The organism is Pseudomonas sp. M47T1, from assembly GCF_000263855.1.
Lineage (GTDB): Bacteria > Pseudomonadota > Gammaproteobacteria > Pseudomonadales > Pseudomonadaceae > Aquipseudomonas.
Genome location: NZ_AJWX01000015.1, coordinates 57672 through 112996, shown reverse-complemented (window position 1 = coordinate 112996; position 55325 = coordinate 57672). Strand labels below are relative to the sequence as shown.

The window sequence follows — 55325 nt, the reverse complement described above, 5'->3', positions numbered from 1 at the left end:
ATGACCAACTCGCCCATGCGCTGGCGATTGGACACGAACATCACCAGCGGAATGACCGCAAACGGCAACTGCATGGACAGTACCACTTGGCTGAACACCAGCAACTGCGCCGTGCCCTGCTCGCCATAGAGACTGGTGACCACCACCACCGGCACTATGGCGATGCCCCGGGTAAGCAGGCGCCGCGCCCAGTCAGGGATGCGCAGTTGCAAAAAGCCTTCCATCACGATCTGCCCGGCCAACGTGGCCGTGACCGTGGAGTTGATGCCCGACGCCAGCAACGCCACGCCCAGCAGCGCCGAGGCGATGCCCACGCCCAGCAATGGTGAGAGCAAATGGTAGGCCTGCTCGATCTCGACCACATCGGTGTGGCCATGACTGTGAAACACCGCGGCCGCGGTGATCAGGATGGCGGCGTTGACGAACAGCGCCAGGGTCAGCGCGATGGTGCTGTCGGCCACCGCCCAGCGCAGCCCGCTGCGTCGGCCCTCGGGGGTGCGCGGGTAGGCGCGGGTCTGCACGATGGATGAATGCAGGTACAGGTTATGGGGCATCACCGTGGCGCCGATGATGCCGATGGCGATGTACAGCATGGCAGGGTTGGTCACGACGCTGGCCTGAGGGATGAAACCTGCGAACACCGCCTGCCACTGCGGCTGGGCGAGCACCAGCTGCGCGGCAAAGCAGGCGAAAATCAGCGTCAGCAAGGCGATGACGAAGGCTTCCAGGGCGCGGAAGCCGCGGTTCATCAGCAACAGAATGAGGAATACGTCCAGCGCGCACAGAATGGCCCCCCACAGCATGGGGATGCCGAACAGCAATTTCAGGGCAATGGCCGTGCCTATCACCTCTGCCAGGTCGCAGGCAATGATCGCGGCCTCGCAGGCCAGCCACAGGGCAATGCACACCGGCCGTGGGTACTGCTCGCGGCACGCCTGCGCCAAGTCCAGGCCCGTGGCGATGCCCAGGCGAGCGGCCAGCGCTTGCAACAGCACGGCCATCAGGTTGGACAGCAGGATCACCGACAGCAGCGTGTAGCCGAATTGCGAGCCGCCGGCGATGTCGGTGGCCCAGTTGCCGGGGTCCATGTAACCCACGGCCACCATGTAGCCGGGCCCGGCGAACGCCAGCAGGCGGCGCAGCCAATGGCCGTTCGCGGGCACGGCGATGCTGCCGTTCATGGCCCCCAGGCTGGGGCGGGCGGCAAGGGGCAGCGGCCGCCGATGGCGGGCGGTGTAGTCGGCCTGATGGTTATCAGTGTTCAAGGTCGCGCTTCGCTGTACTGAATCGGAAAAAGCCGGCGAAACAAAGCGCCTACCTGCTGAACGTAGCGGCTTTGCGAAAATTTACTCGCCCACTGAATTATTTCCGACCACAGGGCCGGGCCGAGCTCTTGAGCGTCTGATCAGCGGTATCACCACTGGGCGCCTGGGCCGCTGTGGGATACCCTTGCCGGCTTCCCCCACCCGGCACCCGGAGCCGCCGTGACCGACCTTGCGCAACGTCCCACATTGACCGCCTCCACCCTGCTGGGCATCGCCCAGATCATTGCCTGGGGTGGCTCGTTTTACCTGATTGCGGTGCTGGCCGCCCCGGTGGTAGCCGACACCGGCTGGAGCCAGGCATGGGTGTACGGCGCGCTGTCGTTGGCCATCCTGATTTCCGGGCTGCTGGCCCCGGCCGTGGGCCGCCTGGTGGCGCGTCTGGGCGGAAGGCGGGTGCTGGTGACCAGCGCGCCGATTTTGGCAGCCGGCCTGGCCCTGCTGGCCGTAGCGCCTAACCTTGGGTGCTTCCTGCTGGCCTGGATGGTGATCGGCATCGGCATGGCCGCCGGGCTGTACGACCCGCTGTTTGCGACGCTCGGTCAATATTTCGGCAGCAACGCACGCGGCGCCATTACCCAGGTCACCCTGGTGTCGGGCTTCTGCACCTCCATTACCTGGCCGCTGGTGGCCGCGCTGGTAGCGCACCTGGGATGGCGCGGCGCATGCCTGGCGTACAGCGCCATGCTGTTGCTGGTGGTGCTCCCCGTTTATTTGCATACGCTGGCGCCGCAGCCGCGAACCACAACCGCTACCGCCCAGGCGGCCGGTTCGGTAGGCGCTGAACCCGATCGCCGGGTATTTTTCCTGCTGACCGCCAGTTTCACCCTGGCTGCGGTGATTTTCACCGCTATTTCCGTGCAATTGATCAGTCTGCTGCAAGCACAGGGCTTCAGCCTGCCTGCGGCCCTGGGCGTGGCGGCGCTGATCGGCCCCAGCCAGGTGGGCGTGCGGGTGTTGCAGGTGATACTGGGGCGTAACGCCCACCCCCTCTGGAGCACCCTGGCGTCGGTGCTGCTGGTGGCGGTCGGCCTGGCGGGCTTATTGTTCGCCACCCAATGGGCGGTGGTGGCGATCGTGGTGTACGGGCTGGGCAGCGGCATCCGCTCGATTGTGCGCGGCACCCTGCCCCTGGCCCTGTTCGGCCCCCTCACCTATGCCGTAGTGCTGGGGCGCATCGCCCGGCCGGTGCTGATCGCCCAGGCCCTGACGCCGTTGCTGGGCGGGTACTTGCAGGCGCACTTCGGTGCCACGGCGACCTTGGCGGTGCTGGGGGTGTTGGCGCTGGTCAACGTGGCCACGGTGGTGGCGTTGCAGCACAGCGTCACTCGCGCGTAACCCCGTGGGAGCTGGCTTGCCAGCTCCCACGGGGTTACGGCTCAGGGCGTTTGCAGTTTCAAACCATCGCGAATCGCCTGCACTTGAGCCTGATTGTCGCTGTACCCCTGGGCCGACCCGGCATAAGACAGTGAATACGCCGCACCCGCCGTGCTCGCCGCCACCAGCGTCTGGGTCATCACGTGGCCGCCATTGAGGCTGATCTGGCAGGTGGTTTCCACCGCGGCGATATCGCCCAGCTTCGAATCGTGCACCTTGGTGCACACGCTCTGGTAGCCGCCGTGACTGAAGTTGATCTGCAAGGCCTTGCGCATTTCTAGCACCACGCCCCCCAGGTTGACCTGATGATCGGGGGCCAGCGCTGTGCGGGTCAGTTCCACCACCATCAGCGGGTCGCCATTGGCGTCGTTTTTCGCCGCGCGCTGGCGGTGTACGGCCGGGTCGGCGGCGTCGGGCAGGGTTTGCACATCCCAGCCGGCAGGCCAGGTGATGACCACTTCATCGGCCATTGCCACAGGGGCGGCCAACAGCAGGCCGACGACGATCAGGGTGCAGCCACGGTGCAGGAAGTTCATGGAAAGCGCGGGGTTCCGAAAGAAATAATGGCCGGTGACAAGTGGCGAGGTTGACCCAAGTTTGACGTTAAGTAAAACATTTCACCCGCCTGCTACCCTGAGATCGTGTTTAATTGCGCCACTTTTTCTGCCAGAGGTTCTTTCCATGACTGCCCTGCCCCTGAAAAAACTGCTCGGTACTGCGGCCCTCCTGCTGGGCTGCGCCGTGTCCCCGCTGGTGTTTGCCCACGCCCACCTCACCAGCGCTACGCCGGCGGCCGACGCCACTGTCAGCGCCCCGGCTGAACTGAGCCTGGTGTTCACCGAAGGCGTGGAACAAAGTTTTACCAAGGTTGAGTTGACCCGCGACGGCCAGGCCGTGCTGGTCAAAAGCATCGCCACCCAGGGTGCCGACAAGAAGACCCTGGTGGTGACCCCGGCCGCCCCGCTGACGGCTGGCGAGTACACCGTGAACTGGCATGCCGTGTCGGTCGACACGCACAAGAGCGAAGGCACCTACCACTTCAAGGTGGCCCAGTAACCTCATGAGTGCTTTGGTTGTTGTTCGTTTCATCCATTTTTGCGTAGTGCTGCTGGTGTTTGGCAGCCTGGTGTTCCGCCCACTGCTGCTGGGCGACGCCCGCCAGCAGGCGCGCATGCGCCTGTGGCTGGACCCGTTCCTGTGCCTGCTGGCCGGCCTTGGCCTGATTACCGCCATCGCCTGGTTGATGCTGACCGCCGCCGACATGAGCGGCAACTGGCAATCGGCGCTCAACGGCGACGTGGTGATGAAGGTGCTGACCCAGACCTTTTTCGGCAAGGCGTGGTTTGTGCATCTGTTCGCCAGCCTGGTTCTGCTGATGTGCCTGCGCATTCCCATGCGCCTGCCCACGCGGCTGATCCTGGGCATCAGCACCGTGCAACTGGCCACCCTGGCGCCGGTGGGGCATGCGGCCATGCTCAACGGCGTGCCGGGCCTGCTGTTGATGTTCAACCAGTTGATCCACTTGCTGTGCGTGGGCGGCTGGATGGGCGCGCTGTTGCTGCTGATGTTCATCCAGGCGCGTCCCGCCGGCCATGACCTGCGCGGCACGCTGTTGCGCTTCAGTCGCTATGGCCTGGTGCTGGTGGCGGGCATCATCGTCACCGGCCTGGTCAACGTACGGGTGCTGACCGGGTCGCTGTGGCCCACGCCCATGACTTCCGGTTTTGCCTTGGTGTTGGCCGTGAAGGCGTCGATGGTGGTGTGCATGCTGTCGCTGGCCATTTTCAACCGTGCGGCGCTGGCCAATGAGCGCATTGCGTTGAACACCTTGCGCCAGACCGTGCTGGTCGAGTGGTTATGCGGCGTGGCGGCGATTGCCGCCGTGTCGCTGCTGGGCACCTTGAGCCCGGTGCCGCTGACGTAATCACCACCCTGTGGGAGCTGGCAAGCCAGCTCCCACCCACCTCACACCGCGCGCATAGACCGGGCAGCCGGCTGGCTGAGGCTGCACAAGCCGTAATACAACACCCCGCCCAACGCCGAACCGGTAAACCAGCCATATTCATAGAACCAGCTGAATGCCGGGCTGCCCAGCGACATCAAGGTCAGTACCACCGGTACCCCGAACGCCACAAAACCGCGCCAGTGCCAGGCCGGGTACACGTCGTCGCGGTACAGCCCAGCCAGGTCCAGGGTCTGTTTGCGGATCAGGAAGTAGTCCACCACCATGATCCCGGCAATCGGCCCCAGCAGGCTTGAATAGCCCAGCAGCCAGTTGGAATACACGGTGTCCAGGCTGACGTTGGAGACGATCAGGCCAAGCTTTTTCAACAACTCATGGCCCATCAACAGCAAGCCCAGCACACCGGTCAGCAGCACCGCGCGGGTGCGCCCGATCAGCTTGGGCGCCAGGTTCTGGAAATCGTTGGTGGGCGAGACGATGTTGGCCGCCGTGTTGGTGGACAGCGTGGCGACAATGATCAGCGCCATGGCCACGGCCACCCACACCGGGCTCTGGATGTGGCCGATCAGGCTGACCGGGTCGGACACCATCTCGCCCACCAGCGACACCGAGGCCGCTGTCATCACCACGCCCAGCGAGGCAAACAGGAACATGGTCAGCGGCAGCCCCACCACCTGACCGACAATTTGCGCCCGCTGGCTTTTGGCATAGCGGCTGAAGTCGGGAATGTTCAGCGACAGGGTGGCCCAGAAGCCGACCATGGCCGTCAGCCCGGCGCAGAAGTAGCCGGTGACGCTGGCGCCCTCGGGGCGTTTGGGCGGTTGTGCCAGCAGCTCAGTCAAGGAGATATGCGGCAGCGCCCACACGAGCAGCCCGGCGCCTACCAGCACCAGCAACGGCGCCGACAGCGTTTCCAGCCATTTGATGGACTCGGCGCCGCGGATCACCACCCACAGGTTCAGCGCCCAGAACACCATGAAACCAATCACCTCGCCGGTGCCGCCCAGCGCTTTCCAGCCCTCGAACACCGAGCCCAGGAACAAGTGAATGGCCAGGCCGCCGAACAGTGTCTGAATGCCGAACCAGCCGCACGCCACCACGGCGCGGATCAGGCATGGCACGTTGGAGCCGATGACCCCGAACGAGGAGCGCAGCAGCACCGGAAACGGAATGCCGTACTTCGTGCCGGCGAAGGCATTCAGCGTCAAGGGAATCAGCACGATGACATTGGCCAGCAGGATCGCCAGCAGCGCCTCGCCCACGCTCAGGCCGAAATAGGCGGTCAGCACCCCGCCCAGGGTGTACGTGGGCACGCAGATCGCCATGCCCACCCACAACGCGGTGATGTGCCACTGGTTCCAGGTGCGCTCGTGCACCTGGGTGGGGGCGATGTCGGGGTTATAGCGCGGGCTGTCGAGTACGTCGGTGCCTGCGTGCAGCTCGTAGAGCCCGTCGCGCTCGACAACGGTGGACTGGGTGGGGTGCATGGCCGCTTCCTTGGAGTGTTGTTTGCCAAGGGGCCATCAATAACTGTGCCCACACCGCCGTGATTCGCCAAGTGGCTGATGGGCATCAGGTTATTCCCGGTCATAGATCCCACGGCAAATACTGTCCGTACGGTCAGGTCTCGCAATGGTGCACAGCGGCGTGGTCGTGCACAGCAACGCAGCTTTATTCGTGCTTGCCAGGCAAATATCAAATGCATCAAGTGCGCTGTTTCCGCCCACGGGCAGCGTCGATACTGGCCGCCTCGTTTATCCATTACACACAGGAGCGCCTTTGCATGAGTATTCCCGCCTTCGGCCTTGGCACGTTTCGCCTCAAGGACCAGGTTGTCATCGATGCCGTGCGCACTGCGTTGGAGCTGGGCTACCGCGTCATCGACACGGCGCAGATCTATGGCAACGAAGCGGAGATCGGCCAGGCCATCGCCGAGAGTGGCGTGCCACGCAGTGAACTGTTCATCACCACCAAGATCTGGGTGGACCATTTTGCCGCCGACAAGCTGATCCCCAGCCTGCGCGACAGCCTGGTCAAACTGCGTACCGACCACGTCGACCTGACGCTGATTCACTGGCCTTCGCCCAAGGGCGCGGTGGCCGTCAGCGAATTCATGGGCGCCCTGGCTGAAGCCAAGGCCCTGGGCCTGACGCGGCAGATCGGCGTATCGAACTTCACCCGCGACCTGATGCAGCAGGCCATCGACGTGGTGGGCGCTGGCGAGATCGCCACCAACCAGGTCGAACTGCACCCTTACTTGCAGAACCGTGCAGTGGCCGCGTTCGCCAGCACTCATGGCATTCAAGTCACCTCGTACATGACCCTGGCCTATGGCAAAGTCATCAACGACCCGGTGATTGCCCGCATCGCCGAGCGCCACCAAGCCACCACGGCGCAGGTAACCCTGGCGTGGGCCATGCAGTTGGGCTATGCGGTGATTCCGTCCTCCACTCGCCGGGCCAACCTGGCCAGCAACCTCAAAGCCACGAGCTTGCGCCTGAGCGACGCCGACATGGCCGACATCGCCGCCCTGGACCGCGGCGAGCGCCTCACCAGCCCGGCCAGCATCGCTCCCGTTTGGGATTGATGGTGCCCCCGCGCGCTCCCCTAGAGCGGCCGCCAGGCTGCGATGGCGGTGTCAGGGTGATCGCGGGCCCGCTGTGCGGGCCTTCGCAGCCTTGCGGCAGCTCCGGGCTGGCGGCAGCGACGGGCTGGTGGCAGTTCCGGCTGGTGGCAGGTGCTACGGGCGTGTGGGGAAGGTGGCATGCTAATCTGCCAGGCTCATCCGCCGCAGGCTTGCGCTGATTCATGGAACTGCACATCACCTTCCAGGGCCGCAAGGACTTGGGCGAACAGCTGTATCGCCAGCTGTTCGATGCCATCGAAAACGGCCGCCTGGCCATGGGTACGCAACTGCCTCCCACCCGGCTGCTGGCCATGCAGTTGGGGGTGTCGCGCAAGACTGTGGCCGATGCCTATTCGCGCCTGACCTACGACAACCTGCTCAGCGGCCAGGTGGGCCGCGGCACGTTCGTCAACGCCCGCCCTGTCTGCACCCCCCCCATACAACCGGCTTCGCCGCTGGCCAGCGCCGCCGTGGTTGCCCTGTGGCGCGACATGCCCATGCCCCTGAGCCACGCCAGCGCCCAGGGCCGTGCCCGCTATGAGTTCATTGGCGGCGCATCATTGAAAAGCCAATTCCCCTTCGATGCCTGGCGCCGTTGTACCCTGTACGCCCTGCGCCAGTTCACCCGCGCGCGCGGGCTGCATGGCGACCCTCAGGGCTTGCCTGAACTGCGCGAAGCCGTGGCTCGTCACATCGGCTTTGCCCGTGGCGTGCGGGCCAGCGGCGACTCGGTGCTGATCACCAACGGTGCACAGCAGGCCCTGGACCTGGTGGCCCGGGTACTGATTGAACCTGGCTGCACGGTGGTCATGGAAGACCCGGGCTACCCCCCTGCCCGCTTGCTGTTCAGCGCCCAGCGCGCCAATGTCGTCGACGTACCCGTGGATGACCAAGGCCTGCGCGTGGACGTGATCCCCGACGGCACGCGGCTGATCTATGTCACCCCGTCCCACCAGTTCCCGCTGGGCATGCCCATGAGCCTGGCTCGCCGCCAGGCCCTGCTGGCCCGCGCCGCAGAGCTGGGCGCGATCATCCTGGAAGACGACTACGACAGCGAGTTTCGCTACCAGGGCCCGCCCACCGATTCGCTGCAAAGCCTCGACCCCTATGGCCTGGTGGTTTACATCGGCAGCTTTTCCAAAACCCTGCTGCCCGAGTTGCGCCTGGGTTACGCGGTGCTGCCGGCGGCCCTGGTACAGGCCGTCAGGGTGGCCAAGCAATTGAGCGACTGGCACACGCCCACGCTCAGCCAATGGGCCCTGGCCAAGTTCATCAGCGAAGGGGAACTGCTCAAGCACGTGCGCCGCTGTTTCGACGTGTACAGCACCCGCCGGCAGCGCATTCTGCAACGCCTGGAAGGCGACCTGGCGCCGTGGTTGAAGGCGGTGCCCGCCACCGCCGGCTATCACCTGACCGCCCTGTGCCAGCGCGACATCGACGTGGCCTTGCTGGTGACCGTAGCGCGCCAGGCTGACATCGGGCTGTACCCGATCACGCCGTTCTTTGCCCACCAACCGGCGCAACAGGGCCTGCTGCTGGGCTTCGGTGCCATCGACTTGCTGGACATTGACGTGGCCCTGGACCGGGTACGCGACATTCTCCTGCAATTGGCCCCCTGCTAAACCGCTGTATTGGCTATCAGCGGCCAGCACCTCCGGCGTTAAGGTATTCCCACACCTTACTACACCCCTGACTACACCGGAGCTACCGCAATGAGCAATCGTATCGAATGGGCCAAACAAGCACCCGACGCCTACAAAGCCCTGGTGGGCCTGGAAATGGCCCTGGGCAAATCGGGGCTGGAAAGCTCGCTGCTGGAGCTGGTACGCCTGCGCGCCTCGCAACTCAACGGCTGCGCTTATTGTGTGAACATGCACGCCAACGACGCACGCAAGGCCGGTGAAACCGAAGCGCGCCTGCAAACCCTGACTGTGTGGCAGGAAACCACGTTCTTCACACCCCGCGAACGCGCCGCACTGGCCTGGGTGGAAAGCCTGACCCTGCTGTCCATTCACCACGCGCCCCAAGACCAGTACCAGGCGCTGCTGGAGCACTTCAGCGACGTGGAAGTGGTGAACCTGACCCTGGCCATTGCCACCATCAACGCCTGGAACCGCTTTGGCGTCGGCTTTGCCATGGTGCCCCAGGCCTGAGACCTGCCTACAGGTGCCGGGCGCGGTAGGCGCCCGGGCTTTCGCCGGTCCACTTGCGAAACGCGCGGTGGAAGGCGCTGGGTTCCTGGAAGCCGATCTGCCCGGCGATATCAGCGATGCTCAAGGCCGTGTCGCGCAGGCGTTCACAGGCCACACCGCGACGCACTTCATCCTTGAGCTGCTGGTAGGAACTGCCTTCACGTTCCAGCTGTCGGCGAAACCGTGTGGGCGACAGCCCGCATTCCCCGGCCATGGCCACCAGCGTCGGCCACTGCCCGTATTGGCTGTCACGCAGGCAGCGATGCACCCGGGCCACCAGGCCGTTGGGGTTGCGGTAGCGGATCATCAGCCACTGGGGCGCGGTGCGCAGGAATTGCTTGAGCGCGGCCAGGTCCTGCACCACGGGCATGGACAACACCGGCGCGGCGAACTCGATTTCGGTGCGTTCGGCGGCAACGTTCAGGTTCGGCCCCCACAGCAGCGCATCGTCTTCCAGGGCCGGGCGCTGGTGATGAAAGTCCACTCGGTCCAGACTGATGCGCCGCCCGCCCAGCCAGCACAACAGGCTCACCATCAGCACCGCGAAGGTTTCCTCGGCGTAACCTCGACGTTCGGTATCACCGCTGTAGTCCAGGCTAATCACCGCCCGTGCGCCGCGCACGGTCAGTTGCGCGCGGATATCGCGCAGGAACAGGGCGAAATTGCCCAGGCACTGGCGCATGGCCTTGCCCAGGGTGGGCTCCTGGATCAGCCCGCGGCAAATCAGGGCGAAGCTGCCAGGCGGCATGCCATGGCTGTCCAGGTGAAAAAACTCGTCTTGCAGGGTGCGGATCTGAATCAGCCACAACGCCGCAAAGGCACTGGCCGGCACCCGCGCATGGCAGTCGCCCGGCAGCCAGGCGTCAATGCCTGCCTCGGCCAGGACTTGGGCACGACGCTCGGGCTGATCGCGCAGGGCATGCAGCATGGAATCGAGAAAATAAGCAGCGACTGAATCGGTTTCGCGAAGCAACGCAAGCACACTCCCCATGGCCAAAGTGGCAAAAAATCACAGCCCTGGTGGGCAGTTTCGGCATAGGCCAGCACTGCCTGGGCGCCTAGACTTGCACACATTACACGCCCAGGCAGGAGTCTCCCATGCACACCCCGGAAATTTTCGTCGTCAGCGCCGTGCGCTCGGCCATCGGCAGTTTTGGTGGTTCCCTCAAGGATGTCCCCCCCACCCAGTTGGCCACCGACCTGGCCGTGGCGGCGTTGCAGCGCTCGCAGCTGGCGCCCGAGCACATCGGCCACGTGGTGTTTGGCACGGTGATCCCCACCGAGGCGCGCGACGCCTACGTGTCGCGCGTGGCGGCGGTGAACGCCGGCATTTCGCAGCAAACCCCGGCTTTCAACGTCAACCGCCTGTGCGGTTCGGGCCTTCAGGCCATTGTTTCGGCGGCCCAGAGCCTGTTGTTGGGCGACGCCGGTGCGGTGCTGGCCGGTGGCGTGGAATCCATGAGCCGTGGCCCGTATTTCCTCCAGCAAACCCGCTGGGGCGCGCGCATGGGCGACATACAGGCCCTGGACTACATGCTGGGCGTGCTGCATGACCCGTTCGCCGGCATTCACATGGGCATCACCGCCGAGAACATTGCCGAGAAGTTCGGCATTACCCGGCAGATGCAGGACGAACTGGCCTTGGTCAGCCAGCAGCGTGCCGCCCGCGCTATCGCCGAGGGCCGCTTTGCCTCGCAGATCGTGCCCATCGAGATCGCCACGCGCAAAGGCACCGTCAGCTTTGCCGAAGACGAGAACGTGCGCGCGGTGGACGCCGAACAATTGGCGAAGATGAAGCCGGCGTTCAAGAAGGACGGCAGTGTTACTGCCGGCAACGCTTCCAGCCTCAACGATGGCGCCGCCGCGCTGGTGCTGGCCACCGCCGAGACCGTGCGTGCGCACAACCTCACGCCACTGGCACGCCTGGTGGGCTACGGCCATGCCGGCGTGGATCCGGCCCTGATGGGCCTGGGGCCCATCCCCGCCACCCGCCAGGTGCTGACCAAGGCCGGCCTGCGCGTGCAGGACCTGGACGTAATCGAGTCCAACGAAGCCTTTGCCGCCCAGGCCTGCGCCGTGGCCCAACAGCTGGATTTCGACCCGGCCAAGGTCAACCCCAACGGCTCCGGTATTTCCCTGGGCCACCCGGTAGGCGCCACCGGCGCGATCATTGCCACCAAGGCCATCCACGAACTGCACCGCATCCAGGGCCGCTACGGCCTGGCCACCATGTGCATCGGCGGCGGCCAAGGCATTGCCGTGCTGTTCGAACGCGTCTAAACAAGGATAACCACATGACACTGCAACGTATCGCCGTCATCGGCGCCGGCACCATGGGCAACGGCATTGCCCAGGTGTGCGCGCTGTCCGGCTACACCGTGACCCTGGTGGACATCAGCGACGCTGCCCTTGAGCGCGGCCTGGCCACCCTGGGCAAGAACCTGCAACGCCAGGTGAGCAAGGAAACCCTGACCCAGGCCCAGGCCGACCAGGCCTTGACCCGCATCGCCACCAGCACCGATTACGCGCGCCTGGCCGACGCCCAACTGGTGATCGAGGCCGCCACCGAAAACCTTGGCCTGAAGGTGAAGATCCTCAAGCAGATTGCCGAGCAGGTCAGCGACCAGTGCGTGATTGCCACCAATACCTCGTCGCTGTCTGTCACGCAATTGGCCGCCAGCGTGAACAACCCGGCGCGTTTCATTGGCCTGCACTTCTTCAACCCAGTGCCGATGATGGCCTTGGTGGAAGTGATCCGTGGCCTGCAAACCAGCGACGCCACCCACGCCCTGGCCCTGCAACTGAGCGGCGCCCTGGGCAAGACCGCCATCAGCGCCGGCAACCGCCCAGGTTTCGTGGTCAACCGCATTCTGGTGCCGATGATCAACGAAGCCATCCTGGTGTTGCAGGAGGGCCTGGCCAGCGCCGAAGACATCGACACCGGCATGCGCCTTGGCTGCAACCAGCCCATCGGCCCGCTGGCCCTGGCCGACCTGATCGGCCTGGACACCCTACTGGCAATCATGGACGCCTTCCTGGAAGGCTTTGGCGACAGCAAATACCGCGCCGCGCCCCTGCTGCGCGAAATGGTTGCCGCCGGTTACCTGGGCCGCAAGGCAGGTCGCGGGTTTCACCTGTACACCTGACCTGCCCCCCAGGACTGGCGCCAGGCTGCGAAAAGGTCCGCAGGACCTTCGGCGATGTCATGCCGACCGCGGGCACGCCGCGCGCACCTTCGCAGCCTGGCGGCAGCTCCGGCATTAATAACGGCTACACTGGGGGAACCGCCCATTCTTCCACATGGCCGCCGATGCTGGACAACCTGCAGCAGCGAATCATCCTCAAGGCTCGCCCCTCGGCCCAGCGCCTGGCCATCGGCTTCATGGCGCTGGTGCTGTTGTCGTTGCTGGGCCTGGACACCTGGCAAAGCTGGACCGCGCGCACCCAGGCCTTGCACGTGGCGCGCACCGACACCGCGAACCTGGCCCGCTCCCTGGCCCAGCAGGCGCAAAGCACCGTGCAGGAGGCTGACGTGGTGCTGGCCGACCTCTCAGAACGGGTACAGGCCGATGGCACCAGCCCTGCCCAACTGAAGCGTCTGCGCCGTCTGATGCAGGCCCGCACCCACGACCTGCCGCAGCTGCATGGCCTGTTCATCTACGACAAGGACGGCCGCTGGCTGGTGACCTCCAACGACGTAGACCCGGCGGGCGCCAACAACGCCGACCGCGAATACTTTCAATACCACCGCTTCAACCGCGGCGATGCCGTGCACATCGGCCCGGTGATCCGCAGCCGCACCAACAATCAGTTAGTCATACCGGTATCCCGGCGCATCGACGGGCCCGACGGCGCGTTCGCCGGCGTGGCGCTGGCCACTCTGGACCTGGAGTTCTTCAACCGCTTCTACCAGTCCTTCGACCTGGACCGCCAGGGCGTGATTGTGTTGGCCCTGGCCAACGGCACCGTGCTTGCGCGGCGGCCTTTCGAGGAACACATCATTGGCACCAGCCTGGCCCGCGGCCAAGTGTTCAGTGACATGCTGCCCAACCAGCCCAGCGGCAGCAGCATGATGCCCTCGATCATCGATGGCGTGGCGCGGCTGTTCAGCTACCAGGCATTGGACAAATACCCGCTGGTGGTGGAAGCAGCCCAGTCCCGTGATGCCATCTACGCCACCTGGCATGCCAACCTGTTGCGTTCGGCGGCGTTCATCCTGGTGGTAGGCGCGGCACTATCGGTGTTCGGCGTGCTGTTGATCCGCCAGATCCGCCATGGCCAGCGCACCGAGGCCAAGCTGCGCAATGCCCACGCGGCGCTGGAGATCCTGGCCATGCAGGACGCGCTGACCGGCCTGGCGAACCGTCGCCAGCTGGACGCCGCCCTGCCCCACGAGATCGGCCGCGCCCGACGCAGTGGCAAACCGCTGGGACTGATCATGCTCGATGTCGATCACTTCAAGCGCTTCAACGACCTGTATGGCCACCCCGCCGGCGACCAGTGCCTGACGGCCGTTGGCCGCACCGTGCTGGACTGCGTGGGCCGCAGCAGTGATCTGGTGGTGCGCTATGGTGGCGAGGAGTTGCTGGTGGTGCTGCCTGAAAGCGATTGGCCGGGCACCTGGCAGGTGGCGGAGCGAATCCTCGACGCCGTGCGCGGGCTGCTGATTGCCCATGCCGGCAATGACGGCGGCGTGGTGACGGTCAGCGCCGGCCTGCACGTGTGGACCCCGGGTAACGGCGACCCGCATCCCCAGGACCTTATCCAGGCCGCCGACCAGGCCCTCTATACTGCCAAGAGCCTGGGCCGCAACCGCTTGCACCCGACTCAGCCACGGCGTCAGGTGCGCGTGGAGGCGCCGGTGTAAGCGTCAGCCTGCGGTGCACTCAGGGCTTGCAGGTCGCCCAGCTCCATCAATGTGAAATACCCCTCGCTCCAGCCGGCTGTGTCAATGTGCCAGACGTTACCCAACCGCCGTGGCCGGCGCAGCGGCGTGTGGCCGACAATCACTGCGCGCACGTCACGGATGCCGCTGCCGTCGCCGCGCTTGATACGCGAGCGTGACCACTGGCAGCCTTCATCGGTGTAGGTGTCGTCGGGCCAGCGGTGTTGAACGAAGTCACGCAACTGGCGCCAGGTGGGAAAAGGACAGTCAGCGTGCACCAACCCGATCAGGCCGCGGCTGGTTTCCACTTCCAGGGCCACCGGCAGCTGAGTGAAACGGCTGGCATACAACTGTTGTTTTTCCGGGCTGGCATCCAGGAACCAGGCGCCGCCGCTGGCACGGTACATGCGCTCGTCGACGCTGATGTTGGCTTGATGCTGAATGGCCAGGGCCTCGTGGTTGCCCTGCACGGCAAAGAACCAGGGGCGATCCAGCCACTCCAGGCACTCTTCGCTTTGCGGGCCGCGGTCCACCAGGTCACCGACGCTGAACAGCCGGTCGGCGGCCGGGTCGAAGCCAATGTGGTCAAGGCTGGCCTGCAGCCGGCCAAAATGCCCATGAATATCGCCCACGGCAAAATCGCGCCCCTTCAGGTTGCGCGTGTAGTGAGCGAATTTGTTCATTGGCCTGCCTCCTTGTGCCGAGCTGCACCACGATCTTCTGCCCGTGGCGCCGCGCGGTCAATGGATAAGCTGCAAGGCCTGCTTCAGAGCTTGGCGATGGACACTTCGGTGGATTTCACGAAAGCGATCACTTCGCTGCCCACTTTGAGCTCCAGTTCGTGGATAGAGCGCGTGGTGATCACCGAGGTGACGATGCCCGAGGCGGTCTGCACGTCGATTTCCGAGACCACCGGGCCTTCGATGATTTCCTTGATCACGCCCTTGAACTGGTTGCGTACGTTGATGGCTTTAATGGTCATGGCACGATTCCCTTGTGGTGGAAAGCTGCGGCCCAGTGCCGCGATGGGTTTACTGTGCCGCAGCCCGTTTAAAATCAAAAGGAATTGATTGTGCTTTTGATATTCCTGAAGGATATATATCTGTCAGGCCGGTTCCTCCACGCCCTGGGCCTGACGACTCCACAAACGGTAGTAGTGCCCGTGCTTGCGCAGCAGTTCATCGTGGCTGCCATCCTCCACCAGCCGGCCATGGTCCATCACCAGGATGCGGTCCAGGTGGGCGACGGTAGACAAGCGGTGCGCCACCACCAACACTGTCTTGTTGTCCATGATTTCGTCCAGCTTGTCCTGGATAAAGCGCTCGGTAATAGAGTCCAGGCTGGAAGTAGCCTCGTCCATCACCAGGATCGGCGCGTCCTTGAGAATCACCCGGGCAATGGCAATGCGCTGGCGTTGACCGCCCGACAGCTTGACCCCGCGCTCGCCCACCAGCGATTCATAGCCGTGCTCCATCTGGCCGATGAACTGTTCCGCGCCGGCGCGGTGGATGGCCACGTCCAGTTCCTGTTCACTGGCGTCCAGGCGCCCGTAGTGAATGTTTTCGCGAATGGTGCGGTGGAACAGGCCAGGCTCCTGGGGGATCAGGCCGATCTGCCCGTGCAGGGAGTGCTGGGTGACCTGGCGCACGTCCTGGCCATCGATCAGTACCGCCCCGCCCTGCACGTCGTACAGGCGCAGCAGCAGGCTGAGCAAGGTCGACTTGCCCGACCCCGACGAACCCACAAGGCCCACCCGCTGGCCAGCGGGAATGGTCACGCTGAAGCCGTTGAAGATGGCCTGGCCCGGGCGGTAGCCGAACGTCACGTCACGGAACTCGATGTGCCCGCGCTTGACGTCCAGGCGCGCGGCCTGGGCATGGTCGGTCACCTCGTGGGGGCGAATAAGCGTGCGCACGCCATTGGAAATGTTGCCGGCGGCCTCGAAAAAATCAAGCAGGCGCCGGGCCAGGTTGCCCACGTCGTTGACGATCAACAGCGACAGGCTGGTGGCCATCACGAACCCGGCCAGGTCCAGGCGCTGCTCGCGCCACAGGTACAGTGATAGCAGCACCATGCCCAGTTTCAGCGCCACGCCCAGGGCCGAGAGCAGCCAGCGGATTTTCTCCATGTAGATGAATGCCCGGTACGCCGCCTTCATCTCGCCGTTCAGGTAGCGGTTGAGGTAGTCGTACTCATAGGCATGGCGGGCAAACAGGCGAATATTGGTGAGGTTGCTGACCGCGTCCACCACCTTGCCGTTGCTCAGGCTGCGGGCAGCGGAAAACTGCTGGGCCAGCGGCTGGCTGCGGCGCGCCAGCCAGTAGCTGACCGCGATGAACAACAGGGCCCACACCAGCATGAACTGGCCCAGCACCGGCGCGGCCAGGTACAGCAGCAGCACCGAAACGCTGAGGGTGACCAGTACTGGCATCAGGTCGAACAGCACGATGGCGATGGTCATGTTGACCCCCATCGACACCTCCGACACCCGGTGAGCCAGGGCGCCGGCGAATTCGCTGCTAACGAAGCGATGGGAATGCTGTTGCAGGTAGGCGAACAGCGTCTGGGTCACGGCGCGGCGCTGCAAGGGCACCACATGGATATGGCAGCCGTTGCCGATGCGCAGCATCAACAACTCAGCCACCAGCAACAGGCCTAACAGGGTTAAAGGCGTGCTCAGCGCGCTGAACGCCTGGTGCAGGTCGTCCAGGTGGCTGATCATGCCGGTGAGCTTGCCCAGCCCCCAAGGGACCAGGATCGTGCACACCGCTGCGCCAATCTGTAGCAGAAGAATGGCCAGGTACCACCCTTTGAAGCGTTGCAGAAACAATAGTACGAAGCCCAGCGGCGAGGCTGGAAGGTGGTCGACCTTCCAGTTCGGCCGGGGTGTTTCGGGCGTTGCAGTGCTCTGGGACATGGGTCAGCGCTTCCTTGGCAAGTCATCCGCAGGATAGGCGGCGTCCATGACAATCATTAAATGTGCCAGTGTTGGTACAAACGTACAGATTTCTGGCAGCGCCCGCCCACCACGCCATGCCGCGACGCAATCTGTGCCTCGTCAAAACAACCTGGACGTCGGCGGTGGCGTGCCTTTCAGCGCCCAGGCGCCTGTTGGCCAGGTAACAGTGCCAGTGCGCGGCTACCTGCCGATTTCCGCGCGGCATTGTAGACTGTGGGTCCCACAGCCCTTCGCAGGTAAATGATGATCGACCCCGAGCAGCGCCACCCCGCGGCCCTTGAGCGTTTTCTCGCGGCCCACGATGACATCCGCCAGCAACTGGACCAGCTCAACCCGCTGGAAGCCCAGGCAGCCGGGCTCACCGCCGGCCAATACCGGGCCGAGCGGTTGCACGAAGCCTTCGAAATGGAAGCTGAGCGTCAGGGCCTGTTTGCCTGGGAGTTGACCTTGCAACTGACGACCGACTCGCCCGAGGACTTCCAGGCCCAGCGCCTGGAAGTGCATAAGGAAGTGGCCGAAATGGCCGGCATGGACTGGGACGAATACCGCGGGCTGTACGGGCTGTAGGCACTGCCGTCAGGCTGTGAAGGCGCGCGCACAGCGCGCCCGCGATCGATATGATACCGCCGAAGCGCCCGCGGACCGTTTCGCAACCTGACGACGGATGGCCGCCCCGCATCGCCTACACGCGTGCCGTGCGGCGTACGGCAATGCCGTCGATTTCCACCAGGGCGCCGGGCAGTGGCAGGCCGGCTACCTGGATGGCCGTGCGTGCCGGTTTGTTCGGCTGTTCGGCGGTGCCGAAAAACGGTGTATAACCGGCCTGCAGGCCGGCGAAGTCCAGGCGGCCTTGCAGCTCGGGCACGCCGACCAGGAATACCCGCAAGGACACGATATCGCCCAGCCCCAACCCCTGTTCTTCCAGCACGCCACGCAGCTTGCGCAGCACCGACTCGGTTTGGGTGCGGGTATCACCATAAGCCGCCGAAGTGCCCGGCGCTGCGTGGGGGTCAGCGACATCCGGCAACGCGCCGCTGAGGAATACCAACTGGGCATCGGCCGGCACGCTGACGGTTTGGGCAATGGGGGCGCTGGCAGGGCCGGTACGTAGAATGGGTTGGCTCATGAGTGTCTCTCGTGTGGATGAAAAAAGGGGTTCAAGACGCCAGGGCGGTATGGCGCTGGCGGATCACCTGGTCGGCCAACTGGCCCACTGCGCGGCGTGCCGCATTGGCCGCCGATTCCTGCCAGATGCCGATGCCGTTCTGGCCCAGGCCGTCGCTGGCCAGGTAGATGCGGCCCTGGGGCTGTTCCAGCAACGCGTGGGCCTGGGCAGCGAAATGCTCGCGTTGCAGCCACGGCCCTTCGCTGTAGGCCACCTGCTCCCAGGACACAGCCAAGGGATTGCGCAGGCTCTGGGCTTGGCCTGGGTGCAGCAATTCCACCGCTTCGGCGGAGGCCGCGTATTGCTCACGCAGCGGTTGGCGGCCGAATTCGCCAGCGCCCTCGCCCGTCACATACCCCGCCACCAACAGGCCCTTGGGGCTGTTGAGCTCATTGCTGGGGTACCACAGCAACCGTGCAGAGTGTTCCAGCCACGACAAGCCGCCGTAGATGCGATCGTTCTGCTCCCAGAAACGCGGCGCTTCCCAGGCCACCTTGGTGGCCTGGTCGTTGCGGGTGCTGTGCAGCGCGGCCTTGAAGGGTTCCCCGAAGTCAGTGTCAAGGCGCGCCAACAAAGGCAAAGGCACCGTGGAAATCAGGTAGTCAGCGCGCTCCACGCAGCTTTCACCGCTGGCCGCATCGTCGTAGGTCACGCTCACCCCTTCCCCGCTCTGACGCAACTGACGCACCACCGCGCCGAACTGCAACTCGTCCCGCAGCCGCTGCTCGAAGGCGGCGGCAATGCGATCCATGCCGCCCACCGGTTGCAGCATGGTGGCGGAAAACTCCGGGTACTCGGTGTGCAGCAACGCGCCCCACAGCTCTGGATGCAACAGCCGCTCCAGGGCCACGGGCGCACCGAATGCCGGTAGCGAGCCCGGCGCTGGCGCGGCAATGCCGTGGCCAGCGCGCAGGCTGCCTTCGTACACCAGCTCGGCGGACAGGTCACCGTAGCTTTGCAGAAAGGTCAGCAAGCGCCCGCGCTCTTCGGCAGACAGTTGATCGTCCAGGGCATCGCGGTTAATGGCCGTGGCCAGCAGCCCGGCCAAATGCCCACGGGTGTCGTTCAATGCCTGGCGCACGCTGAAGGCGGGCTGTTGCAGGTCGGGACGCAGTTGTGCGCTGTGGCTGGTGTTGACCAATACTTCAAGGGGCACGCCCAGCTGGCTGCAGTAATCGAGGATAGTGCGGTGCTGGCTGGGCAGGCGCGCGGGGCCGGCGTTGAAATACAGGCCCGGGGCAAACTGCGCGGTCTGGCTGCGGCCGTCCAGATAGTCCACCCGGTCGCCGTGGCGCAGGGTCCAGTTACGTCCGCCCACCCGCTGGCGGGCTTCGAGGATGCGCACCTGGAAACCGGCACGCTTGAGTTCGAAGGCCGCCACCAGGCCGGCGATGCCAGCGCCCAAAATCAGCACCTTGGCGCCCTTGCCGGTCTGGTCGTGATAGTCCAACTTCTGGTATTGCAAATGAGTCGATGGGCCCAGGCCCAGAGCCGCCAGGGCAGCCTTGGCGGCTTGTTCGCCGCCTACCGCGTTGATGCTGGCGAGGGCTTCACGTCGTGTCAGTGCCATGGTCGTGCTCCTCAGTCCGGCAGGCCCGGTGGGTTGATCTGCGAATGGTCGATGCGTTCGGCGTCCAGGCCCCAGCGCTGCAGCACGCTGGCGTACTGGCCGCCGGCGATGGTGCCCTCAAGCGCCGTCTGGATCGAGGCCACCAGGCCATTGCCCTTGCGGGTGGTCACGGCAATGTCAGCCTTCAGCGGCCAACCGCCATTGACCAGGCCCACCTGCTTGATGCCGCCTCGGGTGGTGGCGATGTAGGACAGCAACGAGTTGGGGGCGAAAATGGCGTCTACCCGCCCGGACTGTACCGCCAGGGTGGCCGCAGCCTGGTCGTCCAAGTACACCGGCGTGGTGGGTTCAAGCCCGGCCTTTTCATTGGCCTCGCTCCAGGCCAGCAGGACTTTTTCCTGGTTGGTGCCCGAGCCGACCACCACTTTCAGGCCGGCCACGTCCTTGGCTTCCTTGATGGAGGCGATGGAACTGCCGGATTTCACGTAGAAGCCCAGCACGTCCTGGCGGTAGGTGGCGAAATCAAAGCGCTTCTTGCGTGACTCGGTCACCGTGACGTTGCTCAGCACCGCGTCGTACTTGCCCGAGCTGACGCCCAGGGGCCAGTCTTCCCAACTGGTCTGCACCACCTTCAGTTCAAGGCCCAGACTGTCGGCGATCAGCCGTGCGGTGTCGGCCTCGCTGCCGATGGTGCTCTTGTCGTCGCTGGCCAGCAGTGCCAGGGGTGGCCCCGACGCGCCGGCAATGGCCACGGTGAACTTGCCGGGCTCGGCAAAGGCGAAACCGGGCGGGATTTGCGCGATGGCCGCCGGGTTGCGCGGCGCATCAATGTGCGCCTGTTGCGGGCTTAGGTTAAAGGCCGGTGGGGTTTCGGCGGCCAGCGCCGGCAGCGCGGCCGCCAGGGCCAGCAAGGCAAAGGCAGGTTTCATGGCAGTCATTCCTTTAACAGAGGGGCAGTCAGCACCTTGCCCAGAAAGGCAGCGGTGCGGGGGTGGCGCGGGTATTGAAAAATTACGTCCGGCGGGCCTTGCTCCACCAGCTTGCCGTTGCAGAGAAACACCACGTGGTCGGCCACCTCGCGGGCAAAGCCGATCTCGTGGGTAACCACCACCAGGGTGGTGCCCGAGGCGGCCAGGCGGCGGATCACGTCCAACACCTCGCCCACCAGTTCCGGGTCCAGGGCTGAGGTGGGTTCGTCAAACAGCAGCACCTTGGGCTTGAGCGCCAAGGCGCGGGCGATGGCCACGCGTTGTTGCTGGCCGCCGGAGAGTTGCCGGGGGTAGGCATCGGCCTTGTCCTGCAGGCCCACCGAGGCCAGCAGCACCAGGGCCTTTTCACGGGCCTGCGCCCTGCTCCACAGCTTGTGGGCCAGGGGCGCCTCAGTGATGTTTTCCAACACCGTGAGGTGGCCGAACAAATTGAAGTTCTGGAACACGAAGCCCACGTCCAGGCGGCGCTTGAGCACCTCGCGTTCCTTGAGCTCGTGCAATTGGTTGCCCTTGCGCCGGTAGCCTACGTACTCACCGTCGATGGTGATGTGCCCGGCGTCGATCTTCTCCAGGTGGTTGATGGTGCGCAGCAAGGTCGACTTGCCCGAACCCGACGGACCCAGGATCACCGTGACTTGGCCCGGTTCGACCGTCAGGTCTATATCGTCCAGCACCCATTGATTACCGAAGCGCTTGCTCACGCCTTGAATCTCGATGCGCCCCTCAGCCATGGGTGTTCTCCTTCAGCCAGCTGCGCAGGCGCTGCAATGGCGTGGGCGGCACATTGCGCAGGGCGCCACGGGCGAAATAGCGCTCCACGTAGTACTGCAGGCTGGTCAGCGCCGTGGTGATCAGCAGGTACCACACCGTGGCCACGATCAGCAGCGGGATCACCGCCTGGGTGCGGTTGTAGATAACCTGCACGGTGTAGAACAGCTCGGGCAAGGCCAGCACGTACACGATGGAAGTGCCCTTGACCAGGCCAATCACTTCGTTGAACGCCGTGGGCACGATGGAGCGCAACGCCTGGGGCAGAATGATGCGCAAGATCCGCCGGTGGCCCGGCAGCCCCAGCGCTGCAGCTGCCTCGTGCTGGCCATGGTCTACGCCCAGAATGCCGCCGCGAATGATCTCGGCGGTGTAGGCGGCCTGCATCATGCCCAGGCCCAGCACCGCCACGGTGAACTGGCTGAGCACGTCCACGGTGGACCACTGCTTGCCCAGCTCGGTAAACGGCACGCCCAGCCAGATGTGGTCATACAGGTAGGCAAAGTTGTACAGGATGATCAGCACCAGCAGCGCCGGCATCGAGCGGAAGAACCAGATATAGCCCCACGCCAATGACGCCAGCAGCGGCGAGCGCGACAACCGCGCCAGGGCCAGGGCGGTGCCCAGCACGGCGCTGAGCAGCGTGGCCAGCACCGTCAGCAACAATGTCTTGCCCAGGCCCTTGAGCACCGCGGGCGCCAGGAACCACTGGGCGAACACGCCCCATTCCCAGCGCGGGTTGGTGGCCAGCGAGTGGGCAATGCCCAACAGCACCAGGGCGGCAAACGCCGAGCCCACCCAGCGCCACGGGTGGCGGGCTGGAACGATGTGCAAGGTGGTGTCGACCCGTGGCGCCGGGGCGGCCTGTGGGGTCGCACGGTAGTCGACCGTTTGGGAGACGATAGGCATGAGCAAGCTCCTCAGAAGGTGTAGGTCAGGCGGGTGTAGTAGTAGCCACCGGTGAAGCCGTACGGCGAATAGACCCCGTAGCTGCTGACCATGGTGGAAGACGGTACGCCCTGCTTCTTGGGGTACACGTCAAACAGGTTCTTGGCGCCCACGGCAAGGCTCAGGTCCTTGGTGAGGTGGTAGCCCACGTCCAGGTCGGTGATCCATTGGGCGTTCCACACCCGGTCCAGAGAGCGGTCGTCGGCGTCGTTGACCTCTTTCCACGAGCCGTAACGGGTCAAGCCCAGGTTCACGTCGAACTTGTCGATGCTCCAGTCGCCACCCAGGATCAACTTGGTCTTGGGCTGCACGCCGGTGAGCAGGTTGCGCGCCTGGCGGTCCATCAACTGGTACTCGGTGCCACCAATGTCGGTAGCCGCCTTGTAGCTGAGGATTTCGGTCTGGTTCCAGTTGAAGGCGGCGGTGTATTTCAGCGAACCCCAGGCGCCCAGGTCCTGCCTGTAATTGCTCACCAGGTCCAGGCCCTTGGTGCGGGTGTCCGCGCCGTTGAGGAAGTACTGGCCACCAGATGTGGAGGTGATGCCGTTGCTCTGCAGTACCTGGGTCACTTCGTCGCCCAGCAGCGTGCCGGTCAGGGTGATGCGGTCGCGGATGTTGACCACGTAGGCATCAGCGGTGAAGGTCAGGCGGTCGTTGGGGGTGTAGGTGGCGCCAAGGCTGAAGTTAGTGGAGCGCTCGGGTTTCAGCGAGCTGGCGCCCAGGGCCTTGGCCGCCGCCGAATCCACCGGCAGCACGCCGTAGTTGATCGACTGGTACACGCCGTCCACCACGCCGTAGGTGGTGGACCTCGCACTGAACAGGCTGTTGGCCAGGGACGGCGCGCGGAAGCCGTTGCTGATGGTGCCGCGCACCGCAAATTCGGGGGTGAACTCATAGCGGGTAGTGACCTTGCCGCTGCGTGTGGCGCCCACGCCTTCGTTGTAATGCTCGTAGCGCACCGCGGTGCCCAGGTACCACTGGGGCAAGGGGTTGATGCCCACGTCCAGGTAGCTGGCCACGTCGTTGCGGCTGGCGCTGGCCTCTTCGCTGGGCGAAATGCCGTTGGTGACCTGGGCCCCCGACGAGGCGCAGTCGCCGGCCGACACGCAATAGCCGCCATCGGCGTAGGAGGCGTAGTCGCCCTTCTTCACCTCGTAGCTGTCGCGGCGATGTTCCAGGCCCCAGGACAGGTCCATGGGCTTGCTCAGGCCAACGTCGTAGGTGCGTTTGAAGTCCAGGTTGGTGGTCAGTTCGTCCGACACCCAGGTACCGTTGGTGAAGCTGTTGGGGGTGGCTTCGCCCAGCGATGGGTTCTGGTTGTGGTAGCTGCCCTGGGTCGCTTCGTTGCGCCCGTAGGTGGTGGACAGGTCCCAGTCCCACGCCCCCACCAGGCCCTTGGCGCCGCCGGCGAACTGGTAGTCGTCTTCCTTGATGGTCCACACCGGGGTGTAGCCGTCCGGGTAGCCATTGGGCCCGGTGGTGATGGTGTTGGTGATGGTGGGCAGGCGGAAGTTCTGGCCCTGGGCCGCTTCGCGGTGCGACACGGTACTGAACGAGTACAGGGTCAGGTCGTTGATCGGCAACTCGGCGTTGTAGGCCAGGTTCAGCAAGTTGATGCGCGGCGTGCCGTAGCCACCGTAGGTGCTGGTGCCCGCCCGGTCGTAGGCCTGGGCGTAGGTGTAGCCGTTGGCGCTGGCCTTGTTGTCGGCGTTTTGGGTACGGGCGTCCAGGGACAGGTGGACGATGCCGCCGTCACCGATCTCGAAGCCCTTGTCCAGGCTTTGCTGGGCGGTCTGCTTCTTGCCGTCGTAGCCCTGGCCGGCGTTGGTCACCGAGGTGCCGCTGGTGTCGGCCTTGAGGATCACGTTGATCACCCCGGCGATGGCGTCCGAGCCGTACTGGGCCGCGGCGCCGTCACGCAGCACTTCGACATGGTCGATCGCGCCGATGGGAATCATGTCCAGGTCCACTGGCGCGGCGCCGGTGTTGATGCCATTGATGTTCAGGGTGGCCGCCGTGTGGCGGCGCTTGCCATTGACCAACACCAGCACTTCGGCGGCGTTCATGCCCCGCAGGTTCGGCGCGCGGGCCATGCCGCTGGCGTCCCAGCCGGTTTTTTCCGGCAGGCTCAGCGAGGGGATCACCGCACTCAGCGCTTCCATGAGGCCTGGTTTGCCGGTTTCCTGCAGTTGCTTGGCGCTCACCACGTCGATGGGCACCGGGCTACTGGTCACGGTGCGCTGCTCGCCACCGCGGTTGCCGGTGACCACGACGGTGTTCAGGGTATTGTCCTCGGCCTGGGCAAAGCCCGAGAACAGCACGCCAGTGATGGCCAGTGCCAGCGGGCTGATGGGCAGTTGAGAAGTGAAAGGATTGCGTCCACTGCGTTGGCTGACGAATTCCATGTGTGTTGCGACTCCCGTCCAACACCTGCGGGCGGGTGCCCGTCCGGGGCACCGATAGGCCGCAGGCCTGATCTGATGGATACCATCCGGGGGTGGGGGTAGGTGGTCTGGAACTACAATAGGAGAATAACTGAGAGACGTATAATTCTATTTCGACATATATATGTATGATTTAATTTTATTGTTTTTATCTTATTTCATTACATAACGGAATTTTATAAGTGAGACCTTGAAACACGTAAGAGCTGCCGCCAGGCTGCGAAGGCGCGCGCAGCGGGCCCGCACCGCCGAAGGTTCTGCGGACCTTTTCGCAGCCTGTCGGCCGCGACCACAGACTGAAGCACCTTGGCATCAAGCGGAGACTTTCAGGTGTGGCTCCGCCCGCCGCGCCTGGCTATGGCGATTCCCAACCACCGGCAAACCCAGGTGCCCGCGCAAGGTGTCATGGGTGTACTCTTCGCGGAACAGACCCTTTGCGCGCAGCAGCGGCAACACCCGCTCAGTGAAGGCCTTGAACTCGCTGGGTGCGGTCAGGCGAATGTTGAAGCCATCCGAGGCGCCTTCCACGAACCAGCGCTCGATCTCATTGGCCACCGTTTGCGGCGAGCCCACGAAATGCGAGAACGGCGTGGCAAAGCGCAAGGCCGCCTGGCGCAAGGTCAGCCGCTGTTCGCGGGCCACCTGCTTGATGTGCTCGGCGTGCCCGCGGTAGCCATTGCTGCCCAGGTCGCCCAGGTCGGGAAACGGTTCATCCAGCGCGTACTGTTTGAAGTCGTGGTAGTTGAACGGCCGCCCCAGGTGCGTCAGGGCCTTGTCCAGGTCCAGTTCGCCGTACAGTTGGCGTTCGATGGCCCTGGCCTCCTCGTCGGTGTCGGCAACGATCGGCGCGATGCCCGGCAGGATCACCACGTGCTCCGGGGCCCGGCCGGCGTCGGCGGCTCGCCGCTTGACGTCACGGTAATACACCTGGGCGTCTTCAAAATTGTCGACGCCGGCGAAGATACCTTCGGCAAAATCCGCCGCCAGCGCCCTGCCCGACTCGGAAATCCCGGCTTGGAAAATCACCGGCTGGCCCTGTCTGGAGCGGCCGATGTTCAGCGGGCCGGTCACCGAGAAGAACTCGCCCTTGTGGTCCAGCCGATGCTGGCGCGTGGTGTCGAGGAACACTTTGCGCTGCTTGTCCCGGGGGAAGGCGTCGTCCTCGTAGGAATCCCATAGCCCCTGCACCACTTCCAGGTGCTCACGCGCCTTGCGGTACCGCTCGGTGTGGTCAATGTGTGCTTCGCGGCCAAAGTTGCCCGCCGCCCCTTCCAACCCGGTGGTCACCACGTTCCAGCCGGCACGGCCGTTACTGATCAGGTCAAGGGAGGCGAACTGGCGCGCCACGTTGAAGGGTTCGGTATAGGAAGTGGTCAGGGTGGCGACCAGGCCGATCTTCGAGGTGGCACCTGCAATGGCTGACAGCAGGGTCAGGGGCTCCAGGCGGTTGAGGTAGTGCGGCGCCGAATCCGGGGTGATGTAGGGGCTGTCGACGATAAACACCAGGTCGAACTTGGCCGCCTCGGCCTGGCGCGCCTGTTCGCGGTACCAGTCGATGTTGACGCTGGCGTCGCCGGGTATTTCCGGGCTGAGCCAGTCGGCCTGACCGGTGCCGACGCCGGTCAGGATGGCGCCCAGTTTCAGTTGTCGGGTCATGTTCGGGTCCTTGATCAGTTTTTGTAGTCAACGTCGGTGCGTTCCAGTTGGCGAATCAAGGCATTCCAGTGCCGCGCCACACCTGGGCCGTCGCCGCTGGAATGGCCCTTGGCCTGTTGTTCCACCTTTTCCACCACTTCACGGGGCGGGAACACCAGCTCGACGTTGCCCGCTGCCTGGGCCGCCACCTGAATGGCGCAGGCGCCCTCCAGGCCGTGCAGCTGCTGAAAGGCATGCTCCACGCTGACGCCGCCGGTGAGCAGGCCGTGGTTGCGCAGAATCATTACGCTCTTGTCCCCCAGGTCGGCTACCAGGCGCTCGCGCTCGTCCAGGTCCAGGGCTATGCCCTCGTAACCGTGGTACGCAACGCGCCCGGAAAAGGCGATGGAATGCTGGGAAATGGGCAGCAGCCCGTCTTTCTGCGCCGACACGGCGATGCCGTCGCGGGTGTGGGTGTGCAGCACCGCGTGCAGGTCCGGGCGGGCGCCGTGGATGGCGCTGTGGATCACGTAGCCGGCGTAGTTGATGCCCAGGCCGGTGGGGTCGTCGACGATGGTGCCGTCCAGGTCCACCTTGACCAGGTTGGAGGCGTTGATCTCGTCGAACAGCAAACCGAAGGCGTTGATCAGAAAGTGTTCTTGCGGGCCGGGCACGCGGGCCGAGAAATGGGTGTAGATGTGGTCGGTCCAGCGGTGCAGCGCGGCCAGCCGGTAGGCGGCGGCCAGCTTGACACGCACTTCCCACTCTTCGGGGCTAACGCGATCGCGTACGTTGGTGGGGGTGTTGTGAAGCGTTAAGGACGTGACGCTGCTCATTGGCACTGCTCCCTGTGGGGCCTAGGACTGTCGTGCACGCAGCCTAAGCGCCCTTGGGGGCATTTAAAAATCACATTTTAATCTAAGCTAATTATTATATTTTTTTATGTTGTCAGGCGGCGTCGCGAGATTTCTTCAACGAACGCGCTGCCAACTCGCCAAACGCCTGCACCGGCCCCTGCAAATTGCCCAGGAAACGCGGGAAGATCAGCCACAGGTCCATTACCGGCTTGAAGTCCTTGAGCGGCACCACCGCCAACTGGGCACGGTGAGCGCTACGTTCGAGCAAATCACGCGGCACCAGGCCCAGGCCCATGCCTTCGGCCACCAGCCCCAATTGCAGCTCGGTGCCGAAGGTTTCCAGGTTGATCTTCAAGCTCAGGCCCTGATCCGACAGCGTGCGCTGCAACCCGGCGCGGAAACCGCAGCCGTCCGGGTTGAGAATCCAGCCGTTGTCGTAGACATCACTCAACTTGCACGGGCGCTTGGGCACGCGGTCCGCGGCGCACACCACCACCAGCTCCATCTTGCCGATGGATTCGCCAATGATGTTGTCGGGAAAGATCTTGCCCGCCGGGAACAGCGCGGCGGCGGCGTCCAGTTCGCCTTTCTCGATCTTGCCCACCAGGTGGCTGCCCCAACCGGTTGCCACCTGGGCACGCAACGCCGGGTACTGTTGGCGCAAATGCTTGAGGGCGTCGAGCAGCACCACGTCACCGATGGTTTGTGGCACCCCCAGGCGCAATACGCCGGTAGGCGGCGCGTCGCTGGCCACCAATTCGCGCAGTGCATCCATCTCACGCAGGATGGTGCGACACTGTTCGTACACCTGATGGCCAATCAGCGTGGGCTTGAGCGGCTTGGTGTTGCGGTCGAACAATTCCACGCCCAGCGCCTGCTCGAAATTCTGCACGCGACGGGTAATGGCCGGCTGGGTCAACTGCAAGGCCTCGGCGGCATGGCTGATCGACTGGCAACGGATTACCGCGACAAAGGCATCGATATCATCAATTTTCATTCGGGCCGCACAGGGTAAGAAAGGGACAAGATCAATAAAAAGCATAATCCCAATGGGCCGTGGGCGGCAATGGTGATTATGCGCCTGCCCTGTTGGCATCTGCCCTGACAAAAACCGCCACCCAATAAGCGCATATTATAAAACCACTAAATCAATAATATTTATAATTAGTATAGAACCAAAAAGAATTTCACACTCATTTCTTATAGTCATACTCTCGACCCTAGACCGACCCCCTACCCGGCGGAGGCCCTCCCCATTCACTACTGGAGCGCCTCGATGCCCCTATCCCGTCTCCTATTTGCCGGCGTGCTGTGCCTGGCCGCCACCCTGGCCCAGGCCGCCGACCTGCAACCGCTGAAGGTCGCCAACCAGAAGTCCACCATCAAGGCGTTGCTGCAGGTGTCCGGCGAGCTGGAACACGTGCCGTATACCATCGACTTCTCCGAGTTCCCCGCCGCCGCGCCCTTGGGCGAAGCGCTGAATGTGGGCGCCGTGGACGTGGGGGCACTGGGCGATGCGCCTTATGTGTTTGCCTTGGGCGCCGGTGCGCCGTTGAAGGTGATCAGCATCACCCACATGGACGGCCGCTACACCACTGCCCTGCTGGTGCCCAAGGATTCGCCCATTCACGAGGTTCGCGACCTCAAGGGCAAGCGCATCGTCACCACCAAGGGGTCCATCGGCCATTTGCTGGTGATCAAGGCGTTGCAGGAAGCTGGGCTTACAACCCGCGATGTCACCTTCGCGTTCCTGATGCCCAGCGAGTCGCGGGTAGTGCTGGAAAACGGCAGCGTCGACGCCTGGTCCACCTGGGACCCGTACACCACCGTGGCCACCGCCAGTGGCCAGGAACGCGTGCTGGTCAGCGGCGCCACGTTGTTGAGCAACCACCTGTACTTGGCTGCCACCAGCAAGGCCATCGCCGACAAGCGCCCACAGTTGCAGGATTTCGTCGCCCGCGTCGACCGCGCCTGGCAGTGGGCCAATGCCCACCCCCGCGAATATGCCGCGGCCATGGCCAAGGTCACTGGCCTGCCGCTGGAGATCCAGTTGGCTGCCGCGCAGAACACCCATATGGAGCGCGTGGCCATTGACGCCCACGTGATCAAAGGCCTGCAGCAGACCGCCGACCTGTACCGCAGCGAAGGCATTCTCAACCGGCCCGTGGACGTGTCCCAGGGCTTTGACCCCAGCTTCAACGCCAGCACCCCCATCGCCGCCAGCGCCCAGTGAATGATCAAAGGAGTATGACCATGACAACTAAACGCCACCTTAAACTCGGTGCCATGATTCACGGCGTAGGCCACGGATGGGGCGAGTGGCGCCACCCCAAGGCACTGCCCAATGCCAGCACCAGCTTTGCATTCTACAAGCAGCAAGCGCAACTGGCCGAGGCGGCCAAGTTCGATTTCGCCTTCATTGCCGACAGCCTGCACATCCATGAAAAATCCAGCCCGCATTACCTCAACCGCTTCGAGCCGTTGACCATTCTGTCGGCGCTGGCGGCTACCACCGAGCACATCGGCCTGGTAGCCACGGTGACGGTCAGCTACACCGAGCCGTTCCAGGTGGCGCGCCAGTTCGCCTCGCTGGACCAGCTCAGCGGTGGCCGTGCCGGGTGGAACGTGGTGACCTCGTGGCTCAGCGGCACCGCCGACAACTTCGGCAAGCCCGAGCACCCAGCCCATGCCACCCGCTACCGCATTGCCCGCGAGCACGTGAACGTGGTCAAGGGCCTGTGGGACAGCTGGGAAGACGACGCCTTCACCTACGACAAACAGACCGGACAGTTCTTCGACCCCACCAAGCTGCACACCTTGGGCCACAAGGGTGAGTTTTTCTCGGTCAAGGGCCCGCTGAACATCGCTCGCTCGCCCCAGGGCCAGCCGCCGATCTTCCAGGCCGGCACTTCGGAGGACGGCCGCAATTTTGCCGCCGGCCATGCCGACGCCATTTTCGTCCATGGCGAGAGCTTCGAGCAGGCCAGTGCCTATTACCAGGACCTCAAGCGCCGCGCCACCGAGGCCGGTCGCGACCCGCTGCAATTGGCGATTTTGCCGGGCATCCGGCCCATTGTCGGGCGTGACGAAGCCGAGGTGGAACACCGCTACCAGCAAGCCGTGGACCTGGTCAGCATTGAGGACGCCATTGTGGCCCTGGGCCGCCCGTTCAATGACCACGACTTCAGCCAGTACGCCCTGGATGCACCCTTCCCTGACGTCGGCGACCTGGGCGCCAACAGCCAGAAAGGCGGCAGCGAGCGCATCGTCGCGCTGGCCCGTGACAACCGCTGGACCCTGCGCGACACGGCCCTGCACTTCTCGCGGCCCAAGCGCGATTTCGTCGGCACTGCCGAGCAGGTGGCCGATCAGATCGAACACTGGTTCAAGGCCGGCGCCGCCGACGGCTTCATCATCAATTCGGTGCTGCCCGACGGCCTGCAGTACTTCACCGAGCGGGTGGTGCCGGTGCTGGTGCAGCGCGGGCTGTTCCGTGACGCATATACCGGCACCACCCTGCGCGAGCACCTGGGTCTGGCTGTGCCGGACAACCGCAACGCCGCACCTGCCGTGGCCAAGGCGCCGGTAGAGGAAGAGCTGGCATGACTGAATTCAGCTTTCGCTCACTGCTGCCCAAGCTGACGGCGCAACTGGCCGCCAGCGCCGAGCACCATGACCGCACCGGCGCGTTTCCCGCCGACAATTTTGCCCTGCTGCACCGCCACGGCCTGCTGGCCTACACCGTACCCCGGACGCTGGGCGGCGGCGGTGCCACCCTGGCCCAGGCCCGCGAGGTGATTGCCGCCGTGGCCCGGGGCGAGCCGTCCACGGCGTTGATCCTGGTGATGCAATACTTGCAGCACTCACGCCTGCCCCACAGCACATGGCCCGAGGACTTGCGCCGCCAGGTCAGCGACGATGCGGTGCGCAACGGCGCGCTGATCAACGCCTTGCGGGTGGAACCGGACCTGGGCACACCGGCCCGTGGCGGCCTGCCGGCTACCATCGCACGGCGCACCCCCGAGGGCTGGCGCCTGAGCGGCACCAAGATCTACTCCACCGGGAGCCACGGCCTGACGTGGTACAGCGTGTGGGCCCGCAGCGATGACAACGACCCGCTGGTGGGCGCCTGGCTGGTGCACAAGGACACGCCCGGCGTGACCATCGTAGACGCTTGGGATCACTTGGGCATGCGCGCCACCTGCAGCCACGAAGTGACCTTCGACGACGTGCTGATACCCCTGGAGCACGCCGTCAGCGTCAGCCCCGCCAGTGCCCCCGCAAGCGAACTGGACCCTGAAGGCCTGCTGTGGATGGCAGTGCTGCTCTCGGCCGTTTACGACGGTGTGGCCCAGGCCGCCCGGGACTGGCTGGTGCAATGGCTGACCGAACGCACGCCGTCAAACCTGGGTGCGCCGCTGTCCAGCCTGGCACGCTTCCAGGAAACCGTCGGCCAGATCGACACCCTGCTGTTCAACAACCGCAGCCTGCTGGACGCCGCGGCCCAGGGCCTGACTTCGCCGCAGCACGCCGCGCAGATAAAGTACCTGGTCACCGACAACGCCATTCGCGCCGTGGAGCTGGCCATCCAGGCCTCGGGCAACCCCGGCCTGTCACGCCACAACCCGTTGCAGCGCCATTACCGTGACGTGCTGTGCAGCCGCGTGCACACGCCCCAGAACGACGCCATTTTCACCGGTGTCGGCAAGGCCGCCTTTGCCGCCTTTACCCAAGGAGCCAGACCATGAGCAACCTGGTCATCGCCAGCCAGCTGGACGCCCCTTTCAACCAGGCCCTGCGCGAGCGCCTGGCCAAGACCCACCCCGGCGTGACAGTCATCGAGGTGCCCGTGGGCGTGCCCAGCGACCTGCCGCCCGAGGCCCGCGTGCTGATGGCGCGGCCGATCAATGTGCGCGGCTACCAGGCGCCGGACACACCGCCGCCCGGCTGGCCCTATGGTCTGCGCTGGATTCAGCTGGCGTCCTCGGGCATCGACTTCTACCCCGCGTGGCTGTTCGACGGCCTGCCGGTGACCACCGCCCGCGGCAGCGCCAGTGACCCCATCGCCGAATTTGCCCTGGCGGCGATTTTCGCCCGCAACAAGCACCTGCCTGACATTTGGGTACACAACGCCGACTGGCAGTTTACCGCGCTCACCCCGGTGAAGGGCCAGACCCTGGGCATTCTCGGTTTCGGCTCCATCGGCAGCGCCTTGGCGCACAAGGCCCGGGCCCTGGGCCTGCGGGTGTTGGCCTTGCGCCAGAGCGACACGCCCCTGGGCGTGGACGGCGTGGAAACGGCGCGGGACATTCACCAGCTGTTTGCCGAGTCCGACCACCTGGTGGTGGCCGCGCCGCTGACGCCCGACACCCGGCACCTCATCAATGCCCCGGTGCTGGCCAGCGCCAAGCCGAACTTGCACCTGATCAACATCGCCCGCGGCGGCCTGGTGGACCAGGACGCCCTGCTGTACGCCCTGGACCATGGCCCGCTGGGGTTCGCCTCGCTGGACGTCACCGAGCCCGAACCGCTGCCCGAAGGCCACCGCCTGTACAGCCACCCCAAGGTGCGCCTGTCACCGCACACCTCGGCCATCTCCACCCGCAGCGGCGAGGCCATCGGGGACATCCTGGTGGACAACCTGCAACGCTTTCTCAGCGACCAGCCCCTGCACAACCTCGCCGACCGCACCCGCGGGTATTAGGCTGCGAGGGCCCGCACAGCGGGCCCGCGATCGACCTGCGCGCTTCATCAGGCACCGCCAGGCGCCAGCATCAGGTTCGGCGCCTGGCGGTTGAAGCCTTCTTCGCCCAGGCGCAGGTCCAGCGTCAGGCTGGCCAGGTCGGCGGACAGGGCTTCGGCGCTGGCGTCATGTTCCAGGTACAAGAGCTTGAGGTAGCTATGGCAGTGGGGGCAGGTTTCGGCGCGCAGGGGCGCCTGCCCAGGGGCGTGGCGGTCGGTGGCCAGGCTGGTGTATTCAAGGCCCTTGCTCTGTTCGCAATAGATGCACTTGACCCGCACGGCATGCCATTGGCAGGCGCACAGCGAACACACCAGGTAACGCAGCCCATTATGGGCGCCGCGATGGCGGATCACCCCGGCCATGGCCGGCGACCCGCACGCCGGGCACTGGTTGAGGCTGTTGCAGGGCGTCAACGCCAGGCTGGGAATGTCCAGCAACCAATGGCTCCAGGCGGCCTGCAACGCGGCCCCCAAAAACGGCACCAAGGCCGGCGGTACGGCAGTAAACTGGCCACTCAATAGCGCCAACGCCCACACTTTACGCTGGCCGGCTGCGGCCGCTTCCAGGGTCGCCAGAGCCTGCTGCACCGCCACCTGCTCAGGCGGTGAATAGCGCAACAGCAAGGCGTCCACCCAAGGCTGCCACGCCCCTTCACGCACCAAACTGTCAAACGCCAGCGGCGGCAGCCCATGCTGCTGGCACAACAACAACCGTTCAGGCGCAGGCGTAGGCGCCGCGGGTGGATGGTCCAGCAAGCTTTGCTGCACCTGGCACAGGTCACCGATCAGGTTCAGGTAATCGCCCAACGGATGGCCCGCCGCCAACGTATGCAGGCGCTGCGCCCGGTGGCCGAAAAGGTCGGCCGGGGGCAGGCTGAGAAACGGCGGCGCACTGCTGGACGCTTCGATCTGCTGCGGTTCGAGAATCCTGCTCACGGTTCACTCCTGTGCGGCGGATCGGGGCGCTTGTTACCGGTGACGTCCCGGTACCACAGCGCATGGTGCTTGCGCGCCCAGGCGCGGCTGACCCAGCCATGCAGCATGGCGTCCACCGAACCCTTGATCCAGATACCGGCATAGATATGCACGATGATGCTGGTCACCAGCACGAAGGCCGCCGCCGCATGAGCCAGCACCGCCAGGCGGATCGTGGTGATGCCGAACCACTGGCTGAAATACACCCGCCAGATCACCACGCCACTGAACAATAGCACCAGCATGCACGCCAGCAGGGTCCAAAACAGCAGCTTCTGCCCCGGGTTGTACTTGCCGATGGGGGGCACGCCCTCTTCCTGGTTCAGCATCACCCGGTCGATGCGCTTGAGCCACAGCGTGTCGTTGTGGATGAAGAAATTGGCGCGCCAGAAGCGAATCACCAAGCCCATGAACAGTACAAACATGGCCACGCCCATGAACGGATGCAGGATACGCGTCCATGGCCCGCCGCCAAACAGGTTGCTGAGCCAGAACAGCGCCGGGTGGAACAGCGCCAGCCCCGACAGCCCGGCCATGAAGAACAGGATCGCCACCAGCCAGTGATTGGTGCGCTGGTTGGCGTTGTAGCGCAGGATCTGTTTGCGCATCATGGCCGGTTGTCCTCGCGTGGATCAAAGGTGTGCACCGCCGGGTCCACCACGTGTACCGCCGGGTCAACATGAGGCTCTTCGTCTTCCTCGGTCAACTGCGGCCCAACGCGTACGTAGTGAAAGAACCCGGCTAGCACGGCAGCGCCCATCGCCAGAAGCGCCAGCGGCTTGGTCACGCCCTTCCACAGGCCCACAAGCGGGCTGATGGTGGGTTGGTTCGCCAGCCCGGCGTATAACGACGGCTGGTCGGCATGGTGCAGTACGTACATCACGTGGGTGCCGCCGACTCCGTCCGGGTCATAGAGACCGGCCTGTTCAAACCCACGGCTCTTGAGGTCGACGATGCGTTCGGCGGCGTGTTCCTTCATGTCCGCCTTGGTACCGAAGACAATGGCGCCGGTGGGGCAGGTTTTCACACAGGCCGGCTCCAGCCCAACCGCTACCCGGTCCGAACACAGCGTGCACTTGTAGGCCTTGTGGTCCTTCTGCGAGATGCGCGGGATGTTGAACGGGCAGCCGGTGATGCAGTAGCCGCAGCCGATGCAATGGTCCTGGTTGAAATCGACAATGCCGTTGGCGTGCTTGATGATGGCCCCGGGGCTGGGGCAGGCCTTCAGGCAGCCGGGGTCGGAACAGTGCATGCAGCCGTCCTTGCGAATCAGCCACTCCAGATTGCCGCTGTCGGTGTTCTCGTACTCGGTGAAGCGCATCACCGTCCAGCTTTCGGCGGTGAGGTCGATGGGGTTGTCGTAGGTGCCGTGGTTGTGGCCCACCTCGTCGCGCAGCTCGTTCCATTCCGAGCAGGCCACCTGGCAGGCCTTGCAGCCAATGCACTTGGTGGTGTCGATCAGCTTGGCGACTTCTTCGAGCTGGCGCACCGAGGACGGCACCGTGGTGGTGGCGGACTGGGCGAGAATGTCTTGAATGGCCATCTAGATCTTCTCCACGTTGACCAGGAACGACTTGGATTCCGGGGTCTGTGAGTTGCCATCGCCCAGGAACGGCACCAAGGTGTTGGTCAGGTAGCCGTGCCGCGTCACCCCGGTAAAGCCCCAGTGCAAGGGGATGCCGATGTGGTGCACCACCTGGCCGTTGACCTGCAGCGGCCGGATGCGCTTGGTCACCACCGCCACCGCCTCGATGAAACCGCGCTTGCAACTGACGCGCACCCGGTCGCCGGCCTGGATGCCCTTCTCCCCCGCCAACACTTCGCCGATCTCCACGAACTGCTCGGGCTGGGCAATAGCGTTTAGGCGACAATGCTTGCTCCAGAAGTGAAAATGCTCGGTCAGCCGGTAGCTGGTGGCGGCATAGGGGAAGTCCTTGGCCTGGCCCAGCGATTCCCACACCGAGTCGAAGATGCGCGCTGCCGGGTTGCTGATCACCTGCTTGTTGTTGGGGTGCAGCGGGTTGATGCCGATGGGCGTCTCGAACGGCTCGTAGTGCTCGGGGAACGGGCCCTCGTTCATCTTGTCCACGGCAAAGAAACGCGCCACGCCTTCAGGGTTCATGATGAACGGGTTCATGCCGGCCTCCGGCGGCACGTCCACCTTGTAGTCGGGCACATCGGTACCGCCCCAGCTCTTGCCGTTCCACCACACCAGGCGTTTCTTCTCGTCCCACGGTTTGCCGTGGGTGTCGGCCGAGGCCCGGTTATAGAGGATGCGCCGGTTGGCTGGCCACGCCCAGGCCCAGCCCAGGTGCTGCTTCATGCCGTAGGGGTCGCTGTTGTCGCGCCGGGCCATCTGGTTGCCCTGCTCGGTCCAGCTGCCGCAGAAAATCCAGCAGCCGGACGCGGTGCTGCCGTCGTCCTTGAGCTGGGCGAAACTGGCCAGCTGCGTGCCGCCCTTGATGGCCGCGCCGGTAGCATCGGTGAAATCCACCACAGCGGCGCCGTTGAGCTCCTTGGCCAGCTCTTCGGGCGATGGCTCTTCAGGGATCTTGTACGGCCAGGAGAGTTTCAACAGCGGTTCGGCATACGCTCCACCCTTGGCCTGGTACAAGGCCTTGAGGCGGCTGTACAGGCCGCTCATGATCGACACGTCGGTGCGCACCTGGCCCGGACCGTCGGCGCCCTTCCAATGCCATTGCAACCAGCGGCTGCTATTGACCAGCGAACCGTCTTCCTCGGCAAAACAGGTAGTGGGCAGGCGAATGACTTCGGTCTGGATGCCGGCCGTGTCGACGTCGTTGAAAGGGCCGACCTTTTCCCAGAACTGCGAGGTTTCGGTGGCCAACGGGTCCATCACCACCAGCCACTTGAGCTTGGCCAGGGCCTTCATCACACGGTTCTTGTCGGGCAGCGCGGCGATGGGGTTGAAGCCCTGGCAAATATAGCCATTGACCTTGCCCTGGCCCATCAGGTCGAACATTTTCAGGATGTCATAGTTGGGAATGTCCAGCTTGGGCAGCCAGTCATAGCCCCAGTGGTTGTCGGCCGTGGCGTTGGCGCCGTACCAGGACTTCATCAGGCTGACGTGGAACTTGCTGTAGTTCTGCCAATAGGACAACTGGCCCGGGCGCAGCGGCTTTTGCGTGCGCTTGGTGATGAAGCCGTCGTAGTCCTGCTCGGCGTCCAGGCCCAGGGTGAGGTAGCCCGGCAACGAGTTGGACAGCAGCCCCAGGTCGGTGAGGCCTTGGATGTTGGAGTGCCCGCGCAAGGCGTTGACACCGCCGCCGGGCATGCCGACGTTGCCCAGCAGCAACTGCACCATGGCCGCGCTGCGAATGATCTGCGAGCCAATGGAGTGCTGGGTCCAACCCAGGGCATAGAGGATGGTCATGGTCTTGCCGGGCGCGGCGCAGGTGGCAATCTCGTCCCAGATCTTGCGCATGGCAGCCACTGGCATGCCGCAGGTCTGGCTGGCCAGTTCCGGGGTGTACCGGCTGTAATGCTGCTTCATCAGTTGGTAGACGCAGCGTGGATCCAGCAGCGTCGGGTCAACCCTGGCAAAGCCGTCCTCGCCCAGCTCGTAGCCCCAGGTGGACTTGTCGGTGTAGGTGCGTTTGACTGCGTCGTAACCGGTGAACAGGCCATCCTCGAAGCCGAAGCCGGCCTTGACGATAAACGACACGTCGGTGTAGTTGCGCACGTACTCGTGCTGGATCTTGTCCTCGGTCAGCAGGAAGTTGATCAGCCCGCCCATGAACGCGATGTCGCTGCCGGTGCGAATCGGCGCGTAGTAGTCCGCCACCGAGGCGGTACGAGTAAAGCGTGGGTCGACCACGATCAGCCGGGCCTGGTTGTGGGCCTTGGCTTCGGTCACCCATTTGAAGCCGCACGGGTGCGCTTCTGCTGCGTTGCCGCCCATTACCAGGATCAGGTTGGCGTTGCCAATGTCTGTCCAGGTGTTGGTCATGGCACCACGGCCGTACGTCGGGGCAAGACTTGCCACCGTCGGGCCGTGTCAGACACGCGCCTGGTTATCGAACCCCAGCATGCCCAGGCTGCGAACCACCTTGTGGGTCAGGTAACCGGCTTCGTTGGACGCTGCGGAGGCAGCGAGGAAGCCGGTGGTGACCCAGCGGTTGACGGTCTGGCCCTTGTCGTTCTTCTCGACGAAGTTGGCGTCGCGGTCGGCCTTCATCAACTCGGCCACGCGGTCCAGCGCATCGTCCCATGACACCCGCGTCCATTCATGGCTGCCCGGTTTGCGCACCTGCGGGTATTGCAGGCGGTCGGGGCTGTGAATGAAATCCAGCAGGCCGGCGCCCTTGGGGCACAGGGTGCCGCGGTTGACCGGGTGGTCGGCGTCGCCTTCGATGTGGATGATGTTCTGCGCAACGTTCTTCGCCGCATCGCCCTGGCTGTACAGGATCAACCCGCAGCCCACCGAGCAGTATGGGCAGGTGTTGCGGGTTTCCTTGGTGTGGGCCAGCTTGAAGTGGCGGATCTGCTCAGCGAAGGCCGGCGCGGGGGCCATGCCCAGCGCCCCGATACTGGCGCCGGCCAGGCCGATGCCGGCGACCTTGAAGAACTGACGACGGTTGAGGTCCATCGTGCACTCCTGATCAGTTGAAGCCAGCGGTACATGGCCGCAGGCGTTTGAACAATCACGGTTGCGCCGCCGCGAAACGCGGGTTGGCTCTCTTAACTGTAGACGGGATACAAGCCCCAGAGCGCCCGCCTGTCAGCGGCGTCCCGACCTGTAACAGCAACTGTCTTGTGTGAGGTGGGTGTCGCAGGCTGCGAAAAGGTCCGCAGGACCTTCGGCGGTGTCATGCCGGTCGCGGGCATGCGGCTCGGATTACGGTTGTTGATTGAGCAACTGCGCCAGCCGCTCCAATTCACTGTGGTCCACGTCCGACACCGCCACGAACTGCATGTGCCCCTGGCGCCAGGTCACCAGGTTGTACCCGCGGCTTTGCAGGCTCTGGCGGGGGGTGTCGGTGGCGGCAGTGGGCAGGATGAACACGTTGATCAGGTGCTGGCCGTGGCCGTAGGTCAAGGCTGCGGCGGTCTGGTGCTGCAGGTAGTCCAGGCGCCCGCCCAGCAGAGGGAAGCCGGCGGCGCCGAAGTCGGTGACCGGCGGCGAGAAGTCCAGCTTGCCGGTGAACCACGGTTTCACCGTGTGCCGGTCCGATGACACCACGTCATTGAGGTGCTGGCCCATCAGCGAGCGCACGTGGCTGGACACCGCTTCGTCCACCAGCCCCGGCGCAGTGCCCGGCACGTTGAGGTACAGCACCAGCGCCAGGGCCAACGCCAGCGCCGACCCCAGCGGCGCCAGCCAATGGAACCAGGCGGCGCGCGGGCGCTTGGCGGGCGGGGCGTGAAGTGCGTGCATCAGCGTGGCCAGGCTGGCCGGCGCCGGGAAACGCGGCGCCGCAGTTTTCACGCTGGCCACCCAACGGGTCAACTCGGAGAAGCGCTGGGCGCAGCCGGGGCAACCTGCCAGATGCGCCTGCACGCGCGCACGCTGGGCCGGCGCCAGTTCCTGATCCAGGTAGGCGTCCAGCAGGCCGATGCAGGTGGCGTGGTCCAGGTCAGTCATCAATGCCCCCTTGCAGCAGTTGCGCACGCAACGCCGCCCGTGCCCGGGACAGCCGCGACATCACCGTGCCCAGCGCGATGCCGGTCACCTGAGCAATGTCCTTGTACGGCAGCCCCTCCAGGTCTTTCAACACGATGACCTCCCGATAGCCCGGCGGCAGCGCTTGCAAGGCCCGTTGCAAGACGGCGGCATCTTCCACTTGAATGGCCAGCCACTCCGGGGTTTGCTGATGCCCCAGGGCCAGGTCGTCGTCGCTGATGTCTTCGCCCATGGTCAGCCACGGCGGGTGGGCGGCCAGGCGCAGCCAGTTCATGCTTTCATTGCGCACAATGCTCAGGAACCAAGCCCGCGGGTTCTCGCCGTCAAAGCTGTCCAGGTACTTGAACGCCCGGTAGGCGCTTTCCTGCACCACGTCATGGGCCGCCGAGTCGCTGGCGGTCAACCAGCGCGCGAGGGTGTAGGCAGCCTGCAGGTGCGGTGCGAACAATGCCTCGAATCGCTTCATGGCGGCTCTCGAGCAGACCTGTGACAAGTAACGGCCAACGCCGCGTTTTTATTCCCGGAAAAATAAAAAAATATCCGGGAATAAAGCGTACCCCCGCCCCGTTTGTTCAACCATCAGCCATGCCGGCTGAGGCCTGCGACGGAGCCTTGCGATGAACACCCCACCCCCCCGCACCGACAGCTTAGCCGACTCTGCCCACAACCCCGACCGCCGCACCCTGCTCAAATGCTCGGCGTGGGCCGGCGCGGGCGTACTGTGGGCACTTAGCGGCGGCATTCCCCGCGCCTTTGCCCTGGACAGTAACGGCCAGCCCCATGACCCGACGGCCCTGGCCAGCGGTTTTCAGTTCGTGCAGCTGAGTGATTCGCACATCGGCTTCAACAAGGAAGCCAATCCCGAGCCGCTGAAAACCCTGCAAGTGGCCATCGACAAGGTCATCGCCTTGCCCGTGCGCCCTGCCCTCATCCTGCACACCGGCGACATCACCCACTTGTCCCGGGCTGACGAATTCGACCTGGCGGCCCAAGCCTTCAACGCCCTGCCGGCCACCGTGCATTACGTGCCGGGCGAGCACGACACCCTGGACGAAGGCGGCGGCAAGCTGTACCTGGAACGCTACGGCAAAGGCACCCGCGGCAACGGTTGGTACAGCTTCGACGACCATGGCGTGCACTTCATTGCCCTGGTGAATGTGTTCAACTTCCAGGCCGGCCACGAAGCCACCTTGGGAGCGGACCAGCTAGCGTGGCTGGCCGACGACCTGCGCGCAGTCAGCGAGAGCACGCCACTGGTGGTGTACACCCACATTCCCCTGTGGACCATCTACCAGCCCTGGGGCTGGGGCACCGAGGACGGCGCCCAGGCCATCGCGCTACTGCGCAACTACGGTTCGGTGACCGTGCTCAATGGCCACATTCACCAGGTGATCCAGAAGGTCGAAGGCAACATCACCTTCCACACCGCCCGAGGCACCGCCTACCCGCAGCCGGCCCCGGGCGCGGCGCCGCAGCCCGGGCCCATGACGGTGGCGGCTGATCAACTGCGCAACTACCTGGGCCTGACCCAAGTGCGTGCCACCCAGGGCGACCACCCACTGGCGCTGATCGACGCCACCCTGGTGAGCTCATGAAAGCCCTGATGCTGGCCCTGCTGATGCCCTTGCTGGTGCCCCCCATGCTGATGGGAGCCGCCCAGGCGCAAGAGGTGCGCATCGACATCAAGGGCTTCATGTTCGACCCCCAACCGCTGGAAATCGCCACCGGCACCACGGTGACCTGGGTCAACCACGACCCCATCCCCCACACGGTGGCCGAGACCACGCACCTGTTTCGCTCGGCCGCGCTGGACACCGATGACCGTTTTTCCTGGACCTTCAGCGCACCCGGTACGTTTCAGTACTTCTGCACGGTGCACCCACAGATGGTAGGGACCATTCATGTGATTCAACGCTGAAGCCGTCGGCCATCAGTTTGGCTGATGGCCGATATCGACACCCTCCATTTCAACTGGCGCCAGGCCCGTTCGTAGAATGGCGCCATACCCGAATGGAGGGCCCTGATCATGAAATACCTCATTGCACTGGCGATTTCCCTGCTCGCCGCCTTTACCTCATTTGCCCGTGCTGACGAGGCCGCGCCGGTGCAGGCGTCGGTGCAAGGCCAGGCCAGTGCCGGCTACGACTACTCCCAGGACCTGGACATCGCCAAGGTGGTGCGCATGAACACCGCGGCCGGCAACCCGTGTGGCCCGGTGCAGGGGCACATGACCTACATCGACAGCAAGGGTGTGCAGCACGAGCTCAACTACACCCGCCTGGGCGGTGCCTGCGACAAGGGCTGATCAGGCTGCCGACAGCCTGGCGCACAGCCGGGTGACGCACACCGAGCCCACCACCGCCAGGATGATTGGCACCAGGAAGTCATGATCGATGCGGGTGAACTCCACCACCAGCACGATGGCCGTCAGCGGCATGTTCATGGAGGACGACAGGAACGCCGCCGCGCCGACGATGGCGAATGCCCCCAGCGGCACGCCCGGCCACAGCAGGTTCCAGCCCCCGCCCAGCACCACCGCCAGCAACGCACCGCAGGCCAGCGCCGGGGTCAGCAAGCCGCCTTCGGCACCGGCGCGCAGGCTGCTGCTGGTGACCGCCACTTTGGCCAGCAGCAACAGCACGGCCAGGCCAATCGTCAGCTGATCGTCGAAGCCCAATTGCGCCGGGCCCTTGCCGTTGCCCAGCACTTGCGGCAGGAAGATGGCCATGCAGCCAATGAAGGTAAAATTGATCAACGCCAGTACCGGCAGTGACCCACCGCGTGCCGCCCGTTCGCGGGCAGCGCCGGTGAGGCGTACGAAACCGTACGCGGACAGGCCGAACAGCGGCCCGCACAGCAGCGCCCAGGCAATCAGGCCGGGGCTGATGACAAAGTGCGGCACCGTGTATTGCGCCTCGGCGCCCAACCCTATCCAGGCAATCGACGCGCCAATGGCCGAGGTGGCCAGGGCAATGATCGCTTCGCGCCAGGCGAAACGCGCCAGCAACACCTCCAGCACAAACACTGCACCGCCCAACGGCACGTTGTACACCGCAGCCAGCCCGGCACCGGCGCCGCAGGCAATCATCAGCCGCCGGGTGTCCGTGTCCAGCCCGCTCCAGCGTGACAAGCGGTCGGCGATCAGCGAGCCCAGCTCGCGTGGCGCCACTTCCCGGCCCAGCGGCGACCCCAGGGCCACCGTGATGATCTGCAACAGCACGTGCACCACGGTGGCCCTGCCCGGCATGCGCGCGTCGCCATTGGCCACTGCTTTCTTGATGCTGACCAGCGGCTTGCCGTAACGGTACAGCAACCACCAGCCCAGCCCGGCCACCAGCCCGCACAGGGCCAATGCTTCTACGCGGCGTAGGGGCGAGGCGGCGGTGACGCCGAGCAGGAAGCTTTGGTGGCCCACCAGGTGGTCCTGGCTGTAACCGTAGGCCAGGTGCTGGATGCCGTGCAGCAACAGGGCCAGCAGCATGCCGCCGAGGCCGGCGCCAATGCCGGTGAACAGGGTAACGGCCGCCAGGGCTACCGTGGCACGAACAGGTGAACGAACCACAACCGGTGTTTCAGGCAACGACATGCAGCGCTCCAGCAATATTCCGATGCGGCCGATGGTAGCGCTGCAGCCCGGCGGCGCCTACGGTTGGCGCACCGATTGGGACCTGCGCGCTACAGGTTGTCCGTATTCGCTGCCGGTAACGCTATTTGCCGCTGCCGCCAGGCTGCGGCTACAGGTGCCGGCGACGTTTGGCGCTGTCTGCTGGCGATGATCAGAGCGATTGTTACCGCATTGGGAATACAGCCTTGCACCCTGCGACCTAGCGTCGCACCCTAGCCATTGGTAGAGTGGCGGCGGATTGAAAGAACCTGTAAGGAATGCCCATGCTTCGTCTCGTCGCCTACGCACTGCTGCTGTTGATTTCGTGCGGCATTGCCGTCGATCATCGCCGCGAGCTCCGCCGCGGTCAGGCCCGTCGCCGGGCGCTGGTTAGCCCCCAGCACACCGGCGCACAAGACTGACCCTCAGATAGACGCCTCACCCCCCGGCAATACTGTCCGCAGATGGCTGATCAACACTTTGATCTTGGCATCCAGGTAGCGCCGGTTGGTGTACACCGCATAGACATTCAAGCATTGCAGGTGGTATTGCGGCAACAACCGCACCAGGCTGCCGCTGTCGATGCCCCGCTGGGCCGAGAACACCGGCAACGAACCCACCCCCATTCCCGACTCTATAGCCTCGATCATGGCATCGCCCATGTTCACCTGGAAGGCCGACGGCCGCAGGCTGACGCGCTGCACCTCGTCGTGGCCATAAAACTCCCACTGATCAACACTGCTGCTGGGGCTTACCAGCCGCAGGCATTCGTGCTCGCGCAGCGCCTGGGGGGTTGCCGGCGCGCCGTGACGGGCAATGTAGTCGGGTGAGGCGCACAGCACGCTGTAGGACTGGCCGATGCGCTGGCTGACGTAACCGGAGTCCGGCAACTGCGGGGCCAGCACAATGGCCACGTCGATGCCCTCCTCGATCAGGTCCGGCATGCGGTTGGCCATGGTCAGCTCGAAGCTGACGTCAGGGTACTGCTGGCGGTAATCGGCAATGGCGGGCACCACGTAATGCCGGCCCACGCCCATCATCGAGTGCACGCGCAGGCGGCCGCTGGGGCGCAGCTGGGTGTTGCCGGCTTCGACTTCGTCCACGTGGGCGATGATCTGCTCGCAACGCACCAGGTAGCGTTGGCCCACTTCGGTCAGGGCCACATGGCGGGTGCTGCGGTTGAGCAGGCGTGCGCGCAAGTGCGCCTCGAGCGCCGCCACACTGCGCGAGACCGTAGCCACGGCGACATTCAATTGCTTGGCGGCATGGCTGAAGCTGCCGGATTCGGCAACACAGACAAACGTGCGCATATTTTGCAGAGTGTCCATCAACTGCCTCTTGGATGGTTAAGCTGCAATTGTCACACACGGATCGCGAATGATTATTCCGCAGAATGAAAAGGCTAATCGCCGGATGCGAAACAACTGTGGGAGCGGGCTTTGCCCGCGAAGGCCTGACCGCGACAAGACTGGCCTTGCGCGATGGCCACTCGCGGGCAGAGCCCGCTCCCACTAAAGCCAAGCAGACGGGTCAGATGCCGTCGCGGGCGATGTCCATGGCGAAGTAGGTGAAGATCAGGTCAGCACCGGCGCGCTTGATCGCGCCCAGGCTTTCGCGCACCACGCGGGCTTCGTCGATGGCGCCGGCCTGGGCGCCGAACTTGATCATCGCGTACTCACCGCTCACCTGGTAGGCCGTGAGCGGCAGGCGCGAGGCTTCGCGAATGTCGCGGATGATGTCCAGGTATGCACCGGCCGGCTTGACCATGATGGCGTCCGCGCCTTCCTGCTCGTCCATCAGCGACTCGCGCACCGCTTCACGGCGGTTCATCGGGTTCATCTGGTAGGCCTTGCGGTCACCTTTCAGCGCTGAGCCTCCGGCTTCGCGGAACGGGCCGTACAGGGCCGAGGCGAACTTGGTGGAATAGGCCATGATCGAGGTATCGATGAAACCGGCCTCGTCCAGGGCGCTGCGAATGGCCTGCACCTGACCGTCCATGGCCGCCGACGGCGAAATGAAGTCGGCACCGGCACGAGCGGCGGCAACGGCCTGCTTGCCCAGGTTGCGCAGGGTGGCGTCGTTGTCCACGCCGTGGTCGCACAGCACACCGCAATGGCCGTGGGAGGTGTACTCGCAGAAGCAGGTGTCGGCCATGACGATCATTTCCGGCACGGTGTCCTTGCAGATGCGCGCGATGCGCGACACCAGGCCGTTTTCCTGCCAGGTGTCGCTGCCGTCGGCGTCCAGCTTGTGGGACACGCCGAAGGTCATCACCGACTTGATGCCGGCACGGGCATAGCGCTCGATCTCGCCGGCCAGTTTCGACTCGGGAATGCGCGCGACGCCAGGCATGCTGGTGATGGGCACGAAGTCATCGATCTCTTCCTCGACGAAGATCGGCAGCACCAGGTCGTCCAGGCTGAACTCGGTTTCCTGGAACAGCGAACGAAGGTTCTCGGAACGCCGCAGGCGCCGTGGACGAGCGATTGGGAACTGGGACATCTTGATTCCTGTGTTGAAGATGACAAATCAGTGCGTCAGATTATGCCTGTCCGGCGTTGAGGACAAATCGGCTTTGACAATGCATTGTTGCCGCCAGTGTAACAGTACGGTGCAAAGCGCCTATCCAATAAGGAACCCGTCATGGCCAAGCTGCGCGTGGGAGTGATTTTCGGAGGCCGTTCGGCCGAGCATGAAGTGTCGTTGCAGTCGGCGCGCAATATCGTCGAGGCGCTGGACCGCGAACGCTTCGAGCCGGTGCTGATCGGCATCGACAAGGACGGTCAATGGCACCTCAACGATGCCTCCAATTACCTGCTCAACCAGGAAAACCCGGCGCTGATTGCCCTCAACCGCTCCAACCGAGAACTGGCGCTGGTGCCGGGCAAGGCCGAGCGCCAGTTGGTGGAAACCGGCGCCTCGCCCCTGGCGCACATTGACGTGATCTTCCCGGTGGTGCACGGCACCCAGGGCGAGGACGGCTGCCTGCAAGGCCTGCTGCGCATGGCCGACCTGCCGTTCGTGGGCTCCGACGTGCTGGGTTCGGCGGTGTGCATGGACAAGGACATCAGTAAACGCCTGCTGCGCGACGCAGGCCTTGCCATCACGCCATTCATCAGCCTCAACCGCGCCACCGCACGGCGCCGGGACTTCGCCCAGATGCAGGCCGAGCTGGGCCTGCCGTTGTTCGTAAAGCCCGCCAACCTGGGTTCGTCCGTGGGCGTGAGCAAGGTCGAGGACGAAGTCGGCTATTGGCAGGCCGTGGACCTGGCGCTGAGCTACGACGAAAAGGTGCTGGTGGAAGCTGCGGTGCAGGGCCGCGAAATCGAATGCGCCGTGCTGGGCAATGACCAGCCCATCGCCAGCGGCTGCGGCGAAATCGTGGTCAAGGGCGGTTTTTATTCCTACGACAGCAAATACATTGATGGCGACGCCGCCCAGGTGCTAGTGCCTGCCGATATCCCCGAGGCCGCCAGCGATCGCGTTCGCGCCCTGGCCGTTGAAGCCTTCCAGGTACTGGGGTGCAGCGGGCTGGCGCGGGTGGACGTGTTTCTGACCGACAGCGGCGAGGTGATCATCAACGAGCTGAACACCCTGCCCGGTTTTACCCGCATCAGCATGTACCCGCAACTGTGGCTGGCGGCAGGCATGACCTACACCGAACTGGTGAGCCGCCTGATCGATCTGGCGCTGGAGCGGCACGCCCAGCGTAGCCACCTTAAGTCCAGCCGCTAGCCCCGCAGGCTGCCGCCAGGCCGGAGCTGCCGCAGGCTGCGAAGGCCCGCACTGCGGGCCCGCGATCGGCATGACACCGCTGAAGGTCCTGCGGATCTTTTCGCAGCCTGACGGCGGATGGCCGCCCCGCAGTTCCTGCGCAGGGGGCGTTCGCAGGGATGAGGCGGTGTTACAGGACCTGCTGGTCAGTGATCATCGACTGCACAATGAAGTCTTTCTGCGCCGGGGTCAGGGTGTCCCACACGTGGGTTTTGCCGTACAGGCCCAGGCCGCCGATGATGTAGATCACCAAGGCGCAGATGATCATGATGGCGCTCGCCGTCCAGCGGCCTTCGTCGCTGTCGGCGTGGCTGCCTTGCAGCTCGGCACGCGGGCTGACGGAGTTGCCGGTGAACAGGCGGCGGAACGTTTGCAACAGGAAAAGCAGGACCAGGCGCAGCATGGGTGTCAGTCTCTCTATAAAAGGTACAGGAATGCGCAGTCCGTGCGCGGCTGTGAATCAAAAAGCGGAAACGAAAAAGCCCGTCGCATGGACGGGCTTTTTTATAAGAAGGAAGGAGGCATGCTCCTGCGGCTCGTTGGCCGAATGCGAGCGATTTTACATGTACCGTTTGGTTAATTCCACATCTGTGAGCAAGCAAACGATAGACGGTCGGTCATCGTACAACTGCGTCATCCAGCGCTTACAATACGCCCATCAACGTCCACACCCGGCGCGCCTCGGCGTCGGCGCTGATCAGTTCCGACAACAACTCATTGAGCGGCTTGTGCCCCCATTCCACCGCGCGCTTGATCAGATACGGCACCGGGCTGTGAGGCTCGGTGCGGGCTAGGAAGTCGGCGATGAGCGTGAGTTGACGGTAGGCGTCCTCGCGGTTCGCCGGCACACCGGCGGGAATGGTCGGCTGCGGTTCGGGCGCCGTCGGGGTCACGGCCAGGGCCGTTTCGACCACGCTGTCGACGGTAGCGGATGGGTGCATGGCGGTAAATTCCTTGAGCAGCGCCGCATAGGCCTTGGTCACTTCACGCAGCGGCGCCACCGTGGGGGCCAGCAGCCCCAGCCACGTGTCACCCCACTGTTCCAGTTGCGCCAGTGACACCTGGCTTCGGTGCACGTGCTCGAGCCCGGCCCGCCACTGGCCAACCGGCACGGCGCGAAGGCGCTCCAGCCATTTTTTGCGTTGCAGCACGGCCTCTTCAGCGCGAACCTTGGCCGCCTTGCTGTCGTTGGCCTGCACCTGCTGTTGCTGCAATTGCTGCCAGGCGTAAAGCGTGGGCGCCTGCGGCTCATCGAATAGCGGCAGGTTCACTAGCACCACTTCGGCGTAACGGCGCACCAGCCAGTCCAGCGGCGTGACGCGCCAGGACTGGTCACCCTCCTGCGCTTGTGGGTGCAGTTCATCGGGGTAGCGCTCGCACAACCCGACAATCAATACCAACGCGGCCTCCAGCCCGGCCAGACCCTGGCGGTGCAACCAGGCCTCGCCCAGCCAGGCGGCGATCATCAAGTCTTTGCTGCGCAGGCTCAGCAGTTGGCTGGCCAGGCTCTCCACCGCAGCCCAGTCAGCCTGTTTGCTGGTGTGCTGCCAAACGCCAGTGGGCAGGCTGTCGTCATCGGCGCGGCGCAGTTCGCGCAGGCGATCATAGTCCAGGTCGTAGCGCAGGCTCGGGCCACAGGGCTGGGCACCGGGTAACGGAGCCAGCAGTGCGTCATCGACAACGGGTACATCAACCGCAACAGCAGGCGTCATGGCGCGACCTCATTACTGGCCAGCGGTGCCGGCAGGTTCAGGCTGGCGTAGGGCGATTGCGGCGCGCGCCAGGGCAAGGGCTGTATCGACAGCGGTTGCTTGGAGCCTTGGCTCATCACCGACAGCCGCACGTACAGACGCGCCAGGTTGTCCACCGCAGCTTGGCCATGCACCGGCAATTGCAGGCTCAGGGGGAACTCGGTGAAATCGACGTTGGGCTGGCGCTGGCTGGCGTCGTGGCTGCGCATCAAGCGCAGCAGGGCCCAGGGGCCATCGTACTCCCAGCCGGCCTGCAGGTCGCTGACCGCAAGGCTGGGTTGCGACGGGTCGCTTACCGGCCGCTGGTCGCTGTTCTTGGCCCAGCGCAGGGTCAAGCGCACCGGTTCACCGATGTTCCAGCGCAGCGCCGGTTGTTCGGCGCCCGGGTACACCAGTTGCTGGCTGCCGGCGTTCAGGCCCCAGGCAATCACCTGGTCGGCGCCACGCTCCTGGTCACGGTCGGTGCGCCAGCGCACGTCCAGGTCAACCCCGGTCATCCCGCTTTTATCGCGCATGAGCAAGGCGCCCAGCCAAGCCCTGGACTGCTGTAAGCGTTGCAGGAAGTCCTGCGCAGTGCGCCGCCCCACCGGATCGGCCATGGCCAGCCCGGCCTGGGCGTCGGCCAGGTTGCCGTCTATCAGCTCCAGCAGGTGCTGCACCCGCGCCGGGTCCGCATCACTGGCCTGCACGCCGGGGGCAAACGGAAAGCGCCCGGCCAGGTATTGATTGAAATAATCGGCCAGGGCCACCCACGCCGCCGACGCACGCTGCACCTGCAACTGCCGACAGCGGCTCATGGCCTGTTGCTGCAAACCCACCGCCAGGCGGCTGAGTTCGCCGTTGCCGGCGGGCAGGTTGGCCGAACCGAGTATTTGCAGGCAACTGCCCACGTCCATGTCGTTGAAGTCATGGCTGACCAGTTGCTCCACCAGCATGGGCGAACTGGCCGGGTTCTGCGCCTTGTACTTCTGCATTTCGTCCTGCAACTCGGACAAGCGCCGCACTTTGTCGAGGTCGGCCGCCGGCAGGCTTTGCTGCTGCGTCTTGACCCAGGCCACGGCCGGCGCGCCGCGCTCGGCCAGGTCCATGATCGCCGCAAACTGCTGGCCCAAGTCCTGCTTGAGGTCGGCGGCATCAGTGGCGCGGAACAGCCGCAGGCCGAGGTTCTTCGAGCCGTCCCAGGAGGCGATGTCGACCCGGCCGCGAAACAGCGGTTGGGCTTCGATGTCGCTCAGTACCGCGCTGATGTCAGCCAGCGCCCGGCGGTTCAGGTGGTTGCGCATCAAGGTGGCCAGCTCCGGGTGCTGCACGTCGGTGAACGCGTTGTACAACACCATGGCCTGGTCGGTGGACAGGTTGAAGTCGCCTTGGTCCAGGCTCACCACCGCCCCGGCGGGTGCTTGCAGGCTGACCAGCATGGCCTGGGCCGCGGCATTCTGCGCGGCCTTGAGCAGCGGTGTGCGGTAGGCGGCGGGAATACTGGGCATTTGCTCGTTTGCGTAGCTCTTGTAGCTGTTGAAATAGGCCACGGCACGGTTGAGGCCGTCGCTGTCGATGTTGTCGATCTCGAATGCATCGGCCTCATCGGAGCGCAAGGCCAGGGCCACGAAGTCGCGCTTGAACAGGGTTTCGATGGCGTTGTCCAGGGCGCTGACATGCCCCTGCAAGGCTAACTGGCTGTTGCCGGTCTGGGTCAGCAGGTTGTCACGGGAGCCGTCGCGGGCAATCCACTGGTCACGGAAGCGCTGTTGCAGGCTGGCGGCCTGGCTGTCGAGACTGTCGGCCAGCGATGGGCCGAACATCACGTTGTCGCGCACCTTGCCCAGCAGCGCCTGGTAACCGCTGACCAACTCGCCAGCCTTGCCATGGCCCCAGGCGGCATTGGTGGCGTCCACACGGTTTTGCAGGTTGTCGATCAGCGCGTCAATGTCTTCCAAGTCCTTGAGGCTACCTTCGGAGCCCGCTGCCAGGCGGCCCAAGTGCAGCTTCAGGTAGCCGGCAGGGCGCACGAAATTGTCCGCCAGGAAGTATTGGTCAAGCCAGCTTTGCATCAGGTCCTGCAGGTTCTGCGACGCTTGGGGACGCTGGGCGGCCAGGTCCAGGGGCTTGAGGCCGTCATAGTCGCCCTGCACCAACAAGCGGTTGTACATCGGTGCCATACGCAAGGTGGCGACATTGAGCGACTGGCCCAGCAAGCTGTTGTTCAGCTCCACCAGCTCATCCAGGGGTGTCTTGCTGTTGCCCAGCGCCTCGCTCAGCAACCGGTTCTGATCTTGCAGGGCCACCGCCCGGCCTACCAGGTCGACAGCGCGCTGATAGGTGGCCCATTGCGCGGGGTCATCACCGTCCAGGTTGCCGCGCCGGCCGGCGGCGTTGATGGCCAGCAAGTCCTGCAATTGGCGGCCCATCAATTGCCGCATGGGGTTTAGCCAGTAGAGGTCGGTGGCGTCGGTGAGCGCCTGTTCCAGCTGCTGGTCGCGGTCGGAAAACCATGATGATGGCAACGCCACGGCGCTGAAATGCCAGCGCGGCGCTTCTTCCAGCACGTACCAGAAGCTCTCGGCGTTTTCCCGTGCCTGCTCCAACCGGTGGCTATCGTCGGTGCTGACCACGTAGTTCTTCTGCAGGTCCAGGGTCAGGCGCGACAGCTCCTGGGCATCGCGCGCGCGCTCATGCCAGCTCCAGACCATGGCCACCGCCCACAGTAGCCCCACGACGCTGGCGCCAATGGCAACGCCACGCTGCCAGCGTTGACGCAGGCGCAACAGCCGGGGGATGACCAGCGCCAGGCCTCGCTCAGCGACAATGCGTTGCTGCCACAGGGTGCGGGCGAACACCAGGTCGTGGCTGGCCGACACATGGCTCAGAGGCTCCAGGCCGGGCGCGGCGGCCTGGTTGGCGGTGAGGTAAAGGCCGCGAAAGTTCGGCGCCTCGCCCTGTGAGTTGCCCTGGAACACCGGGTCCAGCAGTGCCTGCAGGTTGAACTGCGCCTGGGCCAGGCGCTCGGGCAGGCCGTACAGTTCAGGGTCGAGTTGGCCGTGCAGGCTGCCCAGTTCCAGGATGGCCCGCGACAGCGCCTGGCAGATGTCAGCCAATGCCTGGTCGCCGTGCGCGGTCTGCCAGCGCGTCTGCGCCGACCACGGCGATGACCAGCCCAGGCCGCGCTCACGCCCTTTGGGCGCCAGCGCACTGATCAGCGCCTGGCCGCCGGGCACCTCTTCCAGCCCGGTGACCATCACGTACACAGGCAGGCTCAACCCCAGGCGCTGTTGGAGGTCGATGAAGCGCTTGCGTGCCGCCTGGCCCAGCGCCGTGGCGGCCGCCTCGTCAAACAAGTGCTGCACATCAACCGTCCATATAATCCCGTCCAACGGCCGCCGTGCGCGCAAGCGAACCAACAGGCCCAGCAACCGCCACCAGGCGCCGCTTTGCACCTTGAATCCCTGCTGGGGCAAGAACAGTGCCTGGGGCACCACCAGCACGGCGCCATCGCCATCGGCCCACCAGCGCCCGAACCAGCCGTCACGCTCCGCTGGCTGCAACTTCCAGTGACGGCACAGCTGACTGCCCTGCCCCTCGTCACCCAGCATCATCAGCCAGGGCGACTGATAGCGGTCGTGCACACCCTGCTCGTGTTCCATCTCGCGCACGGCCAGGTAGAAACTGCGCAGCGCGGTGCCGCCCTGGCTGCGCAACCACCCCACCAGCGTCGCGGCGACGACGATAATGACCAACAGCAGGACCACCCCCAACACCAGGCCGCTCATGCGCCAGGCCCTTGCGCGTGCAGGCTGCTGGACAGGCGCAAGGCCGGCTCCAGGGCCTGGCCAATGTCATGCCAGAACCATTGCCCCACGCCCAGCATTACCAACGCCACGGCCACGATGGCCAGGCCCAGGCGCAGGCCGTCGGGCAACGATTCGCGCAGGGGCAGTTGCGTGGGCGGCACGCGGCTGGGGCGTTCAAGGATATCGCTGGTAGTTTGCAGGTCGGGCTCGCGCTCGAACACCAGGGCGAACAGGCCGTGGCGCCATTTCTCGTGCAGCGCCGCACCGGCCTCGCCGCGAAGGCGGCCCTTGAAGCCCAGAATCAGGCATTGCAGGTACACATTGGCAAGGTCGCGGCTGTGCGGGCTGCGTTCGTCCAAAAGGCGCTTGATGGCCAGCGGTACCCGCTCGCCCGCCTGGCGGGTGTTGTACAGAGCGGCCTCCAGCGGTGCGTGTTGCCACGCTAACTGTCCGGGCCAGGGGGTGAACACCAGGGTTTCGTCAAGCAGCGCGACAAAGGCGTAGACCATGGCCTTGGCCTGGCCCGCCGCCGCATCGCCCACGGCAGCAAAGCCGCTGCGCCACAGGCGCCGGGTCAGGCGCGTGGTGATGTCCAGCACCTTTTCCACCAGCGGCGTCGGGTCGTCAACGGCCTTGTCCAGCTCGTCCCAGTCGGCCTGCCATTGCAGCCAGGCTTGGCGGAAAGCCAGGGTCAGGGGTGCCGGGCGTTCGTTGTCGAACGCCTGTGAAGCGTAGCCATGCAACATGAACGACTCCTTGTCGGGTTCAGGCTTCAGCGTCCGGGTTGTTGAGAAACAGTACGATTTGCCACGGGCTTGCCCCCCCGGCCGTGGTGGGCGCGACGATGTTCAACGGCTGGCCGGGGTCGAACCAATTACCGGTGGCCTGCACCACGAAGAGCCGGGTGTCTTCGCCCACGCTGTAGCCAATCTGCTCCTGGCGGCCCATGGCCTGGTGCGCCAGGCCGCTCATGCGCTGCCGGGCCAGCACCGGCACATGGGCCTGGCTGGCGATGATCGCCCGTGACAGCCATTCGCCCGCCGCCTGTTCGCTGGCACCGGCCGGCATGCGCAGCCCCACCACCAAGCGCTGACGGCTGGCGGTGTCGGGCAATTGCAGGGAATAGACCTGCTCGTCCAGCTCGAACGGCAGGCAGCGGTAGCCTGCGCGAATCAGCTCCAGGGTGCGCGACAGCCAGCCCAGCAGTTCGTCATAGCCGTGGTGCAGATCGAGGAAATTCAGCGGTGCGAACGGTGGCACTCCGCCCAGCGGGTCCAGCACTGACCAGGCGCCCGCCATTCCCAGCAACAAGCCATGCAAGGCCAGCGGCGTGGCCGTGCCGCTGCCCAGCAAGCCTTCGACTTCGGGCAACCGCACCCACAGGGCTTCCAGCTGGCGACGGATCTCGGCGGCGTCATCAAAGCGCCCGGCCTGCTGGTTCTGGCGCAGGCGCCCGGCCAGGAACAGGGCCTTCTCGCGTACCCGGGCGCACAGTTGGCTCACGCGCTGGCCCAGCGGCGAGTCGTACTCGATCACCGGGGTGGGCGGCAAGTAGCTGCGTTGAATGAAGCCGCCGCCTTCGCGGCTGACCTTAAGCAGCGGCACGCAGACGTTGTCGGCGCGGGTGCGCTCGGTGCACAGGCGCAGGTTGGGCCTCCATACGTTAATGGGCGTAGGAAACAAGCCGCTGGCAAGGTCAGGCACCGACGGCCCCACCAGCGAATTCATCCGCCCTTGCAACGGCAGCCACTGGCCGCCCCGGGCCAGAGGCGTGACCGCCAGGTAGACCATGACGGTGGCGTCGGCACTGGCGGCGATGGCCTCGCTGACGTCCAGTTCCAGCACCGGCCCCTCACCGGCGCGATGGCTGGCCACCAGGCCATCGGGCAGGGTAGCCTGCAGGTCCAGCACACGCACCTGGCCGGCGCTCAGCGCCGAGGGGTCGATGCTCAACTGTCTGACGCCCCAGAACCAGGGGTTGGCTGCACCGGCCAGGTGGGCGGCCAGCGCTTCGGCACGCAAGCCCTGCAACTGGAAATGCTGGGGCAGCAACTGCATGCCCTCCGACCAGCACACTGCATCCGGTAACCCCGTCATGCGAATTCCCTTCGTGATTATGTCGTGGTGAGGTGCACTGAAAACCGCAGTGGGGTCAGCCGTCCTTGCCCTTGAACAGGCTGATGTCGCGGCTGTCGAATTTCAGCCAGGCCGAGCTTTGCGCGTATAACCTGAGGCGATGGGGGCCGGGGCTGGCGTAGTCGGCGAACACCAGCAGCCCTTGTGCCTTCTGGCCGCCCAAGGGGAAGTCCTGGTTGTCGAGCAACTGCCCGGGCACCAGTTCCAGGCT

At 64.8% G+C, this 55325-nt stretch carries 50 protein-coding genes (2 of these 50 cut by a window edge); 19 read left to right on the top strand and 31 right to left on the bottom strand.

Annotated elements, in window-relative coordinates:
- Window positions 1-1265, bottom strand: partial view of an Nramp family divalent metal transporter gene (locus PMM47T1_RS16725; protein WP_008370962.1) — the 5' portion only. It extends 103 nt beyond the left edge of the window; 1265 of the gene's 1368 nt are visible here — the first part of the coding sequence; its start codon is at window positions 1263-1265; its stop codon lies off the left edge, out of view.
- A 219-nt stretch (window positions 1266-1484) separates the two neighbouring features.
- Here PMM47T1_RS16725 and PMM47T1_RS16720 point away from each other — a divergent pair, with 219 nt between their 5' ends.
- Window positions 1485-2660, top strand: a complete 1176-nt coding sequence (locus PMM47T1_RS16720; protein WP_008370960.1) for an MFS transporter — start codon at window positions 1485-1487, stop codon at window positions 2658-2660.
- Window positions 2661-2701: 41 nt separating this feature from the next.
- On the opposite strand, the gene PMM47T1_RS16715 is transcribed toward PMM47T1_RS16720, so the two are convergent.
- Window positions 2702-3235 (bottom strand): DUF4946 domain-containing protein, encoded by a 534-nt coding sequence (locus PMM47T1_RS16715; RefSeq protein WP_008370958.1) that lies wholly within the window; start codon window positions 3233-3235, stop codon window positions 2702-2704.
- 154 nt (window positions 3236-3389) lie between these two features.
- On the opposite strand from PMM47T1_RS16715, the gene copC reads away from it, so the two are divergent.
- Together copC and copD are read left to right on the top strand one after the other, a co-directional pair.
- Window positions 3390-3755, top strand: coding sequence for a copper homeostasis periplasmic binding protein CopC (gene copC / locus PMM47T1_RS16710; RefSeq protein WP_425225529.1), 366 nt, complete (start codon window positions 3390-3392; stop codon window positions 3753-3755).
- 4 nt (window positions 3756-3759) lie between these two features.
- Entirely contained in the window at window positions 3760-4623 is an 864-nt protein-coding gene (gene copD, locus PMM47T1_RS16705; protein WP_008370954.1) for a copper homeostasis membrane protein CopD, read from the top strand.
- A 41-nt stretch (window positions 4624-4664) separates the two neighbouring features.
- Here the strand turns inward: copD and PMM47T1_RS16700 are convergent, their stop codons facing one another.
- On the bottom strand, window positions 4665-6149 hold the full coding sequence (locus PMM47T1_RS16700; protein WP_008370952.1) for an NCS1 family nucleobase:cation symporter-1: 1485 nt from the start codon (window positions 6147-6149) through the stop codon (window positions 4665-4667).
- Between the two features lie 296 nt (window positions 6150-6445).
- Between PMM47T1_RS16700 and dkgB the strand changes: the two genes are divergently transcribed.
- The 3 genes from dkgB (at window position 6446) to PMM47T1_RS16685 (ending at window position 9441) form a co-directional block, all read left to right on the top strand.
- Window positions 6446-7249 carry a 2,5-didehydrogluconate reductase DkgB gene (gene dkgB / locus PMM47T1_RS16695; RefSeq protein ID WP_008370950.1) on the top strand — a complete coding sequence of 268 codons (804 nt, stop codon included), beginning with the start codon at window positions 6446-6448 and terminating at the stop codon, window positions 7247-7249.
- A gap of 221 nt (window positions 7250-7470) precedes the next feature.
- Window positions 7471-8910: a MocR-like pyridoxine biosynthesis transcription factor PdxR gene (gene pdxR, locus PMM47T1_RS16690; protein WP_008370949.1), complete on the top strand. Its 1440-nt coding sequence runs from the start codon at window positions 7471-7473 to the stop codon at window positions 8908-8910.
- A gap of 90 nt (window positions 8911-9000) precedes the next feature.
- Window positions 9001-9441, top strand: coding sequence for a carboxymuconolactone decarboxylase family protein (locus PMM47T1_RS16685; protein WP_008370947.1), 441 nt, complete (start codon window positions 9001-9003; stop codon window positions 9439-9441).
- 7 nt (window positions 9442-9448) lie between these two features.
- Here the strand turns inward: PMM47T1_RS16685 and PMM47T1_RS16680 are convergent, their stop codons facing one another.
- On the bottom strand, window positions 9449-10471 hold the full coding sequence (locus PMM47T1_RS16680; RefSeq protein WP_043301181.1) for an AraC family transcriptional regulator: 1023 nt from the start codon (window positions 10469-10471) through the stop codon (window positions 9449-9451).
- A 107-nt stretch (window positions 10472-10578) separates the two neighbouring features.
- Between PMM47T1_RS16680 and PMM47T1_RS16675 the strand changes: the two genes are divergently transcribed.
- The 3 genes from PMM47T1_RS16675 to PMM47T1_RS16665 all read left to right on the top strand — a co-directional run bounded on the left by PMM47T1_RS16675 (window position 10579) and on the right by PMM47T1_RS16665 (window position 14347).
- Complete coding sequence (locus tag PMM47T1_RS16675; RefSeq protein WP_008370943.1) at window positions 10579-11760, top strand: acetyl-CoA C-acyltransferase family protein; 1182 nt, start codon at window positions 10579-10581, stop codon at window positions 11758-11760.
- 14 nt (window positions 11761-11774) lie between these two features.
- On the top strand, window positions 11775-12626 hold the full coding sequence (locus PMM47T1_RS16670; RefSeq protein WP_008370942.1) for a 3-hydroxybutyryl-CoA dehydrogenase: 852 nt from the start codon (window positions 11775-11777) through the stop codon (window positions 12624-12626).
- A 164-nt stretch (window positions 12627-12790) separates the two neighbouring features.
- Window positions 12791-14347, top strand: coding sequence for a sensor domain-containing diguanylate cyclase (locus PMM47T1_RS16665; protein WP_008370941.1), 1557 nt, complete (start codon window positions 12791-12793; stop codon window positions 14345-14347).
- Here the strand turns inward: PMM47T1_RS16665 and PMM47T1_RS16660 are convergent.
- The 3 genes from PMM47T1_RS16660 to PMM47T1_RS16650 all read right to left on the bottom strand — a co-directional run bounded on the left by PMM47T1_RS16660 (window position 14320) and on the right by PMM47T1_RS16650 (window position 17282).
- On the bottom strand, window positions 14320-15048 hold the full coding sequence (locus PMM47T1_RS16660; RefSeq protein ID WP_008370940.1) for a metallophosphoesterase: 729 nt from the start codon (window positions 15046-15048) through the stop codon (window positions 14320-14322). The two genes, PMM47T1_RS16665 and PMM47T1_RS16660, sit on opposite strands and share 28 nt — an antisense overlap.
- Before the next feature lie 83 nt (window positions 15049-15131).
- On the bottom strand, window positions 15132-15347 hold the full coding sequence (locus tag PMM47T1_RS16655; RefSeq protein ID WP_008370939.1) for a TOBE domain-containing protein: 216 nt from the start codon (window positions 15345-15347) through the stop codon (window positions 15132-15134).
- Between the two features lie 123 nt (window positions 15348-15470).
- On the bottom strand, window positions 15471-17282 hold the full coding sequence (locus PMM47T1_RS16650) for an ABC transporter ATP-binding protein (protein WP_008370938.1): 1812 nt from the start codon (window positions 17280-17282) through the stop codon (window positions 15471-15473).
- A gap of 285 nt (window positions 17283-17567) precedes the next feature.
- Here PMM47T1_RS16650 and PMM47T1_RS16645 point away from each other — a divergent pair, with 285 nt between their 5' ends.
- Window positions 17568-17891, top strand: coding sequence for a DUF6388 family protein (locus PMM47T1_RS16645; RefSeq protein ID WP_043301179.1), 324 nt, complete (start codon window positions 17568-17570; stop codon window positions 17889-17891).
- A 115-nt stretch (window positions 17892-18006) separates the two neighbouring features.
- Here the strand turns inward: PMM47T1_RS16645 and PMM47T1_RS16640 are convergent, their stop codons facing one another.
- From PMM47T1_RS16640 to PMM47T1_RS16600, 9 genes are all read right to left on the bottom strand, one after another.
- A complete protein-coding gene (locus PMM47T1_RS16640) occupies window positions 18007-18450 on the bottom strand; it encodes a RidA family protein (RefSeq protein ID WP_008370936.1) in 444 nt (147 codons plus the stop codon).
- 31 nt (window positions 18451-18481) lie between these two features.
- A complete protein-coding gene (locus PMM47T1_RS16635; RefSeq protein WP_008370935.1) occupies window positions 18482-20059 on the bottom strand; it encodes a flavin monoamine oxidase family protein in 1578 nt (525 codons plus the stop codon).
- A gap of 11 nt (window positions 20060-20070) precedes the next feature.
- Window positions 20071-20997 (bottom strand): transporter substrate-binding domain-containing protein, encoded by a 927-nt coding sequence (locus PMM47T1_RS16630; RefSeq protein ID WP_043301178.1) that lies wholly within the window; start codon window positions 20995-20997, stop codon window positions 20071-20073.
- The gene (locus PMM47T1_RS16625; protein ID WP_008370933.1) at window positions 20994-21779 is read right to left on the bottom strand and encodes an amino acid ABC transporter ATP-binding protein; all 786 of its coding nucleotides are present in this window, start codon (window positions 21777-21779) and stop codon (window positions 20994-20996) included. Before PMM47T1_RS16625 ends, PMM47T1_RS16630 begins: the two co-directional genes overlap by 4 nt.
- The gene (locus tag PMM47T1_RS16620) at window positions 21772-22725 is read right to left on the bottom strand and encodes an amino acid ABC transporter permease (RefSeq protein ID WP_008370932.1); all 954 of its coding nucleotides are present in this window, start codon (window positions 22723-22725) and stop codon (window positions 21772-21774) included. The genes PMM47T1_RS16625 and PMM47T1_RS16620 overlap by 8 nt, the downstream gene beginning before the upstream one ends.
- Before the next feature lie 11 nt (window positions 22726-22736).
- Window positions 22737-25169 (bottom strand): TonB-dependent receptor plug domain-containing protein, encoded by a 2433-nt coding sequence (locus PMM47T1_RS16615; RefSeq protein WP_008370931.1) that lies wholly within the window; start codon window positions 25167-25169, stop codon window positions 22737-22739.
- A gap of 351 nt (window positions 25170-25520) precedes the next feature.
- Window positions 25521-26864 (bottom strand): LLM class flavin-dependent oxidoreductase, encoded by a 1344-nt coding sequence (locus PMM47T1_RS16610; RefSeq protein WP_008370930.1) that lies wholly within the window; start codon window positions 26862-26864, stop codon window positions 25521-25523.
- Between the two features lie 14 nt (window positions 26865-26878).
- A complete protein-coding gene (locus PMM47T1_RS16605; protein WP_008370929.1) occupies window positions 26879-27679 on the bottom strand; it encodes a class II aldolase/adducin family protein in 801 nt (266 codons plus the stop codon).
- Window positions 27680-27791: 112 nt separating this feature from the next.
- The gene (locus tag PMM47T1_RS16600; protein WP_008370928.1) at window positions 27792-28697 is read right to left on the bottom strand and encodes a LysR family transcriptional regulator; all 906 of its coding nucleotides are present in this window, start codon (window positions 28695-28697) and stop codon (window positions 27792-27794) included.
- Between the two features lie 279 nt (window positions 28698-28976).
- Between PMM47T1_RS16600 and PMM47T1_RS16595 the strand changes: the two genes are divergently transcribed.
- Genes PMM47T1_RS16595 through PMM47T1_RS16580 form a run of 4 tightly spaced genes read left to right on the top strand, consistent with a single transcriptional unit; the run spans window position 28977 to window position 33404 of the window.
- A complete protein-coding gene (locus PMM47T1_RS16595) occupies window positions 28977-29933 on the top strand; it encodes an ABC transporter substrate-binding protein (protein ID WP_008370927.1) in 957 nt (318 codons plus the stop codon).
- A 20-nt stretch (window positions 29934-29953) separates the two neighbouring features.
- Window positions 29954-31306 (top strand): LLM class flavin-dependent oxidoreductase, encoded by a 1353-nt coding sequence (locus PMM47T1_RS16590; RefSeq protein WP_008370926.1) that lies wholly within the window; start codon window positions 29954-29956, stop codon window positions 31304-31306.
- Complete coding sequence (locus tag PMM47T1_RS16585; protein WP_008370925.1) at window positions 31303-32448, top strand: acyl-CoA dehydrogenase family protein; 1146 nt, start codon at window positions 31303-31305, stop codon at window positions 32446-32448. Before PMM47T1_RS16590 ends, PMM47T1_RS16585 begins: the two co-directional genes overlap by 4 nt.
- Entirely contained in the window at window positions 32445-33404 is a 960-nt protein-coding gene (locus tag PMM47T1_RS16580; protein WP_008370924.1) for a D-isomer specific 2-hydroxyacid dehydrogenase family protein, read from the top strand. Before PMM47T1_RS16585 ends, PMM47T1_RS16580 begins: the two co-directional genes overlap by 4 nt.
- Before the next feature lie 47 nt (window positions 33405-33451).
- Here PMM47T1_RS16580 and fdhE read toward each other — a convergent pair whose 3' ends face one another.
- From fdhE to PMM47T1_RS16545, 6 genes are all read right to left on the bottom strand, one after another.
- Window positions 33452-34378 carry a formate dehydrogenase accessory protein FdhE gene (fdhE, locus tag PMM47T1_RS16575; RefSeq protein WP_008370923.1) on the bottom strand — a complete coding sequence of 309 codons (927 nt, stop codon included), beginning with the start codon at window positions 34376-34378 and terminating at the stop codon, window positions 33452-33454.
- The gene (locus PMM47T1_RS16570) at window positions 34375-35028 is read right to left on the bottom strand and encodes a formate dehydrogenase subunit gamma (protein ID WP_008370922.1); all 654 of its coding nucleotides are present in this window, start codon (window positions 35026-35028) and stop codon (window positions 34375-34377) included. The genes fdhE and PMM47T1_RS16570 overlap by 4 nt, the downstream gene beginning before the upstream one ends.
- Window positions 35025-35960: a formate dehydrogenase subunit beta gene (fdxH, locus tag PMM47T1_RS16565; RefSeq protein ID WP_008370921.1), complete on the bottom strand. Its 936-nt coding sequence runs from the start codon at window positions 35958-35960 to the stop codon at window positions 35025-35027. Before fdxH ends, PMM47T1_RS16570 begins: the two co-directional genes overlap by 4 nt.
- Window positions 35961-39026 carry a formate dehydrogenase-N subunit alpha gene (fdnG, locus tag PMM47T1_RS16560; RefSeq protein ID WP_157213032.1) on the bottom strand — a complete coding sequence of 1022 codons (3066 nt, stop codon included), beginning with the start codon at window positions 39024-39026 and terminating at the stop codon, window positions 35961-35963. It abuts the gene before it with no gap.
- Window positions 39027-39275: 249 nt separating this feature from the next.
- On the bottom strand, window positions 39276-40022 hold the full coding sequence (locus tag PMM47T1_RS16550) for an anti-sigma factor family protein (RefSeq protein ID WP_008370918.1): 747 nt from the start codon (window positions 40020-40022) through the stop codon (window positions 39276-39278).
- Window positions 40015-40527: a sigma-70 family RNA polymerase sigma factor gene (locus tag PMM47T1_RS16545; RefSeq protein ID WP_008370917.1), complete on the bottom strand. Its 513-nt coding sequence runs from the start codon at window positions 40525-40527 to the stop codon at window positions 40015-40017. Before PMM47T1_RS16545 ends, PMM47T1_RS16550 begins: the two co-directional genes overlap by 8 nt.
- A gap of 151 nt (window positions 40528-40678) precedes the next feature.
- On the opposite strand from PMM47T1_RS16545, the gene PMM47T1_RS16540 reads away from it, so the two are divergent.
- From PMM47T1_RS16540 to PMM47T1_RS16530, 3 genes are all read left to right on the top strand, one after another.
- Window positions 40679-41656: a metallophosphoesterase family protein gene (locus PMM47T1_RS16540; protein WP_008370916.1), complete on the top strand. Its 978-nt coding sequence runs from the start codon at window positions 40679-40681 to the stop codon at window positions 41654-41656.
- Complete coding sequence (locus PMM47T1_RS16535) at window positions 41653-41979, top strand: plastocyanin/azurin family copper-binding protein (protein WP_008370915.1); 327 nt, start codon at window positions 41653-41655, stop codon at window positions 41977-41979. The genes PMM47T1_RS16540 and PMM47T1_RS16535 overlap by 4 nt, the downstream gene beginning before the upstream one ends.
- A gap of 108 nt (window positions 41980-42087) precedes the next feature.
- Window positions 42088-42366, top strand: a complete 279-nt coding sequence (locus PMM47T1_RS16530; protein WP_008370914.1) for a DUF2790 domain-containing protein — start codon at window positions 42088-42090, stop codon at window positions 42364-42366.
- On the opposite strand, the gene PMM47T1_RS16525 is transcribed toward PMM47T1_RS16530, so the two are convergent.
- Window positions 42367-43647: a chloride channel protein gene (locus PMM47T1_RS16525; RefSeq protein WP_008370913.1), complete on the bottom strand. Its 1281-nt coding sequence runs from the start codon at window positions 43645-43647 to the stop codon at window positions 42367-42369.
- Between the two features lie 302 nt (window positions 43648-43949).
- Here PMM47T1_RS16525 and PMM47T1_RS29885 point away from each other — a divergent pair, with 302 nt between their 5' ends.
- Window positions 43950-44087 carry a hypothetical protein gene (locus tag PMM47T1_RS29885; protein ID WP_157213031.1) on the top strand — a complete coding sequence of 46 codons (138 nt, stop codon included), beginning with the start codon at window positions 43950-43952 and terminating at the stop codon, window positions 44085-44087.
- Window positions 44088-44090: 3 nt separating this feature from the next.
- Here the strand turns inward: PMM47T1_RS29885 and PMM47T1_RS16520 are convergent, their stop codons facing one another.
- Together PMM47T1_RS16520 and hemB are read right to left on the bottom strand one after the other, a co-directional pair.
- Window positions 44091-44993, bottom strand: coding sequence for a LysR family transcriptional regulator (locus tag PMM47T1_RS16520; RefSeq protein WP_008370912.1), 903 nt, complete (start codon window positions 44991-44993; stop codon window positions 44091-44093).
- A 202-nt stretch (window positions 44994-45195) separates the two neighbouring features.
- Window positions 45196-46167, bottom strand: coding sequence for a porphobilinogen synthase (gene hemB / locus PMM47T1_RS16515; RefSeq protein ID WP_008370911.1), 972 nt, complete (start codon window positions 46165-46167; stop codon window positions 45196-45198).
- Between the two features lie 141 nt (window positions 46168-46308).
- On the opposite strand from hemB, the gene ddlA reads away from it, so the two are divergent.
- On the top strand, window positions 46309-47400 hold the full coding sequence (ddlA, locus tag PMM47T1_RS16510) for a D-alanine--D-alanine ligase (RefSeq protein WP_008370910.1): 1092 nt from the start codon (window positions 46309-46311) through the stop codon (window positions 47398-47400).
- 169 nt (window positions 47401-47569) lie between these two features.
- Here ddlA and PMM47T1_RS16505 read toward each other — a convergent pair whose 3' ends face one another.
- The 6 genes from PMM47T1_RS16505 to PMM47T1_RS16480 all read right to left on the bottom strand — a co-directional run.
- Window positions 47570-47842, bottom strand: coding sequence for a hypothetical protein (locus PMM47T1_RS16505; protein ID WP_008370909.1), 273 nt, complete (start codon window positions 47840-47842; stop codon window positions 47570-47572).
- Between the two features lie 241 nt (window positions 47843-48083).
- Entirely contained in the window at window positions 48084-49151 is a 1068-nt protein-coding gene (gene tssA, locus PMM47T1_RS16500) for a type VI secretion system protein TssA (RefSeq protein ID WP_008370908.1), read from the bottom strand.
- Window positions 49148-52957 carry a type VI secretion protein IcmF/TssM N-terminal domain-containing protein gene (locus tag PMM47T1_RS16495; protein WP_008370907.1) on the bottom strand — a complete coding sequence of 1270 codons (3810 nt, stop codon included), beginning with the start codon at window positions 52955-52957 and terminating at the stop codon, window positions 49148-49150. The genes tssA and PMM47T1_RS16495 overlap by 4 nt, the downstream gene beginning before the upstream one ends.
- A complete protein-coding gene (locus PMM47T1_RS16490; protein ID WP_008370906.1) occupies window positions 52954-53724 on the bottom strand; it encodes a DotU family type IV/VI secretion system protein in 771 nt (256 codons plus the stop codon). The genes PMM47T1_RS16495 and PMM47T1_RS16490 overlap by 4 nt, the downstream gene beginning before the upstream one ends.
- A 19-nt stretch (window positions 53725-53743) precedes the next feature.
- Window positions 53744-55075, bottom strand: coding sequence for a type VI secretion system baseplate subunit TssK (gene tssK, locus PMM47T1_RS16485; RefSeq protein WP_043301177.1), 1332 nt, complete (start codon window positions 55073-55075; stop codon window positions 53744-53746).
- A gap of 55 nt (window positions 55076-55130) precedes the next feature.
- Window positions 55131-55325, bottom strand: the final stretch of a protein-coding gene (locus PMM47T1_RS16480; RefSeq protein WP_008370904.1) for a hypothetical protein. 288 nt of this gene lie beyond the right edge of the window; the window shows 195 of its 483 coding nt (coding positions 289-483); its start codon lies beyond the right edge, outside the window — the gene reads right to left on this strand; the stop codon is at window positions 55131-55133.

Excerpts from the sequence above, each read along its gene's own strand:
- PMM47T1_RS16650 (WP_008370938.1), bottom strand. The coding sequence starts at position 17,282 with ATGTCCCAGAGCACTGCAACGCCCGAAACACCCCGGCCGAACTGGAAG.
- PMM47T1_RS16520 (WP_008370912.1), bottom strand. The coding sequence starts at position 44,993 with ATGGACACTCTGCAAAATATGCGCACGTTTGTCTGTGTTGCCGAATCC.
- dkgB (WP_008370950.1), top strand. The coding sequence starts at position 6,446 with ATGAGTATTCCCGCCTTCGGCCTTGGCACGTTTCGCCTCAAGGACCAG.
- PMM47T1_RS16670 (WP_008370942.1), top strand. The coding sequence starts at position 11,775 with ATGACACTGCAACGTATCGCCGTCATCGGCGCCGGCACCATGGGCAAC.
- PMM47T1_RS16665 (WP_008370941.1), top strand. The coding sequence starts at position 12,791 with ATGCTGGACAACCTGCAGCAGCGAATCATCCTCAAGGCTCGCCCCTCG.
- PMM47T1_RS16600 (WP_008370928.1), bottom strand. The coding sequence starts at position 28,697 with ATGAAAATTGATGATATCGATGCCTTTGTCGCGGTAATCCGTTGCCAG.
- PMM47T1_RS16595 (WP_008370927.1), top strand. The coding sequence starts at position 28,977 with ATGCCCCTATCCCGTCTCCTATTTGCCGGCGTGCTGTGCCTGGCCGCC.
- PMM47T1_RS16680 (WP_043301181.1), bottom strand. The coding sequence starts at position 10,471 with ATGGGGAGTGTGCTTGCGTTGCTTCGCGAAACCGATTCAGTCGCTGCT.
- tssK (WP_043301177.1), bottom strand. The coding sequence starts at position 55,075 with ATGACGGGGTTACCGGATGCAGTGTGCTGGTCGGAGGGCATGCAGTTG.
- ddlA (WP_008370910.1), top strand. The coding sequence starts at position 46,309 with ATGGCCAAGCTGCGCGTGGGAGTGATTTTCGGAGGCCGTTCGGCCGAG.
- PMM47T1_RS16610 (WP_008370930.1), bottom strand. The coding sequence starts at position 26,864 with ATGACCCGACAACTGAAACTGGGCGCCATCCTGACCGGCGTCGGCACC.
- PMM47T1_RS16490 (WP_008370906.1), bottom strand. The coding sequence starts at position 53,724 with ATGTTGCATGGCTACGCTTCACAGGCGTTCGACAACGAACGCCCGGCA.
- PMM47T1_RS16615 (WP_008370931.1), bottom strand. The coding sequence starts at position 25,169 with ATGGAATTCGTCAGCCAACGCAGTGGACGCAATCCTTTCACTTCTCAA.
- PMM47T1_RS16630 (WP_043301178.1), bottom strand. The coding sequence starts at position 20,997 with ATGACTGCCATGAAACCTGCCTTTGCCTTGCTGGCCCTGGCGGCCGCG.
- PMM47T1_RS16620 (WP_008370932.1), bottom strand. The coding sequence starts at position 22,725 with ATGCCTATCGTCTCCCAAACGGTCGACTACCGTGCGACCCCACAGGCC.
- PMM47T1_RS16550 (WP_008370918.1), bottom strand. The coding sequence starts at position 40,022 with ATGACTGACCTGGACCACGCCACCTGCATCGGCCTGCTGGACGCCTAC.
- PMM47T1_RS16545 (WP_008370917.1), bottom strand. The coding sequence starts at position 40,527 with ATGAAGCGATTCGAGGCATTGTTCGCACCGCACCTGCAGGCTGCCTAC.
- PMM47T1_RS16655 (WP_008370939.1), bottom strand. The coding sequence starts at position 15,347 with ATGACCATTAAAGCCATCAACGTACGCAACCAGTTCAAGGGCGTGATC.
- PMM47T1_RS16585 (WP_008370925.1), top strand. The coding sequence starts at position 31,303 with ATGACTGAATTCAGCTTTCGCTCACTGCTGCCCAAGCTGACGGCGCAA.
- PMM47T1_RS16605 (WP_008370929.1), bottom strand. The coding sequence starts at position 27,679 with ATGAGCAGCGTCACGTCCTTAACGCTTCACAACACCCCCACCAACGTA.
- PMM47T1_RS16580 (WP_008370924.1), top strand. The coding sequence starts at position 32,445 with ATGAGCAACCTGGTCATCGCCAGCCAGCTGGACGCCCCTTTCAACCAG.
- PMM47T1_RS16535 (WP_008370915.1), top strand. The coding sequence starts at position 41,653 with ATGAAAGCCCTGATGCTGGCCCTGCTGATGCCCTTGCTGGTGCCCCCC.
- PMM47T1_RS16700 (WP_008370952.1), bottom strand. The coding sequence starts at position 6,149 with ATGCACCCCACCCAGTCCACCGTTGTCGAGCGCGACGGGCTCTACGAG.
- PMM47T1_RS16540 (WP_008370916.1), top strand. The coding sequence starts at position 40,679 with ATGAACACCCCACCCCCCCGCACCGACAGCTTAGCCGACTCTGCCCAC.
- PMM47T1_RS16685 (WP_008370947.1), top strand. The coding sequence starts at position 9,001 with ATGAGCAATCGTATCGAATGGGCCAAACAAGCACCCGACGCCTACAAA.
- PMM47T1_RS16645 (WP_043301179.1), top strand. The coding sequence starts at position 17,568 with ATGATCGACCCCGAGCAGCGCCACCCCGCGGCCCTTGAGCGTTTTCTC.
- tssA (WP_008370908.1), bottom strand. The coding sequence starts at position 49,151 with ATGACGCCTGCTGTTGCGGTTGATGTACCCGTTGTCGATGACGCACTG.
- PMM47T1_RS16525 (WP_008370913.1), bottom strand. The coding sequence starts at position 43,647 with ATGTCGTTGCCTGAAACACCGGTTGTGGTTCGTTCACCTGTTCGTGCC.
- PMM47T1_RS16590 (WP_008370926.1), top strand. The coding sequence starts at position 29,954 with ATGACAACTAAACGCCACCTTAAACTCGGTGCCATGATTCACGGCGTA.
- PMM47T1_RS16625 (WP_008370933.1), bottom strand. The coding sequence starts at position 21,779 with ATGGCTGAGGGGCGCATCGAGATTCAAGGCGTGAGCAAGCGCTTCGGT.
- PMM47T1_RS16505 (WP_008370909.1), bottom strand. The coding sequence starts at position 47,842 with ATGCTGCGCCTGGTCCTGCTTTTCCTGTTGCAAACGTTCCGCCGCCTG.
- PMM47T1_RS16635 (WP_008370935.1), bottom strand. The coding sequence starts at position 20,059 with ATGGCACTGACACGACGTGAAGCCCTCGCCAGCATCAACGCGGTAGGC.
- PMM47T1_RS16715 (WP_008370958.1), bottom strand. The coding sequence starts at position 3,235 with ATGAACTTCCTGCACCGTGGCTGCACCCTGATCGTCGTCGGCCTGCTG.
- hemB (WP_008370911.1), bottom strand. The coding sequence starts at position 46,167 with ATGTCCCAGTTCCCAATCGCTCGTCCACGGCGCCTGCGGCGTTCCGAG.
- PMM47T1_RS16675 (WP_008370943.1), top strand. The coding sequence starts at position 10,579 with ATGCACACCCCGGAAATTTTCGTCGTCAGCGCCGTGCGCTCGGCCATC.
- PMM47T1_RS16640 (WP_008370936.1), bottom strand. The coding sequence starts at position 18,450 with ATGAGCCAACCCATTCTACGTACCGGCCCTGCCAGCGCCCCCATTGCC.
- pdxR (WP_008370949.1), top strand. The coding sequence starts at position 7,471 with ATGGAACTGCACATCACCTTCCAGGGCCGCAAGGACTTGGGCGAACAG.
- PMM47T1_RS16530 (WP_008370914.1), top strand. The coding sequence starts at position 42,088 with ATGAAATACCTCATTGCACTGGCGATTTCCCTGCTCGCCGCCTTTACC.
- copD (WP_008370954.1), top strand. The coding sequence starts at position 3,760 with ATGAGTGCTTTGGTTGTTGTTCGTTTCATCCATTTTTGCGTAGTGCTG.
- PMM47T1_RS16495 (WP_008370907.1), bottom strand. The coding sequence starts at position 52,957 with ATGAGCGGCCTGGTGTTGGGGGTGGTCCTGCTGTTGGTCATTATCGTC.
- PMM47T1_RS29885 (WP_157213031.1), top strand. The coding sequence starts at position 43,950 with ATGCTTCGTCTCGTCGCCTACGCACTGCTGCTGTTGATTTCGTGCGGC.
- PMM47T1_RS16660 (WP_008370940.1), bottom strand. The coding sequence starts at position 15,048 with ATGAACAAATTCGCTCACTACACGCGCAACCTGAAGGGGCGCGATTTT.
- fdxH (WP_008370921.1), bottom strand. The coding sequence starts at position 35,960 with ATGGCCATTCAAGACATTCTCGCCCAGTCCGCCACCACCACGGTGCCG.
- PMM47T1_RS16570 (WP_008370922.1), bottom strand. The coding sequence starts at position 35,028 with ATGATGCGCAAACAGATCCTGCGCTACAACGCCAACCAGCGCACCAAT.